54 protein-coding genes, 1 other RNA gene and 1 riboswitch (1 of these 56 running past the window's edge) are annotated in these 57,671 nt (G+C 45.5%); of the genes, 44 read left to right on the top strand and 11 right to left on the bottom strand.

What is annotated here, in order from left to right; genetic code table 11:
* Positions 1-25 precede the first annotated feature (25 nt).
* Positions 26-919 (bottom strand): AraC family transcriptional regulator, encoded by an 894-nt coding sequence (locus tag N6H06_RS05880; RefSeq protein WP_062746398.1) that lies wholly within the window; start codon positions 917-919, stop codon positions 26-28.
* A 103-nt stretch (positions 920-1,022) separates the two neighbouring features.
* Here N6H06_RS05880 and N6H06_RS05885 point away from each other — a divergent pair, with 103 nt between their 5' ends.
* From N6H06_RS05885 to N6H06_RS05925, 9 genes are all read left to right on the top strand, one after another.
* Complete coding sequence (locus N6H06_RS05885) at positions 1,023-1,931, top strand: EamA family transporter (RefSeq protein ID WP_062746400.1); 909 nt, start codon at positions 1,023-1,025, stop codon at positions 1,929-1,931.
* Positions 1,932-2,124: 193 nt separating this feature from the next.
* Positions 2,125-3,378: a cytochrome P450 gene (locus N6H06_RS05890; protein WP_062746402.1), complete on the top strand. Its 1,254-nt coding sequence runs from the start codon at positions 2,125-2,127 to the stop codon at positions 3,376-3,378.
* A gap of 601 nt (positions 3,379-3,979) precedes the next feature.
* Complete coding sequence (locus N6H06_RS05895) at positions 3,980-5,029, top strand: tetratricopeptide repeat protein (protein ID WP_263705839.1); 1,050 nt, start codon at positions 3,980-3,982, stop codon at positions 5,027-5,029.
* A gap of 58 nt (positions 5,030-5,087) precedes the next feature.
* Positions 5,088-6,038 carry a thioredoxin-disulfide reductase gene (trxB, locus tag N6H06_RS05900; RefSeq protein ID WP_062746405.1) on the top strand — a complete coding sequence of 317 codons (951 nt, stop codon included), beginning with the start codon at positions 5,088-5,090 and terminating at the stop codon, positions 6,036-6,038.
* A 245-nt stretch (positions 6,039-6,283) separates the two neighbouring features.
* Positions 6,284-6,772, top strand: a complete 489-nt coding sequence (locus N6H06_RS05905) for an NUDIX hydrolase (protein WP_062746640.1) — start codon at positions 6,284-6,286, stop codon at positions 6,770-6,772.
* Entirely contained in the window at positions 6,769-7,659 is an 891-nt protein-coding gene (rapZ, locus tag N6H06_RS05910; RefSeq protein ID WP_062746407.1) for an RNase adapter RapZ, read from the top strand. Before N6H06_RS05905 ends, rapZ begins: the two co-directional genes overlap by 4 nt.
* Positions 7,656-8,642: a gluconeogenesis factor YvcK family protein gene (locus N6H06_RS05915; protein ID WP_212954144.1), complete on the top strand. Its 987-nt coding sequence runs from the start codon at positions 7,656-7,658 to the stop codon at positions 8,640-8,642. The genes rapZ and N6H06_RS05915 overlap by 4 nt, the downstream gene beginning before the upstream one ends.
* 43 nt (positions 8,643-8,685) lie before the next feature.
* Positions 8,686-9,660 (top strand): DNA-binding protein WhiA, encoded by a 975-nt coding sequence (gene whiA / locus N6H06_RS05920; RefSeq protein WP_263705840.1) that lies wholly within the window; start codon positions 8,686-8,688, stop codon positions 9,658-9,660.
* Positions 9,661-9,663: 3 nt separating this feature from the next.
* Positions 9,664-9,918, top strand: a complete 255-nt coding sequence (locus tag N6H06_RS05925) for an HPr family phosphocarrier protein (protein WP_062746413.1) — start codon at positions 9,664-9,666, stop codon at positions 9,916-9,918.
* A 209-nt stretch (positions 9,919-10,127) separates the two neighbouring features.
* On the opposite strand, the gene N6H06_RS05930 is transcribed toward N6H06_RS05925, so the two are convergent.
* The 4 genes from N6H06_RS05930 to N6H06_RS05945 form a co-directional block, all read right to left on the bottom strand.
* Positions 10,128-10,790, bottom strand: coding sequence for an ABC transporter permease (locus N6H06_RS05930; RefSeq protein WP_062746415.1), 663 nt, complete (start codon positions 10,788-10,790; stop codon positions 10,128-10,130).
* Entirely contained in the window at positions 10,790-11,713 is a 924-nt protein-coding gene (locus N6H06_RS05935) for an osmoprotectant ABC transporter substrate-binding protein (protein ID WP_062746417.1), read from the bottom strand. Before N6H06_RS05935 ends, N6H06_RS05930 begins: the two co-directional genes overlap by 1 nt.
* An 18-nt stretch (positions 11,714-11,731) precedes the next feature.
* Positions 11,732-12,373, bottom strand: coding sequence for an ABC transporter permease (locus N6H06_RS05940; RefSeq protein WP_062746419.1), 642 nt, complete (start codon positions 12,371-12,373; stop codon positions 11,732-11,734).
* A 65-nt stretch (positions 12,374-12,438) separates the two neighbouring features.
* On the bottom strand, positions 12,439-13,587 hold the full coding sequence (locus N6H06_RS05945) for a betaine/proline/choline family ABC transporter ATP-binding protein (RefSeq protein WP_212954142.1): 1,149 nt from the start codon (positions 13,585-13,587) through the stop codon (positions 12,439-12,441).
* Positions 13,588-13,879: 292 nt separating this feature from the next.
* On the opposite strand from N6H06_RS05945, the gene N6H06_RS05950 reads away from it, so the two are divergent.
* Positions 13,880-14,236 carry a DUF4870 domain-containing protein gene (locus N6H06_RS05950; protein ID WP_082808236.1) on the top strand — a complete coding sequence of 119 codons (357 nt, stop codon included), beginning with the start codon at positions 13,880-13,882 and terminating at the stop codon, positions 14,234-14,236.
* A 35-nt stretch (positions 14,237-14,271) separates the two neighbouring features.
* Here N6H06_RS05950 and N6H06_RS05955 read toward each other — a convergent pair whose 3' ends face one another.
* Both N6H06_RS05955 and clpP read right to left on the bottom strand, forming a co-directional pair.
* Positions 14,272-15,669: a M20/M25/M40 family metallo-hydrolase gene (locus N6H06_RS05955; protein WP_249413847.1), complete on the bottom strand. Its 1,398-nt coding sequence runs from the start codon at positions 15,667-15,669 to the stop codon at positions 14,272-14,274.
* 120 nt (positions 15,670-15,789) lie between these two features.
* The gene (gene clpP, locus N6H06_RS05960) at positions 15,790-16,377 is read right to left on the bottom strand and encodes an ATP-dependent Clp endopeptidase proteolytic subunit ClpP (protein WP_062746422.1); all 588 of its coding nucleotides are present in this window, start codon (positions 16,375-16,377) and stop codon (positions 15,790-15,792) included.
* A 423-nt stretch (positions 16,378-16,800) separates the two neighbouring features.
* Between clpP and rpoN the strand changes: the two genes are divergently transcribed.
* The gene (gene rpoN / locus N6H06_RS05965) at positions 16,801-18,138 is read left to right on the top strand and encodes an RNA polymerase factor sigma-54 (RefSeq protein WP_062746424.1); all 1,338 of its coding nucleotides are present in this window, start codon (positions 16,801-16,803) and stop codon (positions 18,136-18,138) included.
* Positions 18,138-18,389: a glutaredoxin family protein gene (locus N6H06_RS05970; protein ID WP_263705841.1), complete on the top strand. Its 252-nt coding sequence runs from the start codon at positions 18,138-18,140 to the stop codon at positions 18,387-18,389. Before rpoN ends, N6H06_RS05970 begins: the two co-directional genes overlap by 1 nt.
* Before the next feature lie 151 nt (positions 18,390-18,540).
* Here the strand turns inward: N6H06_RS05970 and N6H06_RS05975 are convergent, their stop codons facing one another.
* Both N6H06_RS05975 and N6H06_RS05980 read right to left on the bottom strand, forming a co-directional pair.
* Positions 18,541-18,792, bottom strand: a complete 252-nt coding sequence (locus tag N6H06_RS05975; protein WP_062746428.1) for a hypothetical protein — start codon at positions 18,790-18,792, stop codon at positions 18,541-18,543.
* Complete coding sequence (locus tag N6H06_RS05980) at positions 18,785-19,879, bottom strand: response regulator aspartate phosphatase (RefSeq protein ID WP_263705842.1); 1,095 nt, start codon at positions 19,877-19,879, stop codon at positions 18,785-18,787. The genes N6H06_RS05975 and N6H06_RS05980 overlap by 8 nt, the downstream gene beginning before the upstream one ends.
* Before the next feature lie 308 nt (positions 19,880-20,187).
* On the opposite strand from N6H06_RS05980, the gene N6H06_RS05985 reads away from it, so the two are divergent.
* The 22 genes from N6H06_RS05985 (at position 20,188) to ssrA (ending at position 41,970) form a co-directional block, all read left to right on the top strand.
* On the top strand, positions 20,188-21,204 hold the full coding sequence (locus N6H06_RS05985) for a sugar-binding transcriptional regulator (RefSeq protein WP_062746431.1): 1,017 nt from the start codon (positions 20,188-20,190) through the stop codon (positions 21,202-21,204).
* Between the two features lie 63 nt (positions 21,205-21,267).
* Positions 21,268-22,275: a type I glyceraldehyde-3-phosphate dehydrogenase gene (gene gap / locus N6H06_RS05990; RefSeq protein ID WP_062746433.1), complete on the top strand. Its 1,008-nt coding sequence runs from the start codon at positions 21,268-21,270 to the stop codon at positions 22,273-22,275.
* A gap of 79 nt (positions 22,276-22,354) precedes the next feature.
* Positions 22,355-23,539, top strand: coding sequence for a phosphoglycerate kinase (locus N6H06_RS05995; protein WP_062746434.1), 1,185 nt, complete (start codon positions 22,355-22,357; stop codon positions 23,537-23,539).
* A gap of 17 nt (positions 23,540-23,556) precedes the next feature.
* Complete coding sequence (gene tpiA / locus N6H06_RS06000) at positions 23,557-24,312, top strand: triose-phosphate isomerase (RefSeq protein WP_062746438.1); 756 nt, start codon at positions 23,557-23,559, stop codon at positions 24,310-24,312.
* Entirely contained in the window at positions 24,309-25,841 is a 1,533-nt protein-coding gene (gpmI, locus tag N6H06_RS06005; RefSeq protein ID WP_062746440.1) for a 2,3-bisphosphoglycerate-independent phosphoglycerate mutase, read from the top strand. Before tpiA ends, gpmI begins: the two co-directional genes overlap by 4 nt.
* A gap of 23 nt (positions 25,842-25,864) precedes the next feature.
* Positions 25,865-27,154 (top strand): phosphopyruvate hydratase, encoded by a 1,290-nt coding sequence (gene eno / locus N6H06_RS06010; protein ID WP_062746442.1) that lies wholly within the window; start codon positions 25,865-25,867, stop codon positions 27,152-27,154.
* Positions 27,155-27,339: 185 nt separating this feature from the next.
* Positions 27,340-28,041, top strand: a complete 702-nt coding sequence (locus tag N6H06_RS06015) for a GntR family transcriptional regulator (RefSeq protein WP_062746447.1) — start codon at positions 27,340-27,342, stop codon at positions 28,039-28,041.
* 65 nt (positions 28,042-28,106) lie between these two features.
* Positions 28,107-29,027 (top strand): dihydrodipicolinate synthase family protein, encoded by a 921-nt coding sequence (locus N6H06_RS06020; protein WP_263705843.1) that lies wholly within the window; start codon positions 28,107-28,109, stop codon positions 29,025-29,027.
* A gap of 5 nt (positions 29,028-29,032) precedes the next feature.
* Positions 29,033-30,493, top strand: coding sequence for an alpha-ketoglutaric semialdehyde dehydrogenase GucD (gucD, locus tag N6H06_RS06025; protein WP_263705844.1), 1,461 nt, complete (start codon positions 29,033-29,035; stop codon positions 30,491-30,493).
* A gap of 5 nt (positions 30,494-30,498) precedes the next feature.
* Positions 30,499-31,668 carry a mandelate racemase/muconate lactonizing enzyme family protein gene (locus N6H06_RS06030; protein ID WP_263705845.1) on the top strand — a complete coding sequence of 390 codons (1,170 nt, stop codon included), beginning with the start codon at positions 30,499-30,501 and terminating at the stop codon, positions 31,666-31,668.
* A gap of 20 nt (positions 31,669-31,688) precedes the next feature.
* Positions 31,689-32,663 (top strand): tripartite tricarboxylate transporter substrate binding protein, encoded by a 975-nt coding sequence (locus tag N6H06_RS06035; RefSeq protein WP_263705846.1) that lies wholly within the window; start codon positions 31,689-31,691, stop codon positions 32,661-32,663.
* A gap of 18 nt (positions 32,664-32,681) precedes the next feature.
* A complete protein-coding gene (locus tag N6H06_RS06040; protein ID WP_263705847.1) occupies positions 32,682-33,155 on the top strand; it encodes a tripartite tricarboxylate transporter TctB family protein in 474 nt (157 codons plus the stop codon).
* Positions 33,156-33,170: 15 nt separating this feature from the next.
* Entirely contained in the window at positions 33,171-34,664 is a 1,494-nt protein-coding gene (locus tag N6H06_RS06045; protein WP_263705848.1) for a tripartite tricarboxylate transporter permease, read from the top strand.
* A gap of 127 nt (positions 34,665-34,791) precedes the next feature.
* Positions 34,792-35,244, top strand: a complete 453-nt coding sequence (locus N6H06_RS06050) for a pyridoxamine 5'-phosphate oxidase family protein (protein WP_263705849.1) — start codon at positions 34,792-34,794, stop codon at positions 35,242-35,244.
* 68 nt (positions 35,245-35,312) lie between these two features.
* A complete protein-coding gene (secG, locus tag N6H06_RS06055) occupies positions 35,313-35,543 on the top strand; it encodes a preprotein translocase subunit SecG (protein WP_062746464.1) in 231 nt (76 codons plus the stop codon).
* A 93-nt stretch (positions 35,544-35,636) separates the two neighbouring features.
* Complete coding sequence (locus tag N6H06_RS06060) at positions 35,637-36,608, top strand: LLM class flavin-dependent oxidoreductase (RefSeq protein WP_263705850.1); 972 nt, start codon at positions 35,637-35,639, stop codon at positions 36,606-36,608.
* Between the two features lie 22 nt (positions 36,609-36,630).
* Entirely contained in the window at positions 36,631-37,365 is a 735-nt protein-coding gene (locus tag N6H06_RS06065) for an alpha/beta hydrolase (RefSeq protein WP_062746468.1), read from the top strand.
* Positions 37,346-38,092 (top strand): alpha/beta hydrolase, encoded by a 747-nt coding sequence (locus tag N6H06_RS06070; protein WP_263705851.1) that lies wholly within the window; start codon positions 37,346-37,348, stop codon positions 38,090-38,092. The genes N6H06_RS06065 and N6H06_RS06070 overlap by 20 nt, the downstream gene beginning before the upstream one ends.
* Before the next feature lie 26 nt (positions 38,093-38,118).
* Positions 38,119-40,458, top strand: a complete 2,340-nt coding sequence (gene rnr, locus N6H06_RS06075; protein WP_263705852.1) for a ribonuclease R — start codon at positions 38,119-38,121, stop codon at positions 40,456-40,458.
* Between the two features lie 118 nt (positions 40,459-40,576).
* Entirely contained in the window at positions 40,577-40,972 is a 396-nt protein-coding gene (locus tag N6H06_RS06080; RefSeq protein WP_263705853.1) for a DoxX family protein, read from the top strand.
* 83 nt (positions 40,973-41,055) lie between these two features.
* Positions 41,056-41,526 (top strand): SsrA-binding protein SmpB, encoded by a 471-nt coding sequence (smpB, locus tag N6H06_RS06085; protein WP_035202732.1) that lies wholly within the window; start codon positions 41,056-41,058, stop codon positions 41,524-41,526.
* An 89-nt stretch (positions 41,527-41,615) separates the two neighbouring features.
* Positions 41,616-41,970, top strand: a transfer-messenger RNA (tmRNA) gene (ssrA, locus tag N6H06_RS06090).
* Between the two features lie 68 nt (positions 41,971-42,038).
* On the opposite strand, the gene N6H06_RS06095 is transcribed toward ssrA, so the two are convergent.
* Positions 42,039-42,419, bottom strand: coding sequence for a VOC family protein (locus tag N6H06_RS06095; RefSeq protein ID WP_062746475.1), 381 nt, complete (start codon positions 42,417-42,419; stop codon positions 42,039-42,041).
* A gap of 248 nt (positions 42,420-42,667) precedes the next feature.
* On the opposite strand from N6H06_RS06095, the gene N6H06_RS06100 reads away from it, so the two are divergent.
* From N6H06_RS06100 to N6H06_RS06115, 4 genes are all read left to right on the top strand, one after another.
* Positions 42,668-44,047 (top strand): YjiH family protein, encoded by a 1,380-nt coding sequence (locus N6H06_RS06100; protein ID WP_212954137.1) that lies wholly within the window; start codon positions 42,668-42,670, stop codon positions 44,045-44,047.
* Positions 44,048-44,060: 13 nt separating this feature from the next.
* Positions 44,061-45,344 (top strand): aspartate aminotransferase family protein, encoded by a 1,284-nt coding sequence (locus tag N6H06_RS06105; protein ID WP_263705854.1) that lies wholly within the window; start codon positions 44,061-44,063, stop codon positions 45,342-45,344.
* 324 nt (positions 45,345-45,668) lie between these two features.
* On the top strand, positions 45,669-46,283 hold the full coding sequence (locus N6H06_RS06110) for an esterase/lipase family protein (protein ID WP_213028927.1): 615 nt from the start codon (positions 45,669-45,671) through the stop codon (positions 46,281-46,283).
* Between the two features lie 298 nt (positions 46,284-46,581).
* Positions 46,582-47,217: a glycosyltransferase family protein gene (locus N6H06_RS06115; protein WP_062746480.1), complete on the top strand. Its 636-nt coding sequence runs from the start codon at positions 46,582-46,584 to the stop codon at positions 47,215-47,217.
* Between the two features lie 29 nt (positions 47,218-47,246).
* Here N6H06_RS06115 and N6H06_RS06120 read toward each other — a convergent pair whose 3' ends face one another.
* Entirely contained in the window at positions 47,247-49,004 is a 1,758-nt protein-coding gene (locus N6H06_RS06120) for an SgrR family transcriptional regulator (RefSeq protein WP_212954134.1), read from the bottom strand.
* Between the two features lie 112 nt (positions 49,005-49,116).
* Here N6H06_RS06120 and N6H06_RS06125 point away from each other — a divergent pair, with 112 nt between their 5' ends.
* The 6 genes from N6H06_RS06125 (at position 49,117) to gcvH (ending at position 56,969) form a co-directional block, all read left to right on the top strand.
* Positions 49,117-50,367: an MFS transporter gene (locus N6H06_RS06125; protein WP_263705855.1), complete on the top strand. Its 1,251-nt coding sequence runs from the start codon at positions 49,117-49,119 to the stop codon at positions 50,365-50,367.
* A 217-nt stretch (positions 50,368-50,584) separates the two neighbouring features.
* Positions 50,585-52,948, top strand: coding sequence for a 3-hydroxyacyl-CoA dehydrogenase/enoyl-CoA hydratase family protein (locus N6H06_RS06130; protein ID WP_263705856.1), 2,364 nt, complete (start codon positions 50,585-50,587; stop codon positions 52,946-52,948).
* An 18-nt stretch (positions 52,949-52,966) separates the two neighbouring features.
* A complete protein-coding gene (locus tag N6H06_RS06135) occupies positions 52,967-54,145 on the top strand; it encodes an acetyl-CoA C-acetyltransferase (RefSeq protein ID WP_263705857.1) in 1,179 nt (392 codons plus the stop codon).
* Between the two features lie 23 nt (positions 54,146-54,168).
* Positions 54,169-55,953, top strand: a complete 1,785-nt coding sequence (locus tag N6H06_RS06140; protein ID WP_062746489.1) for an acyl-CoA dehydrogenase family protein — start codon at positions 54,169-54,171, stop codon at positions 55,951-55,953.
* A gap of 183 nt (positions 55,954-56,136) precedes the next feature.
* Complete coding sequence (locus N6H06_RS06145; RefSeq protein WP_212954130.1) at positions 56,137-56,499, top strand: arsenate reductase family protein; 363 nt, start codon at positions 56,137-56,139, stop codon at positions 56,497-56,499.
* Positions 56,500-56,582: 83 nt separating this feature from the next.
* On the top strand, positions 56,583-56,969 hold the full coding sequence (gene gcvH / locus N6H06_RS06150) for a glycine cleavage system protein GcvH (protein ID WP_011247828.1): 387 nt from the start codon (positions 56,583-56,585) through the stop codon (positions 56,967-56,969).
* Between the two features lie 642 nt (positions 56,970-57,611).
* Positions 57,612-57,671, top strand: a riboswitch (SAM riboswitch) (it continues 46 nt past the right edge of the window).

Raw genomic sequence — 57,671 nt, forward strand, 5'->3', positions numbered from 1 at the left:
AAAGATGGCTAGCGTCCACTCTTAATCAATGAAAATCCTTAAGTTTCGATTTTTTGTAGGCAAGTGGTGTCATGTTCATCACTTTTCGGAATCGAGCGATAAAATAGCTTGTGCTGTTAAAACCTACTTGATAAGCTACGTCCGTTACAGTTGCGTTTGGCTGCTGCAAGAGAGGCAAGCTTTTTTGGATACGGTAATCAGTAACGTATTGAAGGGGGGACGTTTTTAGCATTCGTTTAAAATAGCGGCAACATTCAGAGCGGCTTAGCTGCCCTGCCTTTGCTATATCATCTAAGGAAATGTTCTCTCCAAAGTGGCTATGAATCCATTGAAGCATTCCCTTTACTCGTCGATTTTGCATCATCTTGTTCTGGTCGTATTCTAATCGCAGTCCATTTGAGATTAGAAGTTTCCATATCGCCACCATCTTGGTAGTGACATCAATTTCATAATAAGGGGGCTGCTCTTCAATCGATCGATGGATGCTTAACGTACAGTCAATAATATTTTTCCCCCACCCTTCATCGGCACAAATATCCAAGTAGGGAAGGTTCGTCGCTTGAATGTATGGGCTAACATAAGTTGCAAAAAGCTCTTGCGGCAAAATGAAAGATGGATCGACATTAAGACAAATATAGCGACTATTTAAATGAGGCAGACTTTCAGCCATGTGAAGGCTGCCGCTATTGATGAACACCCCATTCTTCTCATGAACAATAACCGTCTCATTATTGACATGAAAACGTACTTTTCCATTTGTTACAACGACAAATTGTAGCTCATCATGCCAATGAAGAGGAATATAGCCATTGCTGTTTTCTTTAATGGATGTATGATAGCAGGCAATCGGCAAATCAACAGTTCGATGGGCTGTTTGTTCTTTTAAATGATCATCAATTTCAAAATGGATTGTCCCCACGTTCCACCTCAATATCCTTATACTTTTTCGTTCAATTCGCGTATCTTTAACGGCATTTTTCTTTTATTATAACACCATTATGATTGTAAAGGTGGAGAGAAAGATGAGACGGTATGTAGGCCTCATGCTCGTTTTAGTAGGAGCAGTATGTTGGGGGATGGGCGGAACCGTCGCCCAAAAATTGTTCCAGCAAGACGCTGTTAATATAAATTGGCTTGTGTCCATAAGGCTCTTAATTGCAGGAGCAATGTTATTAATTATACAACTCTTGTTAAAGAATCGGACGCAAATTTTAGGCGTTTGGAAAACAAAGCAATCAGCTGCACGGCTTCTTACTTTTGGAATTTTTGGCATGCTTGCCGTCCAATATACGTACATGGCATCGATTAAAAATGGCAATTCGGCAGTTGCGACATTGCTGCAATATTTAGCACCTGTCATGATCATTCTGTATATGGTAGTTCGCGGGCAAAATCGATTGACTAGGCGTGACCTGATTTATGTGTCTCTTGCTTTGACTGGTTGCTATCTTCTGTTAACAAATGGTTCCCTTTCCGAGCTTTCAGTGCCAGCTTCTGCGATTATTTGGGGAATTCTTTCAGGGGCTGCACTAGCCTTTTACACGTTGTATGCGGTTCCTTTGTTAAAACAGTACGATTCTCTTGTGATTGTCGGTTGGGCGATGCTAATTGGAGGTATGGCTTTAAGTGTGATTCATCCTCCGTGGCGGATTGGGGAGGCAACTTTTCAGCTAGAAACGTATCTACACCTTGGTTTTGTCATTTTTTTCGGAACGATGCTTGCTTTTTGGTTCTACATTGAAAGTTTGAATACCCTTTCTCCGAAAGAAACGAGTCTGCTTGGAAGTGCCGAACCATTAGCTGCGGTAGTGACGATGGTCATTTGGCTCCGTGAACCGTTCGGTGTTTTTCAATGGGGAGGGCTCGCTTGTATTCTTGCTATGATTTTTATAATGGCGTGGCAAAAAGAGGATGCGAAGGCCCAGACATAGAGATGGCCTCTATTGACAGGAAAGCACTCACTATTGGCTGTGAACGAAAGGGGAAACGGTTCTCACGGAACGCGAATGCCTTTTACGTTTTAAACGGAAGGAGAACGGCTAAACTGGTGGTAGAGCATAAGGCAGCAGGCAAATGTGGTTGCTAGGTCGTTTACGAACCGACTTATGAAAGGAGAAGGTAACAGTGGCCAGTGAAAAGGAAATCCCAAAAGAATCAGGGGTAGATAACAGTGTAGCCGTACTCCGAGAAGGGTATTTATATGGCACGAACCGAGCCCAAGCATTTCAATCGGATCTTTTTAAAACACGCTTGCTAGGGCAAGAAGCGATTTGTATACGTGGAGAGGAAGCAGCCGAACTGTTTTATGATAATGAAAAATTTAAGCGAGCAGGCGCAGCCCCAAAGCGGGTCGTAAAAACGCTATTTGGCAAAGGCGGCGTTCAAGCGCTTGATGGGGAAGCACACCATCATCGAAAAGCGATGTTTATGTCGCTCATGTCGAAAGAAACGCTAAAAGACATTCGCGCTATGGCTTCAAAACAATGGGAACTAGCCGCTCAAAGATGGCAGAACCAACCAAAGGTCGTTTTGTATGAAGAAGCGCAAGAAGTAATGTGCCGGACTGCGTTCGAATGGGCTGGGATTCCCCTTGAGGAAGATGAAGTGAAAGAGAAAGCGGAGTGGTTTCGTGCCATGATTGAAGCGCCAGCGGCGATCGGGCCAGCCCATTGGAAAGGACGGCGCAACCGGGGCAAAGCCGAAAGTTGGGTGAAGGAGCTTGTGGAGGATGTCCGTACGGGCAAGCGACAAGCAGCAGAAGGAAAAACTTTGCATACCATGTCGTTCCATCGCGAATTAAATGGCGAATGGATGGACGGCCAAACAGCAGCAGTCGAAATCATCAATATCCTCCGGCCAATTGTGGCCATTTCCATCTACATTTGCTTCACGGCACTCGCTGTCCATCAATACCCGCAAGAACGGGAAAAGCTCGGATCAGACGAAGAAAAATTACAGCATTTTGTCCAAGAAGTCAGGCGCTTCTATCCATTTTTCCCTTTTGTACCTGCGCGACCAATCAAGGATTTTACGTGGAATGGCTACCCATTTAAGAAAGGCACATTAGTGCTTCTCGATTTATATGGGACCAATCATCATCCGAAGCTCTGGGACAATCCCGAACAGTTTCGGCCAGATCGCTTTACAACATGGAACAAAAGCCCGTTTGCCTTTATTCCCCAAGGTGGAGGCGATCGCAATACTGGACATCGTTGCGCAGGCGAATGGATCACAATTGAGATTATGAAAGAAAGTTTGGATTTTCTTGTCAATAGAATCGATTATACCGTGCCTGAACAAGATTTACGTTTTCGCTTTAACGAAATGCCCGCTTTGCCCCATAGCCATTTTGTGATGACGAATGTCCGCTTTCAATAAAACGTGTGCCTCTTTAATGTTAAAGAGGCACGCCTTTTTATGTTGCCAGCGAGGTTAACGAACTCGATTCATACACTTGCAATTTGCCTTAACAAATAAGTGTTTGGCCGTTATTTTACTCGATTCATAAAACTAGAACCCATTCGTTTTTCTATGTTTCAAATTAGCTTTATAACGTGAAATCGATTCATTAGGCCATTCCCAAAAGCTTGCGCCTTGAGCTGTGAGATACCTGTGAAGGAACATGGTGAAGTCTATATGAAGGTGGGTGAGATCACCGACTTCACCCCATCTGCTCCGGTTCATGTATGGTTCGGTGGTAAGGCTGTTATTATGAATGTTTTTCCTGACACTTGCTTACCGGTTTTCACCTGTTAGCCCCGTTGTTTGCAAGCTTAAATGATGGAAGCGGCTGACGCTTTAACATTATGCTTAAAAAGGGAGGAGAAAGTGGAGTACAGCACCCGATTTTCCAAGCAGCCAGTAGGGAAGGGCACAAAATTTTTTCAAAAGAACTTTTTTAACGGTTGTCCTTACAGAAAATCACGTTTAGTGTATACTTGACGATAGATAGATAATTTGCTTGGAGGGACAAGCTTACATGAGCGACGGATCGAAAGAAGATTCAAGGACCATTGTTCCGTTTTACCAAAATGGGGATTACTTTTTTCATAGAGGATTGCAAGCTTTTCACAAAAAACATTTAAATCGGGCTGCAAAACTGCTAGAGCGGGCAGTGAAGCTTACTGCCTCTGAACCGATTTTTAAAATACAGTTGGCTGCAGTGCTGTCAGAACTTGGGGAGTATGGGAGGTCGAATGATCTCTTACAATCCGTGCTGGCAAGCTCCGGCAATCAACAGCCTGTTTGCCATTTTTTTATTGCCAATAATGAAGTGTATATGGGCCACTTTTATCAGGCTGAAAAGCATGTGCGCCTCTATTTAGAAAAAGAGCCAAACGGGCAGTTTGCTGAAGAAGCACATGAATTGCTTGAGCTATTTGAAGATGATCCTTTTATGGAGGAAGAAGCCAGTTCGGAACCGTTTTTAGACGACCATGAACAGGCATGGCTTCTTTTGCGAAAAGGGCAAGCAGAGCTGGCGGTGCCGTTGCTTGAGTCAATCGTTAGCAAGCACCCTCGTTTGTGGGCTGCGCAAAATCATCTCGCCGAAGCGTTATTTTGCATCGGTGAAACCGAAAGAGCGTTTACCATTTGCCAGGAAGTGCTCGATAAGGATCAGGGCAACTTGTTGGCATTATGCAATCTCGCATTATTTTACTTTGAAATGGGCTATACTAAAGAGGCGAAATGGTATCGTGAGCGGCTTGCAAGCGTTTATCCTCTTGATTCAGGTCACGCTGCACGCCTTGTCCAAGTGCTATGTGCCCTTGGAAATTATAAAGAAGTCCTTTCACGGCCTTTTCCCACTGATGTGGATGAAGAAGCAGCCCTTTTGCGGTGTTACGGTGTCGCTTCCTACCATGAACAAAATGAAAAAGCCGCTTTAGAGCATTTGAAAAAAGCGGCAGCGCTTGGCGACGGAGCTTCGAAACAGCTGGTGGAAGCGGTGGCCAACAAACAATCAGACGATATTTCGTTTACATTGTTTGCCGAACGTGGCTTCTTGAGCAGAACATTAGACAGTTAGCTGTTTCTTTCGCTACGATGGAAGCAGATAACTTGAAGAGTAGAGGAGTGCAAGAAACATGGCTGAAGAGACCATTTATGATGTGATTATTGCAGGAGCGGGACCAGCTGGCATGACAGCGGCTGTGTATACATCTCGGGCAAACTTAAATACACTCATGCTTGAGCGTGGGATGCCCGGCGGGCAAATGGCGAATACTGAAGACGTGGAAAACTACCCTGGTTTTGACCATATTTTAGGGCCGGACCTTTCCAATAAAATGTTTGAACACGCCAAAAAATTTGGCGCTGCCTATGCGTATGGCGACATTAAAGAAATTATCGATGAAGGCGCTACGAAACGGGTGATTGCTGGCTCAAAAGAATACCGCGCCAAGGCAGTGATTGTGTCAACGGGAGCAGAATATAAAAAACTCGGCGTCCCTGGCGAGCAGGAATTGAGTGGCCGAGGCGTTTCCTATTGTGCTGTTTGTGATGGTGCTTTCTTCAAAGAGAGGGAATTGATCGTCGTAGGTGGCGGCGACTCTGCCGTTGAAGAAGCTGTCTATTTAACACGGTTTGCAAAAAAAGTGACAATCGTTCACAGGCGCGATCAATTGCGTGCCCAAAAAATCTTGCAAGACCGCGCTTTTAACAACCCGAAAGTCGATTTCATTTGGAATAAAGTTGTAACTGAGATTAATGAAAAAGACGGCAAAGTCGGGGGCGTGACACTAAAAGACACGAAAACAGGCGAAGTTTCAAACATGGAAGCCGACGGTGTGTTTGTATACATCGGCATGCTGCCATTAAATGAAAGTGTTCAGAACTTAGGGATTACGAATGAGGAAGGCTATATTGTTACGAATGAGGAAATGGAGACAAAAGTGCCTGGCATATTTGCAGCTGGTGATGTACGTGAAAAATCGCTACGGCAAATTGTCACAGCAACAGGCGACGGCTCCATTGCTGCCCAAAATGTCCAGCATTATTTAGAAAACTTGGCTGAAGCGGAAAAAGTCGAGAAATAATCGTGGATAGCGAATTTGCTTTAAAGGGGTAAACCGTCATCAGCTTTTAAAGACGCTGTAATGCAATTGAAATAACGGTTCCTTTATAATAGAAACAGTAATTGACCCCCTTTTTTAAATATAGCTTCATTTAGGCGCAGATTTCTGCGCCTTTTTTTAGGTTAAACAGAACAAAATAAGCGCCATCATTGTCGCCTCTCTTAATTACTTGTATACTATAAAATGAGAAACGCGAGGTGAGAGGCTTGCAGCGAATAACCAATTGCATACTGGCAACAGCGGATCAATGTTTAATGCTTCAAAAGCCAAGCCGCGGCTGGTGGGTAGCTCCAGGTGGAAAAATGGAGCATGGCGAATCGATTAAAGAAGCTGTTGTCCGTGAATTTCGGGAAGAAACGGGATTATCTGTTAAAGATCCTGAATTGCGTGCAGTGACAACGGTGGTCATTGTAGGCGAAGGGCAAACAATCGAAGATGAGTGGATGATGTTCTCTTTTCTTGCCAGCAGCTATGAAGGCACGATGCTTGATCAGTCTCCAGAAGGGAAGCTTGTCTGGCAAAAACGTGATGCGCATGCGCATTTGCCAATGGCAGAAGGGGACCACCATGTCTTTAACCACATTTTAAATCACAAAGGCGTTTTATACGGAACGTTTTATTATACAAAGGATTATAAGCTGATTGATTATCGACTTGATCCGAAACCGTTGCAAGAGAAAGGGGCAGCACTATGAACCAGTCTGAAGTCGAGATCGTCATTATCACCGGTATGTCTGGCGCTGGAAAGACCGTTGCTGTCCGAAGCTTTGAGGATTTAGGCTATTATTGTATCGACAACTTGCCCCCAGTCTTGCTGCCGAAGTTTATCGAACTGATTGAGGGCGGAATCGATAAAGTCACAAAAGTGGCGCTTGTCATGGATTTACGAGGCCAGTCCTTTTTTGATGAATTGTTCAAAGCAATTGATGAACTGAATGAGACGCCGGCAAGTAGACTTAAAATCCAAATTTTGTATTTGGATGCAAAAGATTCTAAACTTGTGCAGCGCTATAAAGAAACAAGGCGTACACATCCGTTAGCCAAAGGGGGCCTGCCTCTCGAAGGCATTCAAAAAGAACGGAATTTGCTTGAAGAAATAAAAGGCCGCGCCCAGCAAATCATTGATACGACGGAGTTAAAGCCACTCCAGCTACGTGAAAAAATTATGCAGCGTTTTGCTGCGAACGACCGCCAAGCATTTGCTGTCCACTTTGTTTCATTTGGTTTCAAATACGGCATTCCGATTGATGCTGATTTAGTATTTGATGTCCGTTTTTTGCCGAACCCTCACTACATTGAAGATTTGCGGCCAAAAACGGGATTGCAGACAGAAGTGTCCTCTTATGTGTTAAAATGGAAAGAAACAAAACAATTTGTGGAGAAGCTGACTGATTTATTTGACTTTATGCTTCCCCATTACAAACGGGAAGGGAAAAGCCAAGTTGTCATCGGAATCGGCTGCACAGGCGGCCAGCACCGGTCCGTAACATTGGCTGAATACTTTTGTGCTCATTACGAAGCGAAATATAATGCGTATACGAGCCACCGCGATATTAACAAACGGAAGGCGAGCAGCCGATGAAAAAGAAGGTAGTTGTCATAGGAGGAGGAACGGGGCTTTCCGTGATTTTGCGCGGGCTGAAGACGTTTCCAGTCGATATTACTGCGATTGTGACTGTTGCAGATGATGGTGGTAGCTCAGGCATTCTTCGCAAAGAGCTTGATATCCCCCCGCCTGGGGATGTGCGAAATGTGCTTGTTGCCCTTGCTGAAGTGGAACCACTTGTGGAAGAACTGTTTCAACACCGTTTTTCAAGTGGAGACGGGCTAAGCGGACATTCACTCGGAAATCTGCTGCTAGCAGGAATGACATCCATTACAGGCGATTTTCAAAAAGGGATTTCGGCGATAAGTCGAGTATTGAATGTAAGAGGGCGTGTGCTTCCAGCCGCAAACGAGAGCATTGTCCTTCACGCAGAAATGCACGATGGCTCGATCGTCTCCGGAGAATCAAGCATCCCCCTTGCAGCTAAAGGGATTAAGCGCGTTTATTTGTCTCCAGAGCATGTATCGCCTCTACCTGAAACGCTTGACGCCCTTCATGAAGCCGATTTAATTGTACTTGGTCCTGGCTCCCTCTATACGAGCATTGTCCCGAATTTGCTCGTCCCTGGTATTAAGGAAGCCATTGCTGCTTCGAAAGCGAAGAAAGCATATATTTGCAATGTGATGACACAGGCAGGCGAAACAGACGGGTACAGCGCTTCTGATCATTTACAAGGCTTGTTTAATCATTGTGGCGGCCAATTGGTTGAGTACATCTTAGTCAATAGCACGACAATCTCTGAGAGCGTCCGCTCTCTTTATCGCTTAGAAAAAGCGGAACAGGTTGTCGTCGACAGTGATATCCTTGAATCAATGGGGGTAACGCCTATCAAAGGCCGTTTTGTCCTTGAGGCGAATCAAAAATTGCGCCATGATGCGATGAAGGTATCAAAAGCACTAATGAGTTTGCTGGAAGAAAAGGAACAACAACCGACATATCGGGAACGAAACCGTTGTTAGGGCGGCAAAAAAGCCGCCCTTCATGAAAGAGAGGGTGAGAGGCGTGTCTTTTGCCGCGAATGCCAAAAAAGAACTGACGCAGCTTGAGCTTGTTTCTTGCTGTGCTCGGGCAGAGCTTTCTGCCCTCATCCGGATGAACGGGTCGCTGTCGCTTGGCAATAAGCAAGTCGGTCTAGACATAACAACCGAAAATGCAGCCATTGCCAGACGGATTTACACACTTATCAAACATCTATACCCTAATATCCACATTGAGTTGCTTGTTCAAAAGAAAATGCGCTTAAAAAAGAATAATGTTTACATGGTGCGCATTTCCAAAGAAGCGCGCCAGTTACTTGAGGATTTGCGCATTCTGAACGGGTCTTTTCAATTTATTCGTGACATTTCTCCGGAAATTGTAAAAGAGTCTTGTTGCAAACGTGCCTATTTGCGGGGGGCTTTTTTAGCGGGCGGCTCTATTAACCATCCAGAAACGTCTTCTTACCATTTAGAAATCTTTTCGCTTTATGAAGAGCATAACCAAGCAATATGTGAACTGATGAACGGATTTTCCCTTTCGGCTAAAACGCTTGAACGGAAAAAAGGATTTATTACTTACTTAAAAGAAAGCGAAAAGATAACGGAATTCCTGAATATCATTGGCGCCCACCAAGCACTTCTTTATTTTGAAGACGTCCGCATTATGAAAGATATGCGCAACTCTGTTAACCGGCTTGTGAATTGTGAAACGGCCAATTTAAACAAAACCGTTGGGGCTGCCCTCCGCCAAGTAGAGAACATTCGTTTTATTGATAAAACGATTGGCTTGGAAAATTTGCCGCCAAAACTCCAGGAAGTCGCTAGGCTCCGAGTAAAGCACCAAGATGTGACGTTGAAAGAACTAGGGGAAATGATGCAGGGCGGGAAAGTGAGCAAGTCAGGTATAAACCACCGGCTCCGTAAGATTGACGAATTTGCGGACAAGCTCCGTAACGGCACGTTTGATGCCAAAAAATTAAATACGCATAGGGGGAAATGAGGAATGGCGCAAAAAGAAGTAACTATCCAACTTAAGTCAGGTCTGCAGGCTCGGCCTGCGGCGATGTTTGTCCAAGAAGCCAATCGATTTTCGTCTGAAGTGTTTATTGTAAAAGACAATGCCAAAGTCAATGCGAAAAGCATCATGGGGTTAATGGGTTTGGCGCTTGGCAAAGGCACGACGATTACGATTGTCACAGAAGGGCACGATGAAAAAGAAGCACTGGATGCCTTGGTTGCTTATGTTGAAAACGATTAATGGGTAGCCGGCCATTTTAGAAATCAACTCCTAGCCTAGCTCGTAACAACAGATGCGGGCTACAGGAACGTGCTATTCCTTGTTATTGCCGAATGGAACGAAAGGTTCTTCTCGAGCAGGTAAAGCGACGAGAGGACGGGTATTTCCGAATAGAAACATAAAAAGCCAGTTGAGCACACGCTCAACTGGCTTAAGCTGCTTTAACGCGGTTAACTGGTTTGTGGCTTCGATTGTTTGAACGGATGTAGCTTTCTTTCAATCCAGCCCATTAACATGTCTGCAATAATCGCCATAAAGGCAGTTGGAATGGCGCCAGCAAGAATAATCGCCATCCCATCTGTGGCGTTTGTCCCTGTCAAAATGATTTCGCCAAGTCCGCCTGCACCGACAAAAGCGCCAATAGCAGCAATGCCAATCCCGACGACAAGGGCATTGCGTAGGCCAGCCATAATGACGCTGATTGCCAATGGGAGCTCAACCATGCGCAATAGCTGAAAACGTGTCATGCCACTTGCACGCCCAGCCTCAACAAGAGCTTGGTCGACACCTTTCATGCCGACATACGTGTTTTGTGTAATCGGTAAAATTGAATAAAGAAATAACGTCATGACAGCAGTGTTGGGCCCGAGGCCAAGGACAAGCATAAGGACGGCGATCATGCCAAGAGCAGGAATGGTCTGAATGATGTTCCCGATAGCAAGAACCCAGCCGCTTAAGCGCCCATATTTGGCAATGAGCACGCCAAGGGGAATCGAAACAATCGCCGCAAAAAGGACGCCATAGGCAGCCATAAGAAAGTGGCGGTAAAATTGTGCCGCAATGTAGCCGCTGTTTTGGGAAACGTATGTGATGAATTCCTGGAACGTGTCCATTAGTGGCTTTCCTCCTTGTCCTTAAAGTAATTGTTTTCTTCTAAAAAGATTTGGGCAACAAGGCGCGGATTTTTCAATTCCACGTCGGCCATATAGTTTAATTGTTGCATTTTTTCGGTGGTAATTGTGCCAGTTAAGCGTTCTAAAAGCGGCGAGAGCTCTGGATATTGTTCAAGCACATCATTGCGTACAACCGGCGAGGCGTCGTAAGGTGGGAAAAACCGCCGGTCATCTTCCAGCACTTTTAAATTGTATTCCTGAATACGCCCATCGGAAGAGTAAGCCAATACAACATCCATATGTCCGCTAGCATTGGCTTCATAAACGAGGCCGACATTCATCGGGAACACGTTGCCAAAAGCAAAATAGCTTTCTTGAAAGCCTTGGTAGCCATCGCCTTTGCGATTCACCCATGAATTATCGACGCCAAAACGGAGTTCCGGTGCAAAAGTTTCCAAGTCTGAAATCGTTTCAATCCCATGCTCATCCGCAAATGCCTCGGTAACAGAAAGGGCGTACGTATTTTCAAAACCATACGAATCAAACCAAGTTTGGTCAAAACGCTCAGAAAATTCTTGTTTCACGATGTCCATTGCTTCGTCTCGATCGGTAACGGGGTCCATACCAAGTGCCGCAGACAAGTCTGTACCTGTATAGCGAGCAGCGGTAATGTCCAAGTCACCTTGTACAAGCGCTTGATGCTGGACGACAGAGGAGCCTAGTTTCGTAATTAACTCGGTCTGCAAATCCGTTTCTTCTTCAATCAATAGGGCGACGATTTGCCCTAGAATTTCTGATTCGCTTGTCACCATTGTGCCAATTCGGATTGTTTGCTGGGAAGGGCCAGATAGTCCCGGCAAAGAACACCCAGTTAATAAAAGTCCCGAAAGGCAAAAAGCAATAATTGTTTTTGGTGGCTTCACAGTGATTCTCCTCCCCCCTTAAGATGCTTGGGATTGTTTGTAGCCTTTTGGCGTTAATGCGCGCTCGAACAGCAGCAGCAAGCGGTCAGCAAGCAGCGCCAAAATCGTAGCAGGTAAAGTTCCGGCTATGATAAGCGCTGGTTGGAACAAATTGAGGCCATCAAAAATGAAATCCCCTAGCCCACCGCCACCGACAAACGCCGCTAATGTAGCCCAGCCGATCAAATATACAGTTGCTAAACGGATGCCTGCCATAATGACTGGCAATGCAAGGGGAATTTCAATTTTAAAAATCGATTCGATATTGTTCATACCCATGCCTTTGCCTGCTTCCAACACGCTTGGACTGACGCCTTTGACACCCGTATAGGTGTTTCGTAAAATCGGCAATACAGAGTAAAAAAACAAAGCAATAATGGCCGGCACTTTGCCTGCTCCAAAAATAGGAATAAAAAAGGCTAATATGGCGAGGCTTGGGACCGTCTGCAAAATGCCGATGACAGATATAAGCCTGTCTGCCACACGAGGAACACGTGTTAGAGCAATTCCTAAAGGCACAGAGACAAGAACGCCTAAGAGAATCGCCGTAAATGAAATCAACAGATGTTCCCCTGTCTTAAAAAGCAAGTCATGGCCATATTCTGAAAAAAACGCGATCATCGTTTAACCTCCTTGATAAGTCGATTTTAAAAGAACGTACGACACCTTGGCAGAACATAATCGACTCACGTTTCTGTTTGCTCCTCAAAGTCCAATCCATCGCCCCAAATTGTGTCATAGACAATATCCGCCAAACTAGTCCGTGTCACAATGCCTGCAACTTGGTGTTGGTCATTGACAACGGGCACATATTTGGCACCGCGTCGGAGCATTTTGTGGATCGTATCACGCAAAAGGCTGTGCTCTTGAACAGTAAAAACATCTGTTTCCATTGCTTCTTTGACAGTCAATGCTTTTTTGTAAAAGGAATCGATCATTTCGACGTCAATGTAGCCGGTTAAGACGTTGTGCTGGTTGACGGCAAGGAGTGAGTCGACACGCTTATCGCGCATGAGGGAGATGGCGTTGCGCAGTGTTTCATTTTCATTGACGGTAACGGCGTGTTTGTTCATAACTTGTTTAACAGTTGTCACATCAGCCCGTCCTTGAATGAGGCGGTCTTTGCCGATAAAATCTTCGACAAAGACATTGGCAGGGGAGCGCATGATCTCATCAGGAGTTCCAGTTTGGACGATTTTTCCGTCTTTCATGATGACAATTCGGTCTGCTAGCTTTAATGCTTCGTCCATGTCGTGTGTAACAAAAACAATCGTTTTGTCGAGGTCTTTTTGTAATTTTTTGAATTCCTCTTGTAAAGAATCTCTCGTAATCGGATCGAGTGCGCCAAAAGGTTCGTCCATTAAAATCAGTGGTGGATCCGCTGCGAGCGCCCGCAACACACCGATCCGCTGCTGCTGCCCGCCACTTAATTCATGTGGGTATTTGTCCAAATACAACTCTGGCAAATTGACTAGTTTAATCAGTTCTTTTGCCCGCTTGTCTTTTTTCGCTTTCGACCACTTCAAAAGCGTTCCTACAAGGACAATGTTTTCTTTAACAGTCATATGGGGCATTAACCCGATTTGCTGGATAACGTAGCCAATTGATCGACGCAATTCGACTGGATCTTGTTTCCGGATGTCTTTGCCGTTTACAGTAATTTGCCCTTCTGTCGCTTCGTGGAGACGGTTCACCATTTTCATTGTTGTTGTTTTCCCGCAACCACTTGGGCCAATAAAACAAACGAATTCGCCTTTATTTATTTTTAGATTTAAATTGTCTACAGCTGGCCTGCCGGCACCATAACGCTTTGTGACATTTTTAAATTCCAACAAAACGCCCACCTCCATGTCGAATAATGTAAATTCACCAAATAAGTATAAGTAAAAACAAGTCGATTCGTAAAGTCTTATAAACGTTAAAAAATATATGCAATATATACTGCACAAAATTTGTGACGTGTTTTCCTTCCATTTGCTTTGTTTTTCTTCCGAATTCTACCCATTATGGTTTCTGGTCGTTTACAGAGAGGGTCAAACACGGTATGTACAGCAGTGGGATGAAAAAATAATTGTATCCTTTTCCAATTCAGCGTATAGTAAAGGTAAGGATAAGGAGAGATGAAAAATGGCCAATGAAATTATTGATTACCGCGAATATGAACCAGACGGAAGCGAGCGTATGTTGGCGATGTTACTATATTTATTGAGCTTTCCTGCGCCTATCCTTGCGCCACTCATTATCTGGCTCGTTAAAAGAGATGATTCAGACTTTATTGATTACCATGGCAAGGAATACTTTAACTTTTTGATTTCTTTTTTTATTTACGGAATAGTTGCGGGTGTGACCATGATTGTCCTAATTGGCTTCTTGCTTACACCGCTTGTCGGCCTGCTTGCTATTATCTTTACGATTTTGGCTGCAATCAAAGCATACCAAGGAGAGGAATACCGGATTCCCCTCACCATTAAATTTTTACGTTAAGCGGAGGCATCCCATAATATGGGGATGCCTCTTAACTATTTCTGTCCGACAGCATGGATAACATGGGCTGTACAGCGAATGCCGTTTAAAAAATGGCGAATGGCGAGATTTTCATTTGGCGAGTGGTTTCGTTGGTCAAAGTTTGCATAAGGTACGAGAAGAGATGGTGCTTGAAGGAGTTTTGTCCATACATAGTCTGGAAGCGAGCCGCCAAGGCTTGGTTGGATAAGGGGCTCCTCATTAAAACAAGCCGAAATGCCTTCTAGTGCCTTTTGGACGATCGCTGTCTCAACTGGCGTACGCGAAGGCTCCATTGCACCTAAGAACGTCACCTTGGCATCAGGTCGGCGTGCTTTCACGTGGGCAGTCACCTTTTCAAAAATGTCTTTCGGGTCCTGGTCAACAACAAGGCGCGCGTCGATTTTTACACTTGCTTTGCTAGGAATAATCGTCTTAATGCCATCCTCTAAATAGCCGCTTTTTAGCCCGCATATATTGAAAGTTGGTTCTAGTGCCAGTTTTCGGTAATATGTTTTTCCGTCGATGTCTAAATGGGGATAGCCGATTTTTTGGGCGACTGAGTCTTTTTCAAAAGGGAGTGCGGCCAATAGTTGTTCTTCTTCAGCGCTGGCAGGGCGGATATTGTCGTAAAAGCCTTCGATTAAGACGTGTCCATCGTTGCTACGCATCGTCTGAAGCAGCTCCATAAGTTCCCAAGCTGGATTTGGAACAATGTTGCCTGTATTGCCAGAATGGTTGTCGAACTCGGCGTTTTGAAGTTCAATCTCAAAAGAAAGGATACCGCGGACCCCGAGGAGAACAAGAGGAGAGCCGCTGTCGTGAGAAGGCCCATCAGCCGTGTAAACGAGATCAGCTTGAAGCAATTCTTTGTGTTTTTGAACAAAGTCTGGCAAATGGACGCTGCCCATTTCTTCTTCCCCTTCGATAACGATTTTAATGTTAACGGGTAAATCGCCAAATGCTTGTTGATACGTTTTAATACCGAGAAGTTGGGCAACGATTTGCCCTTTGTTGTCGCCGGCGCCCCGTGCAAAGATCCGCCCGTCGCGGACCGTTGGTTCAAATGGCGGTGTCTCCCAATCGCTTAATGGGTCAGGGGGTTGTACATCGTAATGGCCATAAATTAACAAAGTTGGCGCGTGTTTGTCTGTGAGAAGTTCACCGTATAGAATAGGATGACCCTCTGTTTCAAACAGTTCAGTACGGGCGCCGACTTCCTCCATTAGCGCCCGCATTAACGCTGCGCATTCGCGCATTCCTTTGTTTTGAGTACTAATGCTTTCTTGGCGCAACAGTTTAAATAACGTAGCCAATGAATCGTCTGTTTGCTTTGCGACTATGTCGTCAATTGCTGGAATGCTCAGAATAAAACTCCTCCTTGTCTTGGGCGAAAGCAAAAAGGCTAGCGCCATCGTGTTTTTTAAATCGTAACACGTCATACTGAAAAAAGGAATCGAATAAGGACAGGCTTCATACTGTCTGGCGATGTTGCAACAAAACAAGCTTCCGCAAAACGCGGAAGCTTGTTTGTATTATTTCGTTGGTGTTTCAATCACCTTGTCGATTAAGCCGTATTCTTTTGCTTGTTCGGCAGACATAAAGTTATCACGGTCTGTGTCTCTAGCAATTCGTTCATACGGTTGACCAGAACGTTCTGCCATAATTTGATTGAGTTTTTCGCGCATTTGAATGATGCGGCGGGCATGGATTTCCATGTCTGCAGCTTGGCCTTGCATGCCGCCAAGTGGTTGGTGGATCATCACTTCACTATTTGGCAATGCCATCCGTTTGCCTTTCGCTCCAGCAGTGAGCAAAAATGCGCCCATGGAAGCAGCCATGCCGATGCAAATCGTTGATACATCTGGTTTGATGAATTGCATCGTGTCATAGATTGCCATCCCAGCAGTAATGGAGCCGCCAGGAGAGTTAATGTATAAGGAAATATCTTTTTCAGGGTCTTCTGCTTGCAAAAACAACATTTGTGCAACGATCGAATTGGCGACATTGTCGTCAATTCCGCTCCCTAGCATAATAATGCGGTCTTTCAATAAGCGGGAGTAAATGTCATATGCACGCTCGCCACGGTTTGTTTGTTCAATTACTGTAGGTATTAAATTCATCGCTCTTCCTCCTCATGTCATATTGACTAAAATCCTTGAAAACTGTTGCTCTGTATTCATCATACTGCAAAGGTCAATAAAGGTCAAATAAGCTGCTTCTTTTTACAAAAGTATGTACGGCAACAACAAAAAAGCAGTTTCTATTCATGTACTATTCCTTGTGATGACCAAAAAGCCCTTCTTTCATGATAGACTAAATTACAAAGATGTAAACCTCTATGTTTTCCGCCGTTCACAACGTTGTTTCTCATTTTTAAAGCGTAAAAGAGCTAGGCAATTGCTGAATTTAAAAAGAAAGCGTTTACATAAACAAGCCATTTGGTTTATGCTATGACATGTAGAGGTAAAAAGCGCAGTTAAATTTACCTGAGCGGTATGTAAAATCAAGGCAAGGAAGATCGAAGTTAGAGGGAGGAAGAATAGATGGAGATTGGCTTACTGCAACGTCAGACAACTAGTTTAGTGATGACCCAAGAGTTAAGGCAAGCGCTCCACTTGCTACAATATTCGTCTGTGGACGTCATTGCCTATTTGCGGGAACAAGCGCTAGAAAATCCTCTACTCGAATTACATGAACGATCTACCCTTTCCCGTGAACAGGAAAGGGTTGGCACAAGGCCAATCAGGCAAACGATGTCAAGTGACGACAAACAGGCAGCGTTGCAAAATGTTCCGCAAAGAGGGCGGACGCTTGCTGATGAGTTGCACGAACAGCTGATTGAATCGCCGACGCTGAGCGAAAACGATAAATGCGAGCTTACTTATTTGATTGGCAATTTACGGGAAGATGGTTATTTAGGAGAAGCGCTGCCTCAGCTTTGCGCAGACCGGAACATCGCTGAATCGGAAGGCGAAAGGTTGCTCGCCGTATTACAGAGTTTTGAGCCTGCAGGCGTAGGGGCCCGTTCCCTTGGGGAATGCTTGGCCTTGCAACTTAAACGAATGCCTGATTTCCCCCCTTTTGCGATTGAAATCGTCTTAAACCATCTCGAAGCGCTGGCTGCCCGGAAATGGAAGCAACTTGCGAAACAATACGGCGTCGCTGTTCAGGATATACAGCACCTATACGACCAATTAAAGGAGCTTGACCCAAAGCCTGGACTACGTTATTCGAAGGAAACGGCCATTTACGTCCAGCCTGATGTGCTGATGGCAAAGGATGAATCTGGAAAGCTGCTTGTCTTCATGAATGATGACATACTACCCGCGATTCGCGTACACGAGGAATATGACCATTTACTGAAACAACAAGTCGAGACAAGCGCGTATGCGAAGCAAAAAAAGCAGCATGTCGAGTGGTTAAAACGCAGCCTTGAACAACGCCAGCAAACAGTGCGTCGCGTGGCGGAAGTGTTGGCCAGCGTGCAAGCAGACTACTTGCTCCAGCCTGAGGGGGTGCTCAAGCCACTAACTTTAAACGATGTTGCCCAAGTTCTCGGCATCCATGAATCAACGGTAAGCCGGGCAACGGCCAATAAATATGCGCAAACACCTCGTGGCTTAGTCGAATTAAAAGCATTGTTCTCTGGCCATGTATCTAAGTCAGATGCTCAATTGACCAATCACCACGTTAAAGTGTGGCTTAAAGAAATGATCAACATAGAGGATAAAAGCAAACCTTTGTCAGACCAAAAATTAGCGGAGAAGTTGAGAATCGAAAAAGGTGTGGCTTTGTCGCGGCGGGTAGTGGCAAAATACCGCGATGAACTTGGGATTTTGCCATCGTCGAAACGGAAACGCTACAACGAAAGGACTGGATAATGAACGTCGATTTTTATACGAAAAAAGGATGCCCCTTATGCGACAAGGGGTACGCATTGCTGAAAGAATTAGCCGATGGTTATTCCCTTGTGATTCGGTGCCATGACATCTATCAAGATGATTCGCTTTTAGAGAAGTACCAGCTTAAAATCCCAGTTGTTTGTGTAAACGGCGAAGAAATTGGGTACGGCTTATTAGAGAAAGAGTCGCTACAAAAGCAGATCGAACGCATTCGTTCAATAAAGCAGTAAGCATGTACAAATTGAAAGGCAACGTCTATCTGACACACACTGAAAAACACAAAGACTGCCTGTTCCCTCTAACGGGGATAGGCAGTTTCATGTCAAGGATCGATAGGATTCAAATGTAATAAAAAGAGAATCGATTGGCTCTCTAGTAAAATTAAGCGTTTAGCTTCGACGTGTGAATGAAAGTAATGTCTCCTTTATCACGTTCGTCAATGGAAGTGATGTCTCCTTTATCGTGGCTGCCAATGAAAGTAATATCTCCTTTATCACTGCTGTCAATGAAAGTAATGTCTCCTTTATCGCGGCTATTCATTTCACTGTCAGCCTGTGTGTTTGTAAAAACAACGAATGAAGCTGCTGCGATTAAAGAGACGCCAAGTGAAACGAACAACTTTTTCTTAAACAACTGAATCAACTCCTAAAGTATGTTGGTATAAGCGTGCACCATGGGCCACTTTCATATATTTCAATGCAAGTCTAGTATTTCCTTCCTTTTCTGCAAAGTGAGCGGCTTCTTCAGCAAGTTCACTCACCTCAAAGTCCATTCCTTCTTTTTGGAGCTGTGCAATCGCTTCGTCAACCAAATCATAGTTTTTTTCGATGTGAAGGCCTTCCGTAAACAAGCAGCGCGCATTGTATTCTTTGCTTTTGTAGTAGGCGGCACCTGCTTTTGCAATTTGGAAATGGGGGAGGGCTTCTTCGATTTTTCCTTGATTAAAGAGGACGTTACTTAAATTGTATCTGGATTTGGCACCGAAAATCGTGTTTTTGTGCTCAGGAATGTCAAGCGCTCGTTTAAAATACGTTTCCGCCTCGTCAAACTTTTTTTGGCCCTGCTTGTTTAAACCTAGCGTCCGCAACACTTGACCATATACAATTGGAATGCCTTTAGCACATTCTAGCGCCTGTTTTAGGATGGCTTCGCCTTTTTCAGGGTTGTTTAACTCTTGATGAATACAGGCAGTGATAATTTGGCAGTTTATCGCGGGCTCATGATATTGAAGCCGATCGAATAGGACGTTTGCTTGTTCCATGTAGGACGAAGCAATCAAATAGTGGTTCAGCCGATAATAAACAAGGCCAATATATTGATAAAATTCCGCTTCCTCCGCCTCGTCGTTTACGTATTCTAGTAGTCGTTCGGCTTTGCGAAATAGCTTTACAGCAGACTGGTACCGTTCTTGCGTAAACTCGTATTGGCCGTTAACAAAGTAATAGAGATACGTGAGAAGGTCATCAATTTCGGTCTTTTCAGAAATCGGTTCTATTTTCTCAGGGCATTCGTTTTTATCGTAACGGCTGACTAAAATCTGATGTTTAAATTCGACTAGTGAGTAGAAGGCCATAAACTTGTCGCTTGGATCCATCGCTGGTAGAAGCTGTTTGACCTCCTCTTTTAAAAGAATCGCCTGTTCATATGACTTAGAAAGAAGGCAACTATACCATTCTGCGATCTTTGCCCCAACCGATTCTGAACTTATCGTCCTCCCCATAAAACCAACCTCCTAATGAATCCCATTTATATTCATATAATAGCAAAGAAAATAGGACTTGCCTACTATTATAAGAATTTTCCCCAAAGTTATAAAACGTTACCTCTGAAAACAAAATAGGAACATGTCATTTTGCGAATCATCTTGATTTTGACAATAGGCTTGCCATTATCAAACGGGGGATGTTTTAGTTGTCTGTTTTCGACTTCCTTGGTACAATACAAGTGTAGTGAATGTTTTTGCCCTAACCGGGACATAATATGTCTGTGCGGGACGTTATATGTCCCGATAAACGGAGGAGGTGTTACATGCGGACGCTTATTAATCTGCAAAGACAGATTGTTCCCGAATTAATGGAAACAATGGCGAAGCGTTATCGCTTGCTGCAATATATCCGTTTAATGCAGCCAATCGGGCGCAGAAGCCTAGCAACCAATTTGCAAACCTCCGAACGTATCGTCCGTGGGGAAGTGACGCTTCTTAAAGATCAGGGGCTCATTGAACTGACGACGGCAGGCATGCGTCTAACTGAAGCAGGCGAAGCGTTGTTCCTAGAGCTTGCCGATATGATGGCAGAGCTGCTCGGACATCGCCGGCTGGAAGAAAAGCTGGAAGAAAAGCTTGGCGTCGGCCAGGCGATTGTTGTGGCTGGTGATAGCGACGAAGAAGAATGGGTGAAGCAGGAGTTAGGGAGAGCTTGCGTCGATGAATTGAAACGTGTGGCTAAGAAAGGCGACGTCTTCGCCGTAATGGGCGGCACAACGCTTGCTGCCGTAGCAAATATGGTCACGCCAGATGAGACGCTAGCGACAACGACGTTCGTGCCCGCTAGAGGCGGGTTGGGCGAAAAAGTTGAAATCCAGGCTAATACCATCAGTGCTGAGTTTGCCAGGCGCTCAGGAGCTTCTTACCGGCTGCTGCACGTTCCTGATCAATTAAGCGAAGAAGCATACCATTCACTTGTATTGGAACGATCAGTTAGGGAAATCCTAGATGTGATTACGTCTTCTGCTGTTGTCATGCATGGCATCGGCGATGCGAGGCGAATGGCAGCTAGGCGCGATTCTGGTCAGCCGTTTATTGAGACATTGAAACGGGAAGAAGCGGTAGCAGAAGCGTTCGGCTATTACTTCAATGCAAATGGAGAAATTATCCACAAGCAGCGAACAATAGGCTTGCAATTAGGCGAGCTTGAAGGCAAGTACGTTATCTCAATCGCTGGCGGGCATACGAAAGCAAATGCGATTCTCGCTTATATGAAGAATAGGCCAAGTGATGTACTTGTAACAGACGAAGGGGCAGCCAGACGGCTGTTATCCGAGTGAGATCCTGTAAAAAAGGCAACTGCCTTTTTAATAAAAAGAATTTAACGCTAGGAGGAAATCATCATGGCAACAAAAATTGGTATTAACGGATTTGGCCGTATCGGCCGTAATGTATTCCGCGCTTCCCTTAAAAACCCGAATGTAGAGGTAGTAGCAATCAATGATTTGACAGATGCCAATATGCTGGCACACTTGTTAAAATATGATTCTGTACACGGTGTTCTTGACGCTAAAGTTGAAGCAAAAGACAACTCACTTGTTGTCGACGGAAGAGAAATTTTTGTATCTGCTGAGCGCAACCCTGCTGAAATTGGCTGGGACAAGCACGGCGTTGAAGTTGTAGTGGAATCAACTGGTTTCTTCACAAAGCGTGCAGACGCTGCGAAACACCTTGAAGCTGGCGCGAAAAAAGTCATTATTTCTGCTCCTGCTTCAGACGAAGACATTACTATTGTAATGGGTGTTAACGAAGACAAGTACGATCCGGCCAACCATCATGTGATTTCAAATGCCTCTTGTACAACAAACTGTTTAGCGCCGTTTGCAAAAGTACTTAACGACAAATTTGGCATTCGTCGCGGGATGATGACGACTGTTCACTCTTATACAAACGATCAGCAAATCCTTGACTTACCGCACAAAGATTACCGTCGTGCCCGTGCAGCTGCAGAGAACATCATTCCGACAACAACTGGTGCAGCGAAAGCTGTTGCCCTTGTGCTACCTGAATTAAAAGGAAAGCTTAACGGTGGGGCTATGCGTGTGCCGACTCCTAACGTTTCTTTAGTCGACCTTGTCGCTGAGCTTGACAAAGACGTAACGGCTGAAGAAGTAAACGGAGCTCTTAAAGAAGCAGCAGAAGGCGATCTTAAAGGCATTCTTGCTTACTCTGAAGAGCCGCTTGTTTCTGGCGATTACAACGGCAACCCACATTCTTCTACAATCGACGCGCTTTCAACGATGGTCATGGAAGGCAATATGGTTAAAGTGATTTCTTGGTATGACAACGAGTCTGGCTATTCTCACCGTGTTGTAGACTTGCTTGATTACATTGCTGGTAAAGGGCTTTAATAAAAATAGGCTTCAGAGGAGGAAGGCCATCTGCCTCCCTCCTTTGCACTGTCTAGATGTCCGATAGGAGGATCAAGTAATGAACAAAAAAACGCTTTATGACTATGATTTTGCAGGTAAAACCGTATTTTGCCGAGTTGATTTCAATGTGCCGATGAACGATGGAAAGATTACTGATGAAACGCGGATTCAAGCAGCTTTGCCTACGATTAAATACTTAAGTGAACAAGGGGCGCGCGTCTTGCTAGCAAGCCATCTTGGCCGCCCGAAAGGCGAAGTGGTAGAAAGCTTGCGCTTGGCGCCTGTCGCCACACGCCTTGGCGAACTGTTAGGAAAAGAAGTACAAGCCGTCCAGGAAGCGCACGGTCCAGTAGCAAAACAAGCAGCGGAAGGTCTTGAAGACGGTGGCGTCTTGTTGCTTGAAAATGTCCGCTTTTATCCAGGGGAAGAAAGGAACGATCCTGAATTAGCGAAAGCGTTTGCTAGCCTAGCCGACATTTTTGTCAATGATGCATTTGGGGCGGCACACCGTGCCCACGCTTCAACAGAAGGCATTGCCCACTATTTGCCGTCAGCTGCTGGTTTTCTAATGGAAAAAGAACTTGATGTGCTCGGCAAAGCGTTAAGCAACCCTGAACGTCCGTTTACAGCAGTCATCGGTGGCGCAAAAGTAAAAGACAAGATTGGCGTTATTGACAACTTGCTAGATAAAGTCGACAATTTAATTATTGGCGGCGGCCTCGCATACACGTTTGTCAAAGCGCAGGGCTATGAAGTTGGCAAATCGTTGCTTGAAGAAGATAAGCTCGATTTAGCCAAGCAGTTTATGGAAAAAGCTGAACAAAAGGGCGTTAAGTTTTATATGCCTGAAGATGTCATTGTTGCCGATGACTTTTCTGACGATGCCAACAAAAAAGAAGTGGCCATCAGCGACATTCCAGCTGATTGGGAAGCGCTTGACATTGGTCCTAAAACGCGGAAAACCTATGAAGCTGTATTAAAAGCTTCAAAATTAGTGATTTGGAACGGGCCAATGGGTGTGTTTGAGATCGAATCGTTTGCAGGTGGCACAAAAGCGGTCGCAAATGCGCTGGCAGAGGCGTCAGATACGTATTCAGTCATTGGTGGCGGCGATTCAGCGGCAGCCGTTGAACAATTTGGCCTTGCTGACAAAATGAGTCATATTTCAACAGGCGGAGGCGCCAGCCTTGAATTTATGGAAGGCAAGGAACTTCCAGGCGTTGTCGCACTATCAGAAAAATAATGCAGCGAGGTGATACCATGCGTAAACCAATTATTGCAGGAAACTGGAAAATGAATAAAACAATCGGCGAAGCTGTTGATTTTGTCGAAGCAGTAAAAGCGAACGTTCCCGCAAATGCAACGGTTGATTCGGTTGTTTGCGCGCCAGCATTGTTTCTTGACCGTTTGCTTCAAGCGGTAAAAGGAACAGAGTTAAAAATCGGTGCTCAAACGATGCATTTTGAAGACAATGGCGCGTTTACAGGAGAGATCAGCCCCAAAGCATTGTCTGACATGGGCGTCCATTACGTGATTATCGGCCATTCAGAACGGCGCGAAATGTTTGCCGAGACAGACGAGACTGTCAACAAGAAAGTGCATGCCGCATTCGCCCATCAGTTGGTTCCGATTATGTGCTGCGGTGAAACGGCTGAAGAGCGTGAAGCTGGTAAAATGGAAGCTGTTGTAAAAGAGCAAGTAGAAAAAGGCCTTGCTGGTTTAAGCGAAGAACAAGTAAAACAAACGGTAATTGCGTACGAGCCTATTTGGGCGATCGGCACAGGCAAATCAGCGACAGAAAAAGACGCGAATGAAGCTTGCGCTTACGTGCGTCAAACGGTGGCCGCTAATTTTTCTGAAGCAGCAGCAGAGGCGATTCGGATCCAGTACGGCGGCAGCGTAAAACCTGGCAACATTAAAGACTACATGGCCCAACCGGACATAGATGGCGCCCTTGTTGGTGGAGCCAGCTTGGACGCAGATTCGTTTTTAGAATTAGTGGAGGCAGCAAAATGAGTAAAAAGCCAGTAGCCTTAATCATTCTCGATGGCTTTGGCCTGCGAGAGGAAGAGAAAGGCAATGCCGTGGCACAAGCCCAAAAGCCGAACTTTGACCGTTACTGGAATGAGTTTCCACACGCCACGTTGCGGGCAGACGGTGAAAATGTTGGCTTGCCAGAAGGGCAAATGGGCAATTCAGAAGTTGGCCATTTAAACATTGGTGCTGGGCGCATTGTGTACCAAAGTTTAACGCGTGTGAATTTGTCGATTCGCGAAGGCGACTTTTTTAAGAATGAGACGTTCATAAAGGCAATGGACCATGTTAAAGAAAAACAATCGGCACTCCATATATATGGTTTGTTGTCCGATGGCGGCATCCATAGCCACATCGACCATATTTATGCCTTGCTTGATATGGCAAAACAACAAAACGTCGAGCGCGTTTATGTCCATGGCTTTTTAGATGGCCGCGACGTCGGCCCCACTTCAGCAGAAGTATACTTAAAAGGATTGCAAGACAAATTTGATGAAGTCGGACTCGGTAAGCTGGCGACTGTACACGGCCGTTACTATGCAATGGATCGCGACAAACGTTGGGATCGAGTTGAAAAGTCATACCGTGCAATGGTTTATGGCGAAGGCCCTGCCTATAAGAACGGGCTAGAGCTGCTAGAAGACAGCTACAAAAACAACATTGTTGATGAGTTTGTGATCCCGTCCGTTATAACAGAAGAGGATGGTACACCTATAGCAACTGTCAAAGACGATGATGCCGTCATTTTCTGCAATTTTCGCCCTGACCGTGCTATCCAGCTATCACAAGTTTTCACGAATGAAGACTTTCGTGGGTTCGACCGCGGGGAAAAGATGCCGAAGCGCCTCCATTTTGTCTGCTTAACGAAGTTTAGTGAAACAGTGAAAGGCTTTGTTGCCTTTAAACCGACAAACTTGGACAATACGCTTGGCGAAGTCCTTTCCCAGCAAAACTACACACAACTACGGATTGCGGAAACCGAAAAGTACCCACATGTGACGTTCTTTTTCAGTGGCGGGCGTGAAGAAGAGTTTCCAGGCGAAGAGCGGATTTTGATCGACTCGCCTAAAGTCGCTACTTACGACCTTAAACCGGAAATGAGCGCGTATGAAGTAACCGATGCGCTTGTCAAGGAAATCGAAGGCGAAAAACATGATGTGATTATCTTAAACTTTGCCAACCCTGACATGGTTGGGCATTCAGGAATGTTGGAGCCAACAGTAAAAGCGATTGAAGCCGTTGACGAATGCTTAGGCCGTGTTGTCGATGCATTGCTTCAAAAAGGCGGAGCGGCGATTATTACAGCAGACCACGGCAATGCCGACGAAGTCGTGACACTTGATGGCAAACCGATGACGGCACATACGACAAACAAAGTGCCTGTCATCGTAACGGAAAAAGGAATCAGGCTTCGTGAAGACGGCATTTTAGCTGACTTGGCGCCGACTGTGCTTGATTTGCTTGGCGGGGACAAGCCGAAAGAAATGACAGGCAAGACGCTTAAACAATAAATTCAATTTAGGAGTGAATTGACATGACGATTATTTCTGATGTTTATGCACGTGAAGTCCTTGACTCTCGTGGCAACCCGACTGTAGAAGTAGAAGTTCACCTAGAATCCGGCATTATGGGCCGTGCCCTCGTGCCAAGTGGCGCCTCGACTGGCGAATACGAAGCGGTAGAACTTCGCGACGGCGGCGACCGTTATATGGGCAAAGGTGTCCAAAAGGCAGTTGACAATGTAAATGAAAAAATCGCTCCTGAACTAATTGGCGAAAACGCGTTGGACCAAATTGGCATCGACCGTTTGTTAATCGAACTTGACGGGACAGAAAACAAAGGCAACTTTGGCGCCAATGCGATTCTTGGCGTGTCAATGGCCGTTGCCCACGCTGCTGCAAATGCACTTGACATTCCACTATATGTTTACCTTGGCGGCTTTAATGCTAAGCAACTTCCAGTACCAATGATGAACATCATTAATGGGGGAGAGCATGCCGACAACAACGTAGATATTCAAGAATTTATGGTCATGCCTGTCGGCGCAGAGAGCTTTAAAGAAGCGCTTCGCATGGGTGCGGAAATTTTCCATAACTTGAAGTCTGTTCTTAAAGCGAAAGGCTACAACACAGCAGTAGGCGACGAAGGTGGCTTTGCTCCTAACCTTTCTTCAAACGAAGAAGCGCTTGCCACGATCATTGAAGCGATTGAAAAAGCAGGTTATAAGCCTGGAGAACAAGTGAAGTTGGCAATGGACGTTGCTTCTTCTGAGCTTTACAGCAAAGAAGACGGCAAATACCACCTTGCTGGCGAAGGCAAAGTTCTTTCTTCTGAGGAAATGGTTTCCTTCTACGAAGAACTTGTTTCGAAATACCCAATTATCTCGATTGAAGATGGCCTTGATGAAAACGATTGGGAAGGCCACAAACTTCTAACAGAGCGCCTTGGCGATAAAGTTCAACTTGTTGGTGACGATTTGTTTGTCACAAACACGAAAAAGCTAGCGGAAGGCATTGAAAAAGGCATTGGCAACTCGATTCTGATCAAAGTAAACCAAATCGGCACATTGACGGAAACATTCGATGCAATCGAAATGGCAAAACGCGCTGGCTATACAGCTGTTATTTCCCACCGTTCTGGTGAAACAGAAGATGCGACGATTGCTGACATTGCTGTTGCCACAAATGCTGGCCAAATCAAAACAGGCGCGCCATCTCGTACAGACCGTGTCGCCAAATACAACCAACTTCTTCGCATTGAAGATGAGCTTGCTGATCTTGCTCAGTACAATGGTTTGAAGTCTTTTTATAACTTGAGCAAGTAAGTCTAAAGCGCAATGGATGCCAGTGAGTCCATTGCGCTATTTTTTTTTGCATAAGCAAATATGTTATTTTGATTGCTAATGTGCCAACATTGATTAAGGAATTAAAAATAATGTTTTGACAATAGGCGTTTTTTGTTCTATAGTGTGATATATCAGATTTCATATTTTAAATTGGAGCTGGTTGTATGACTGATAAGGATGAACGTTTCTTTTCTGTTGATCCCAATTTAGTAAAGTCACTGCGTGAACTGGCAGTTGAAAAAATCCGCGAAGGAATTGTAAGCGGATACTTTGAAGTTGGAGAGCATTTAAAAGAGCGTGAGTTATCGAAGATGATGGGAATTAGCACGACGCCGATCAAAGAAGCGTTTCGGATTTTAGAAAATGAAGGCATGCTAGTAACCGTTCCGCGCAAAGGGACATTTGTTTCAGAGTACGCTTCTACATCAATTGAAGAAATTCTTCTTCTACGCGCCGCCGTTGAATCGCTATGTGCCCGCCTTGCTGCAGTCAAAATGAGCGAAGAAGACGTGAAGGAACTTGAGCAAGTGGTGCTTATCATGGAGAGCCTTCATAACAAAGGTGATTCAGATGCCTTGATTGAACAAAATTCACGGTTTCACCAAATGATTATTACCAGTACCGAAAATAAGATGATGCAAACGATCTTAGCTAACATTCGCAGCATAGACAAAGCCTTCCGGAAGCGTGCCCTTAAAGTGGAAGTCGAGCGCGAAGTCGGCTATCAAGAGCACAGAGCAATTTTTGAGGCGATTAAGCAACGGGAGCCTGAGCAGGCCGAACAGCGAATGAAAGACCATATTTTGCGGACGAAAGACAATATTTTGGCTGCAGAAGCGAGAGCACAGGCCGAAAGAAATCCATGATCATTCATCGGCCTATATAGGCCGAGAATGGTCAGAGCTAATTTTTTAGAAAAGGGTGATGAACTGTGGCAAAGAAGCCGTTGGCAAAAGCATTAGAAACCATTTCTGGCATACCAATCACGCCGTTTCGAAAATCAGACGGCAGCATCGATTGGAACCACTACAAGGAAACGGTCGACAGGATTGTCGACAATGGCATTGATGTGATCGTTCCTTGTGGAAATACGAGTGAATTCTATGCGCTGTCTCTTGAGGAAGCAAAAGAGGAAGTCCGGCGCACCGTAGAATATGTTAATGGGCGTGCGCTTGTCGTCGCTGGCATCGGATATGCGACGTCAACAGCGATTGAACTTGGAAACGATGCGATAGCGGCCGGGGTAGATGCGGTCATGATTCATATGCCGATCCACCCTTATGTGACAGCGGGCGGTGTGTGTGCCTACTTCCGCGAAATCATCGAGGCACTAGATTTTCCGTCACTCGTTTATTTTAAAGATCCTGAAATTTCCGACCAAGTGCTCGTTGATTTGGCGCCACTTGAAAACCTAGTCGGCGTCAAATATGCGATTAATGATTTGCCTCGCTTTGCCAAAGTTGTACGTTCGATTCCAGAGGAACATCAGATCGCTTGGATTTGTGGAACAGCAGAGAAATGGGCGCCATTTTTCTGGCATGCGGGGGCAAAAGGGTTTACTTCTGGGCTTGTGAATCTTCTGCCCGAAAAAGCAGTCGATATGCTGGAAGCATTGCGAAACAATGACAACGATACCGTGTGGCAAATTTGGGAAGACATTGTCCCTTTCGAGGACTTGCGCGCGAAGTACAACCAAGGCAATAACGTCGTCGTCATTAAAGAAGCAATGGAAATGCTTAGGCAAAATGCTGGGGTGACAAGGGCACCTGTGAATGAATTAAGCAACGAAGATAAACAGCTTGTGACAGAACTGCTTTCTAGCTGGAAGTTATTACAACCTACGAAAGGATGAGGCAAATGGCGATCAAAACAGAAGTCGTATTTGGCAATTATATTAACGGGCACTGGAAACAAGAAGCGGCTCCCCCTCTCGCAAGCATAAATCCGTCCGATGCCGAAGAAGTTGTGGGCTACATCCAGAATTCCCCGGCTGATGTCGTTGATGACGCGGTTGCAGCGGCGAAGGGCGCCCTTTTGCCGTGGCGGAAGCTGACAGGAGCGGAGCGTGGCCATTATTTGTATCAAGCGGCCAATCAGTTAGAAAACCGCCTCGATGAAATTGCGGAAACACTCGCCCGTGAAATGGGAAAAACATTGCCTGAAGCAAAAGGGGAGACAGCTCGCGGTGTCGCGATCCTTCGGTATTATGGCGGAGAAGGGTTAAGAGCTGATGGCGAGGTGATCCCTTCCACAGACAGCGAAGCGCTCATGTTTACGAAACGTGTTCCCCTCGGCGTCGTTGGTGTGATTACGCCATGGAATTTTCCTGTTGCGATTCCTGTATGGAAAATCGCTCCAGCGCTTATTTATGGCAATACGGTTGTGTTTAAACCAGCAACAGAAGCAGCTGTAACAGCAGCAAAAGTAGTGGAGTGTTTTGCGCAAGCGGGACTTCCTGAAGGTGTGCTCAATTTGGTGACAGGGTCTGGCAAGGTGATCGGAAATGCACTAGTCGCCCATGAACACGTTCACGGCCTAACGTTTACTGGCTCAGAACAAACAGGTAAGCAAATTGGAAAAGCAGCAGCTGCAAGGGGAGCGAAGTACCAGCTTGAAATGGGTGGAAAAAACCCTGTTATTGTCGCAGAAGATGCTGATCTTCATGTAGCTGTTGATGCAACAATTAGCGGTGCTTTTCGCTCTACAGGACAGAAATGTACGGCGACAAGCCGCGTCATTGTCGCTGAAGCGATTCTTCAGGACTTCCAGGAGCTTCTTCTCGAAAAAACAAAACAAATTACAATTGGCAAAGCTCTAGACGATGGCGTTTGGATGGGGCCTTGTGCAAGTGAGGCGCAGCTTCGTACCGTTCTAGACTATATTGAAATCGGCAAAAATGAAGGCGCGAAACTTTTATGCGGCGGCAAGAGAGTAACAGACGGAAACCGGTCGGCAGGCTATTTTGTTGAACCGACGATCTTTACAAACGTGAATCGCCATATGCGAATTGCCCAAGAAGAAATATTCGGCCCAGTTATTGCTCTTATCACAGCGAAGAACATGGAAGAGGCGATTGAAATCGCCAATGACAGCCGGTACGGGTTAAGTGCCTCTATTTTCACAACCAATATTGAAAAAATGCTGTTGTTTATTGATGAAATGGATGCGGGCCTTGTTCGAGTTAATGCAGAAAGCGCCGGTGTTGAATTGCAAGCGCCATTTGGGGGAATGAAAGCGTCCAGCTCCCACTCTAGGGAACAAGGGCAAGCGGCGAAGGAATTTTACACATCAATCAAAACGGTATTCGTGAAAGGGTGATGAGGATGAAAATTACAGATGTGCAGTTAACGGCAATCGGTATGCCACGCTTGACTGGCTTTGTCAATAAACATGTGATCGTGCAATTGTTTACAGACAACGGCATTGAGGGGATTGGCGAAATGTCAGACTTCTCTCATCTACCGAAGTATGCGGTTGACATTGTTGATTTGGAGCGTACGTTAAAACAAATTCTCGTTGGCAAAAACCCATTTGACATAGCCCCTATCAATACAGAGTTAAATGGAAACTTCCCTGAAGCGATGTACTATTATGAAAAAGGTAGCTTTATTCGAAATGGCGTTGACACGGCGCTTTATGACCTTTGTGGAAAAGCGCTAGGCGTGTCTGTGTCTGATCTATTAGGGGGCCGCCAACGCGAGAAAATCAAAGTATGCTTTCCGATTTTTAGGCATCGCTTTATGGATGAAGTCGAGGCGAATTTAGAGCTTGTTAAAAAGCAATATGAGAAAGGTTTTGACGTATTTCGCCTTTATGTCGGCAAAAACGTTGATGCGGACGAGGCCTTTTTAGCAAGGGTTTATGACGAGTTTGGCGGCAAAGTAAAAGTGAAATCCCTTGATTTTAGCCATCTCCTTGATTGGAAGGAAGCGTTACGGATTACGCGGCGCTTAGCGAAATACCCAATTGATCTTGTTGAGAGTCCTGCGCTCCGAAATGATTTTGTAGGGCTGCATCATTTCCGCATGCGCTGTGAATTACCGGTAAGCGAACATGTCTGGAGCTTGCGCCAGCAGTCGGAAATGATCAAACATGATTCAGTCGATATTTTTAACATTGCACCTGTCTTTATTGGCGGCATTACACAGGCAAGAAAAGCGGCCGATGCAGCGGCTGTAGCTGAAAAAAGCGTCCTTATTGGGACGACACAGGAACTGTCAATTGGCACAACAGCGATGGCCTATTTTGGTTCAACGCTCGATCATTTAAACTACATTTCCGATCCAACTGGCCCAGAGCTTTACGTAGGCGATGTCGTTAAAAACAAAGTCTATTATGAAAACGGTTACTTGTATTTGCCTGAACGTTCAACCGTAGGGCTCGGAATGGAGCTTGATTGGGAAAAAATCGAGCAATACCGGGTCGAGTCGCTCAACTGGGAAGATGTATCCGTCCATCAACTGCAAGATCGAACATCACAAACGCGCGCTTAAAGCGGGAGGAGGTGTAAGTCGTGAAATGGTTCCCTTTGCTCGTGCTGCAGGCTCTTCTTCTAGTTGCCTGCAGCAACCACGACGAAACAGCCGTTACGCAAGCTGCCATTGACACGTACCCGAAGCAAACGATTGAACTTTATGTCCCTGCCTCGCCAGGAGGGCAGTCTGATGCTGGGGCAAGAGTGTTAGCACGTCATATCGGAAAGTATTTAGATAGCGACGTTGTCATTGTTAACCAAGACGCTGCAGGTGGTGCACTTGCTTATGAAAATGTCTACCGCGCCAAGGCCGATGGATACAAGCTTCTCTATTATCATCAAGCATTGCACACAAGTTATGCAGTTGGCCAATACGATTATTCGGCGTTGGAAATGACGCCGATTGGAACCTTTGCTGGCATTAACCAAGTTTTCGTCACGCGTGCTGATGCCCCATGGGATTCATTAGAAGAACTAGTTGAGGAAGCGAGGCAAAACCCTTACGAAATCCTGTATGGTGGCCAAATCGGCGGAACCACTCATTTTATGGGCGAGCAACTTGGGCAAGTTGCCGATGTCGACATTAAAGTGCTTGATGTCGGTGGAGAGTCAGACCGTATGACGGCATTGCTCGGCAACCAAATTGATTTTGTTTCTACTGGAATTGGCAACGCCTTAAACTATATAGAATCAGGCGATTTTAAAGCGTTAGCCGTTCTATCAGAAGAACGGGATGAGCTGGCACCTGATATTCCGACTGCCCTTGAGCAAGGGTATGACGTGCAGTTTCCAATCATCCATACATTATACGGGCCGCCTAATCTGCCCGAAGAGATCATCGACAAATGGAACGCAGCAGCAGAGCAGCTTGCAGAAGATGAGGAGTATGTACAAGACCTCGCCACCACGTTCCAGAGACATATTCAAATGGATCATCATGAAACCCTTACATTCAACCAAGAAGAACTCAAAAAAGCAGAAGACATCGCGTTTGAGTTATTTCAAGAAGACTAGGGATAAGGGGGAGCCAATATGTCAAAACTCGATTGCTGGATTGGAATGGGAACGCTCATTGTCGGCGCCTATATAATTTTGGAAACGCTTACGATGGATTATATGAGGCTAATGGATGATCCTGGGCCCGTTTTATTGCCAAGAATAGTCGGTACGGCACTTGTCATTTGTGGTGCTGCTTTAACAGTAGGAGGATTAAAAGCAAAGAAAAAAACGGAGCCGAAAGAGGATTTACCTGAGGCAAAAGCGCGGCAAAAGAAAATGTATGTGATATTAGGAAGTTTGTTTCTATATGCTGTCGCTTTTTCGGCGTTAGGGTACGTATTAAGCACATTCCTTTTTTTAGCAGCCACGACTTTGTACTTGTCTAGTAAGAGAACGAAAAAACATGTCGTTCAAGTAACAGTGGCCTCACTACTTATTACTTTTTCAATCTATTGGATATTTACCGAATACCTTGATGTTTTATTGCCAGGCGGATTTTTCCGATGAAGGGGGACGAAATCAATGGATGTTTTACTTGCGAGCATAACTGACGTGTTCACCCCTTTTGTCGTGTTGTTAATGGTACTAGGGGTGTTTATTGGCCTCATGTTTGGCACAGTGCCTGGCCTAACCTCAACGATGGCCATGGCCTTGTTCGTGCCGTTTACGTTCCAACTAGAACCGATACAAGGAATCAGTTTTCTTGTCTGCTTGCACTTAGGCGGCGTTTCTGGCGGGCTCGTTGCTTCTACACTTCTTGGAATACCAGGAACGCCCTCATCGATCGCCACTACGTTCGATGCGTACCCAATGGCGAAAAACGGCGAACCAGTAAGAGCGCTCGGCATTGGTATTGTCGCCTCACTTGTTGGCGGTTTACTAAGCTTTATTGCCTTGACTACCATTTCTCCCCTTATTTCCAGGTTTGCGGTGCAGATGGGGCCATTTGAGTTTTTTGCTTTAATTTTTTTCGCGCTTTCCTTGCTTGCCGTCCTGGCCCAAGGTAGCATGTTGAAAGGGATTACTGCTGGCTTTATTGGCTTAGCGATTGGCATGGTAGGGTTCGCACCAATTGATGGGCTGCAGCGCTATACATTTGGCGTGTTAGAGCTAAAAGGCGGCATCAGCCTGTTGCCGCTTATCATGGGCTTATTCGCCATCGCTCAACTTTTATCGGAAATAAAAGCAGGCGATGAGCGGAAAGAAATGAACTTCTCTGTTAAAGGAATCGGCATAAAGGTGGCAGAATTATTTCAAAATAAATGGAATATGCTGCGTTCGTCGATCATCGGGATTGCATTTGGCATATTGCCAGGGTTGGGGAGCGGTACGGCAAACCTTGTTGCCTATGCACAAACGAAGCAAGCATCAAAAAACCGCGACAAGTTTGGGAAAGGGGCACCGGAAGGCATCTATGCGTCTGAATCAGCGAATACCGCTGCTGTTGGCGGATCACTTATTCCGATGCTAACACTCGGTATACCTGGCGATACGGTAACAGCGATTTTGCTTGGCGGCTTTATGATTCATGGCATTCAGCCTGGTCCGCTTTTCTTTGCAGAAAACCGCGAAATTGTCAATGTCGTATTTATTGCTTTCATTGTTGCTATCTTTCTCGTTCTTTTATTTCAAGCGTTCGCGATGCGATTTTTTACACGTGTATTGATGATTTCAAAAGAATATTTGTTCCCAATTATCCTTGTCTTATGTTTCGTCGGCGCCTTTGCCACCAACTCTTCTGTTTTCGATATTGGCGTCATGCTCTTTTTTGGGGTTATTGGCTACATTTTGTTAAAGGCCAAGTTTCCGATTGCTCCGCTCATTTTGGGTTTTATTCTCGGGCCCCTTTTGGAAACGTATTTGCGGAGAGCACTCATGTCGACAGGCAATGTGGCCGACTTTTTTACGAAACCATTTTCAGCGATTTTCATTTTAATTGGTGTCGGTTGCGTCCTATACACCTTTATAAATGAAACGCGTTCGAACAAGAAAGACTCAAAATCAGCAAGTATGTAATCATTTTGTAGCTTGATGGGCACCCAGGCAATAAGAAGCAGAAGAAACTGTTGTTAGCCTAAGGTTTGGCATTTTGCAAAAGCCATGCTATCGTTAAGGGGAAAGAAAAAACGGGAGGCAGGCGTTTATGGCTGATAGTGAAATTCTTCCCCCTGCTGTAGCATCTTTTTTAAACGGTGAACAATTGGAAAAAAAGCAGCATGAGGCGATGCATTTTTTAACGGTTGATGAGAATGGCTTTCCATATAAAGCGATGGTGAGTGTCGGAGAAGTGTTAGCCTATTCAAAAGACCGCATACGGATTGCGTTATGGAGTGGGACACAAACGGATAACTATGCGATGCGTTCGAAAAAAGCAGTGCTCTTGCTCGTTACGTGCGAAACGGCTTTTGATATTCAGCTTCAACTTGAGCCGATAGGCCGTCAAGAGGACCTTGCCCTTTACGAAGGGCGCGTCTTACGTGTGAAAGCCGACCAAGCGCCTTATGCCAAATTAGAGTCGGCGGTGCGCTTTACTTTAAAGGATCCTGATGCTTCACTCGCCCATTGGCGCCACAAACTTCAGCTTCTAAAAAACTAGCCTATTGTTTTCAAAGGCATGGCTATGCTAAACTAGTGATACTGACGTGTTCGTGGAGGTGTTTGTTGATGCAGCTGTTTTTGATGATCGCATTAATTATTGTTTCTGTCCTTCTAGTCGCTGTCGTCCTCTTGCAGCCAGGCCGCAGCTCTGGGTTATCAGGAGCCATTACTGGAGGGGCAGAGCAGTTGCTAGGAAAACAAAAAGCGCGCGGGCTTGATGCGGTTTTGCATCGAGCAACAATCGTACTTGCTGTTTTGTTTTTTATTTTGACAGGGTTAAATGCGTATTTCCTATAAACGATGCGAAACACCTGGGCTTGCCAGGTGTTTTTTCTGTTTCCTGTTTAATTGCAGCTTAAAAAAGGAACAATCGGATATAGAGGTGATGAAGTGCGCTTAAGCATCTTAGACCAAGTGCCTATAACCATAGGACAATCAGCAGAACAAACAGCGGAACAAACGTTTTCTCTTGTTGAGCTTGCTGAACAATGGGGGTACGAACGGTATTGGTTTGCCGAACACCACGGCACAAGGGGGCTTGCTTCCAGTGCTCCTGAAGTGTGGATGGCGGCGGCTGCTGCAAGGACGAAGACGATTCATGTAGGTTCTGGAGGCATTTTGCTGTCTCAGTATAGCGCTTATAAAGTAGCGGCCCAATTAAGGCAACTAGAAGCGATGTTCCCAGGTCGAATTGATGGTGGCATTGGTAACTCCCCTGGAGGCACTGAACGAATTCGCGCTGCTCTTGCCAATGGACATACGGACGGGATCGCTATGTTTTGGGAGAAAGTCGATGCCCTTTCCAAGTGGGTACAAGGCGGCAGGCACCAGGAAGTGACTGTTTCGCCGAAACCAGCAAGTGCAGCAAACTTGTTTATCCTTGGTCTTGGGGAGCGGAGCGCCATCGAAGCGGGTCGGCGTGGGCTAGGTTTTGTGCACGGGCGTTTTATCGAGCCTGAACGAGGGAGATTGGCACACGCTGCATATCGACAAGCGTTTAGGGGCGAAGGGAAACCAGATGCGTTAACGGCGGTATTTATCATTTGTGGCGAAACGGACGAGCATGCTGAAGAGTTGGCCAAAACTCAAGATTTATGGTTGTTGCGGACGGAAAAAGGCTTAGATAGCCGCGTACCAAGCAGCAAAACAGTTGCCTCCGTTAAGCTAAGCGAACAAGACCGTGCCCGCATCCAAGGGAACCGGAAGCGGATGATTATTGGCGGGCCTGATACTGTAAAACGGGAGTTAGATAAAATCGCGAACGAAACAGGATGCGACCAATTTCTAGTTCTAACGAATATCGATGATTTTGATGAAAAATGCCGTTCTTATGCACGGCTGGCAGTCTGTTTTCACAAATAGAAAGCAACAGGAGGAACCTTTTGTGATTGGGTGTTTATGCATACATGGCTTTACTGGGGATCCGTGGGAAGTACAGCCCATTGCAGACGAACTAGCAAAGCAGCCTGGCTGGCTTGTTTACACGCCTGTATTGCCTGGCCACGGGCAAGGGAGTTTGCGGGAGTTAAAAAATGTGACGTACAAACAGTGGGTATTTGCTGTTGAAGTAGCGGCTGAAGAAATGAGAAAACGGTGCGACCGCCTTTATGTGATTGGTTTTTCCATGGGTGGAATGCTCGCCAGCTACATAGCAGCCCGTTTTCCCGTGGACAAGCTTGTACTTTTAAACGCTGCGGCCTACTATATGAATCCGAAACAGTTTGTAAAAGATATGTTCTCTGCCATTCGCTACCATCTGACTGGCGAACAAGAAGGCGATGAGCTGATTGAACTTTATGAAAGGAAATTCCGGACAACGCCATTCGCCGCCGTGCGCCAATTTCTGCAACTGGTCCAAAAAACAAAGCCTTATGCAAGTAAAGTGACGGTGCCAACGCTCATTATCCAAGGGGAGCTTGATGGTCTTGTCCCGTTAAAGTCTGCTTATTATCTTTATGATGTGATCGGGTCAAAGACAAAAGAAATCAAAGTGATGAAACGATCACGCCATATGATTTGCCATGGATATGAAGCCGATAAAGTGATTGAGGAAATTAAAACGTTTCTGACAGATAGACAAACAGAGAGGGAAGATGACAATGAAATTAGTGCCACCTAAACCTTTTACATTTGAAGGAGGACAGCGGGCTATTCTGTTATTGCATGGCTTTACAGGAACGACTGCTGATGTCCGCATGCTTGGCCGCTTTTTGCAAAAGCATGGCTATACATGCCACGCGCCTCTATATAGAGGGCATGGCGTGCCACCAGAAGAGCTTGTTAAGTACAGCCCAAAAGATTGGTGGGCCGATGTGCAGGCGGCGTATGAAAAATTGCAACAAGATGGCTATAAGGAAATCGCAGTGTGCGGATTATCCCTTGGCGGTGTTTTTTCATTAAAAGCAGGTTTCTCTATGCCCGTAAAGGGAATCATATCGATGTGTGCCCCAGTCCGCCCTAAAACGGAGGAAGCAATTAAAGATGGGATGCTCCGTTACGCGAAAGAGTACAAGCATCTTGAAAAGAAAGACAACGCTGTGATCGAAGCTGAAATGCGCGCACTTGCCGAAAAATCACTTGAGCCCCTTTATCAGCTGCGGCAACTGATGGATGACGTACGGGAGCAGCTTGACTTGATTTATGCGCCAACGTTTGTTGTCCAAGCTCGCCATGACGAAATGATCGATACCGAAAGCGCTACGATTATTTGCAACAATGTTGGCACAGACGACAAAAAGCTAAAGTGGTATGAACATTCGACCCACGTGATTACACTCGGTGAGGAGAAAGAACAGCTCCACGAAGATATACTCGAGTTTTTAAATCACTTAGATTGGTCAAACTAAAAACAAAAGCTAGAAGGAGGGAAATAATGGCTGCTCGATTAAAAGAAGAGCTCCTTGCCTATTTTCAAAATGAGGCGAAAAAGCCTGTTACAGTAGATGAACTAGAAGAGCAGTTCGGCATAGCTTCTGGTGATGCCTTTAAAACGCTGATCCAAGGCTTGAATGAGCTGGAAGAAGAAGGGAGCATTGTGCGTACGCGGACAAACCGCTATGGCATCCCCGAAAAAATGAATTTAGTGCGTGGCCGTGTCCAAGGCCATGCAAAAGGATTCGCCTTTGTGTTACCTGAAAACGGCGAGGAAGACATTTATGTTCCACAAGGTTCCTTGTCAGGGGCCATGAATGGCGACATCGTCCTTGTCCGCATGGATGAACGGACAAGCGGCGCCCGGGCGGAAGGAAAAGTGATCCGCATTATTGAACGGAAAGTGACAGAAGTTGTCGGCGAATATAAACAGTTTTCTTCGTATGCGTTAGTGGTTGCCGACGACAAACGGATTAGCGCGGACTTCCTTGTTGTCAACGGGCAGGAAAAAGGTGCAGTCGATGGCCACAAAGTAATCGCGACGATTACAAAATATCCAGAAGGCCGCTTCGGCGGGGAAGCAGAAATAAAAGAAGTGCTTGGCCATAAAAATGACCCAGGCATGGACATTCTGTCGATCATTTACAAATATGGCATTTCTCAAAGTTTTTCCGAAGAAGCGCTTGCACAAGCGGCAAACGTGCCAGATGCGATCTCAGAAGCAGACTTGCAGGAAAGGCGCGACTTAAGGAATGAGGAAATCGTCACCATTGATGGAGCTGATGCCAAAGACCTAGACGATGCTGTACAAGTAAAAAAATTAGAAAACGGCCATTTTTTGCTAGGCGTACACATTGCTGATGTTTCCCATTATGTCGAAGAAGGGTCGCCAATTGATAAGGAAGCGTCTGACCGCGCTACGAGCGTCTATCTAGTTGACCGTGTGATTCCGATGATTCCACACCGCCTTTCGAATGGCATTTGCAGCTTAAACCCAAAAGTAGACCGTTTGACGCTGTCTTGCCAAATGGAAATCGACCAAAATGGTGGCGTTGTGAACCACGAGATTTTCCAAAGTGTCATTCGAACGACAGAGCGAATGACGTATAGCGACGTCAACAAAATACTAGTCGAACAAGACGAGGCCTTGAGAGAGCGCTATGAAGCGCTAGTGCCGATGTTTGAAGCAATGGAAGAATTGGCACAGGTTTTAAGAGACAAACGCTTCGCCCGTGGCGCCATTGACTTTGACTTTAAAGAAGCAAAAGTGCTTGTCAATGAAGAAGGCAAAGCGACAGATGTTGTACTGCGAGAGCGCTCAGTTGCGGAGAAACTAATTGAAGAATTTATGCTTGCCGCTAATGAGACAGTTGCTGAACATTTCCATTGGCTAAAATTGCCTTTTGTATACCGGATCCACGAAGACCCTGATGCGGATAAATTCAATTCGTTTTTAGAGTTTATTACTGGGTTTGGCTATGTGGTTCGGGGCACAGCTAATACCGTCCATCCCCGTGCCTTGCAAGCCCTTTTAGAGGAAATTGCTGGGGAACCAGAAGAAATGGTGATTAGCCGCGTCATGCTCCGCTCAATGAAACAGGCGAAGTACGACGTCCACCCTGTCGGCCACTTTGGGTTGTCAGCAGACTTTTATACCCATTTTACTTCGCCAATCCGCCGGTATCCTGATTTGCTCGTCCATCGCCTCATCCGCACTTACTTGATCAAAGGCAAAACGGATCGCAATACGACGGCAAAATGGCAGGAAGTTCTGCCTGGTTTAACAGCTCACGCATCGGAAATGGAGCGACGCGCAATTGACGCTGAACGGGACACAGACAGTGTGAAAAAAGCCCAATACATGGAAGATAAAATTGGGGAGACGTTTACAGGGATCATTAGCGGCGTTACCAACTTCGGTTTATTTGTCGAATTGGAGAACACGGTAGAAGGGTTAGTCCATGTTAGCTATTTGACAGACGATTACTACCATTATGACCAAAAGCATTATGCGATGATTGGCGAACGAAGCGGCACCGTTTTCCGCATCGGCGATGAACTCGAAGTCCGTGTTATTCAAGTAAATGTCGAAGAAGCATCGGTCGACTTTGAAATTGTCGGTATGCAGCCGCGCAAGCCGCGGAAAACACCTGAGCGGCCAAAAGTGATTGATGGCGGAAAAAGACAGCAGCGGAACGGAAAAAAACGTGACAAGAATCGTTTGACAGGCGATCCGAAAATAGATGGCAACCGGTCAACGGCAAAGCGGAAGAAAAAACCGTTTTATGAAAACGCCCCTAAAGCGAAGCGAAAAAAAGGCCGTCGTAAAACACGAAAATGACAGCTTTTGGATAGTGTCCCGTCGTGTATGACTAGGACATCCGACAGTTTCTTACATGTACCTTCTTGCACGATGCTTGTTTTCTCTCGTACACTACAAGCAATAAGGAGGGAGAAACGTGACAAAAACAGAAATTGGCATATTGCTTGTCCGTGTCACAACAGGAATCATTTTCCTATTCCACGGGCTTGATAAGTTTAATGGCGGAATTGAAGGGACGGGCGCGTTTTTTGATTCAATCGGCATTCCAGCAGCAATGGCGAGCGTTGTTGCCTTTGTCGAGATCATTGGCGGGCTCGCCCTTATCCTCGGATTAGGCACACGTATTATTGGCGCTGTGTTTGCGGCGATTATGGTTGTGGCCATCATAACCGCCAAATGGGAAGCAGGCCTGCTTGGCGGCTACGAGCTTGATCTCATTTTGCTGGTAACTTCGCTTTTGCTTGTGTTAAACGGCAGCAAACTGCTTGCCATCGATCAGCTTTTTGGAAAGAAAAAGCGCCGTCGCTTTTAACGTCTGTCGTTTAGAGAAATTGACGAATGACCGCTCCATTGGTACGATAAAAGGAAGATGGTAGAAAGATGCAGGTGGAACGCATGGGAGAAACGACAGAAGGCAAAGTTGTTGCACAAAATAAAAAAGCACGCCATGATTATTTTATTGAAGAAACATTTGAAGCGGGCATTGTCCTAACCGGAACAGAAATCAAGTCGATTCGGGCTGGAAAAATGAATTTAAAAGATTCGTTTGCCCGCATCAAAAATGGCGAAGCTTTTCTGTACAATGCCCACATCAGTGAATACGAACAAGGCAACCGTTACAACCACGAACCGACACGGCCGCGGAAACTGTTGCTCCATAAAAAACAAATCAATACATTAATTGGGCAAACGCAGCAAAAAGGCTATTCAATCGTGCCATTAAAAGTCTATATTAAAAACGGCTTTGCCAAAGTGCTTATCGGACTGGCAAAAGGGAAGAAAAACTACGATAAGCGAGAGACATTACGGCGAAAAGACGCGAAGCGCGAAGTAGAACGGGCGATAAAAGAGCGAATGCGCGGTTAATGGAAGTGGGAAACGGCAAATTGTTGACATTTCAACAGAATGTAGTATAATGAAATATCCAGGCATTGACCTGGACTTTTCAAAAACAAGGGGACGTTTTGGATTCGACAGGGATAGGTCGAGCTTGCGTTGCGAGCCGAGGGGTCGGCCTCGTAAAAACGCACAAGCCAATAACTGGCAAAGAAAACAACAACTTCGCTCTAGCTGCGTAAGCTAAGCGGTCTCTCCTCTCCATCGCCCATGTGGAGTGGCTGAGACTCAACTTTAGTGGGATACGCCTTTCTCCCCCCGCCTGAGGGAGAGGGAAGAGACTAATCAGGCTAGCTGCACGGAAGCCTGTCTTTGGGCTGAAGTGCTAGCGAAATACGAATACAAAGACTACGCTCGTAGAAGCGTAAGTGTCGTTATCTCTGGACGTGGGTTCAATTCCCACCGTCTCCATATAAAAGCCACGGAAGTGTTGATTTATCAACATTTCCGTGGCTTTTCTTTTTGGAGCGAATCGACTTGTTTCAGAATTTACCCTTGTCACATTGTACATTAAATTTGTTCCCATCAGGATCATAGAAATCTAAAAATAGATTGCCAAGCCCATCATCCATAATGTTTTCCACTTTGACTGCGTTGCTTTTTAAGTGATTGGCTAACTCTTTTATATGTTTGCATTGAAAGGCAATCACTGGATGTGCTTGATTGTTGACTTTAAATGTTGCAGTAGTTTGATGAGTGGATTCAACTAAAAATAACATTTGGCCAGAGGGAAAATTTAATTGTGCTTGTCTCTCCTCTTCACTATGCCAAACAAATTCAAGGTGTAGTATTTCCTTATACCACTTGATCGCATTTTCTAAGTGTGACACGGGAACATGACAATACAGTATTTGTTCTAACATAATGGGCCTCCTGGATTTTTAGGTTTATCAAGTACAATTCGCTCGATTTTTTGTAAAATCCTGTTGGTCCTTCGTGGCTGTTTCAATAAACCTTTATATCCAATCCTCCTAACATCCCTTTTTGACTGTCAATCAGTCTTCAAAAATAGAGCTCGGTAAACATCGCCAAAATAAAAGATTCCTAAACGGCCATTATTTGTGTATAATTATCAAATACATAGATTAAATATACAGAATGGGTGTCTACTATGGAATCATACAAATCGGTACAATCAAACAAACAGCATCCTATACGGTCGCGCCATCTTGCGACGTTTCTTATTCCTTCTTTAGCCGGAGCGGTCCTGTTTTTAGTCCCTGTGAAAATAGACGACAATTGGACTGTTTTCATTGGCTATTTGGCTGGTTTAATAGAAGGCGGCCTTTCTGGCGTTTTGCCTAGCTTTTTATTGGCCTTGCTCGTGTTTTCCGGTGTTGCTTCGTTTTTGACTTGGGCGTTTAAACCTAGATTTATCTTGGACAAGCCAGCCTTGAAAACATTGTTTTATACATCTTTTACTTGGACGGCGATTCGCGTCCTCGGCGCTGTATTTGCACTAATGGTCATGACGGGGACTGGAATGGAAATGGTGTACAGCCCAGCAACAGGTGGGACAGTGTTTACGGATTTATTGCCTGTTCTTGCCGTTTGGTCGGTTGTAATGGGCCTGCTAATGCCGCTTTTGCTTGACTACGGGTTGATGGAGTGGCTTGGTACGCTTGCCCAAAAAATTATGCGCCCACTGTTCAAATTGCCAGGGCGCGCTTCTGTTGATTCTCTTGCCTCGTGGATGGGCAACAACATGATGAGCATTTTAATCACGATCAATCAATATGAAAATCGCTATTATACTAAAAAAGAGTCTGCTGTGATCGTCACGAATTTTACGATCACATCTATAGGCTTCAGTTTAATTATCGCTAAAATGCTAGGGTTGGAACATCGCTTTGTATCTTTTTACATGACGGTTCTTGTTGGCGTTTTGCTCGCTGCTTTTATTTGTCCGCGCATTCCGCCGCTATCGACAATGAAAAATACATATCACCTCGACCAACCTGGTGCGATAAAAGAAACGGCGGTCACAGGTTCTATATGGAAAAGCGCCTTTGCCCGTGGCGTCGATAAGGCCAAACAAGCGCCCCGTATAAGCACAGTGTTAAAAAAAGGGGCATTCAACGCATTGGATATTTGGTTCGGCATGTTGCCACTTGTAATGGCAATCGGCACGCTTGCCTTAATGGTCGCCGAATATACACCTGTATTTACGTACCTTTCCTATCCACTTGTGCCTGTATTGGAATGGATGCAGATTCCAGACGCAGAGGCAGCTGCGCCAGCCATGCTTGTCGGCTTTGCAGATATGTTTTTGCCAGCTATACTAGGAGCAGGGATTGAAAGCGAGTTGACGCGTTTTGTCATTGGCGCTGTTTCGCTCATTCAACTTGTTTACATGTCTGAAATTGGCGTTATGCTTATTCGTTCAAGCATCCCGATCAACTTCTGGCAACTGTTTGTCATCTTTATTCAACGTACAGTGATTGCTTTGCCTGTCGTTGTGTTGATTGCCCACTTTATGATTTATCGTTAAAGGAGTGCCCTTAATGCCACAAGAATGGAATGATTTAGCACAAACAATTCCGTACCGCCTTGCACCAAGCATGGCGAAAGACCATCCGAACTTGCCTGTAGAAAAAGAAGAAGGCTGTTATTATTACGGTGTCGACGGAAAAACCTATTTAGATTTTACATCAGGCATTGCTGTGACCAATGTTGGACACCGCCATCCAAAAATTGTCGCGGCGATCCAAGAAGAAGCTGGACGTTTTACGCATGGGCCAATTGGCGTCATCCAGTATGAATCAATTTTACAGCTTGCCAATGAGCTGGCTGAAATCATGCCAGGTGATTTAGATTGCTTCTTTTTTGGCAACAGTGGAACCGAGGCTGTAGAAGGAGCGCTTAAACTTGCCCGCCATGTGACAAAACGCCCGTACGTCATTTCTTTTAATGGCTGTTTCCATGGACGGACGCTTGGGTCGCTTAGCGTTAGTACGTCAAAAGCTAAGTACCGCAAGCACCAGCCTGCACAAGGGATGGCTTATCAAATTCCATATTATATGCCTGGCGATACGGAAGAACAAGCAATTGCCAAGCTTGAGGATTCATTTGCCTCCTTATTTGCCCACCAAGTATCAGCAGATGAAGTGGCAGCCGTCATTATTGAACCTGTTCTTGGGGAAGGGGGGTATATTGTACCGCCTGCCTCTTGGTTAAAACGAATTCGGTCTATTTGTGACGCGCACGGAATGTTGCTTATTTTTGACGAAGTGCAAACAGGGTTTGGCCGGACAGGAGAGTGGTTTGCCGCACATACCTTTGGTGTCGTGCCTGACATTATGGCGATTGCAAAAGGGATTGCTTCTGGGCTGCCACTTAGTGCAACTGTGGCCAATCATAAGCTTATGCAAAAGTGGCCTCTAGGAAGCCATGCTACGACTTTTGGCGGCAACCCCATTGCGTGTGCGGCGGCACGGGCAACAATTGCAGTAATAAAAGAGGAACAGTTGCTCGACAATGCCAAACAAGTAGGTGCATATGCAAAAGAACGCTTGAGCGCCATGCAACAAAAATGGCCGCAAATTGGTGCTGTTCGCGGTATAGGGATGATGTTTGGTATTGAAATGGTCGACCCTGAAACGGGCGAAAAAGACGGAGACACTGCTGCAAAGATTTTGGACCTTGCATTAGAAGAAGGCGTTCTCTTTTATTTTTGCGGCAATGCCGGAGAAGTGTTGCGGATGATTCCGCCATTGACTGTTACCAAAGCGGAAATCGATGAAGGCTTAGCGAAATTGGATCGGGCATTATCGCGGCTAAACGAGTAGGTACAGGTACCGATACGCCCTTTCATTAAGTTTTTGGACAACAAAGTGTAGCGTGTAAAAGGCGTTCACTTTTACCACATTAAATGAAAAGCAGCAGTAGCTGCTTTTTTTGTTTTTTATCTAGTAGTTATGGAGCAACATGCACAGCATGTCTCTTTTTTGTATAGACCATTCTTTCTTAACAACGCTTCCTCAAAATGAAAAAACTTTTCGTGATACAAAAAACATCATTTTTACAGTTGGGAAAATTCATATAACGTAGCGTAAAGCAGCATAATCATGTTATTTTGTAACCGATTCTAATGTACGAAGAGGAGGATTATGGTGAAATTGATTCGCTTGTCATTTTTAACTGTTCTAATATGTTTGCTTACATGGGGAATTGCTTATTCTTCTGAAGCCCACGCACAACAAACGTCGAGTCTCGATTTTGATAAACCGATTGTGCTTGTACACGGGATTGGAGGAGCGGGTTACAATTTCTATAGCATTGAAAGAAAGTTAAGAAGCATTGGCTACGATCGATCTGACTTACATGCAATAGATTTTGCCGACCGCTCCGGCAACAATTATAGAAACTCCCGGCAATTAAGGGACTTTATTAATGATCTGCTAACAGATTATGATGTGGACGAAGTAAATATTATAGCCCACAGCATGGGAGGAGCGAATACACTACGGTACCTTACCCAACTTGGCGGCGTAGAACATGTAGACAAAGTTATTACGCTAGGAGGAGCCAACCGGTTGGGAGCAAGTTCAGTGCCAGACGGGGTCAGCTTTACATCCATTTATAGCAGCTCCGATTTAATTGTAGCAAACAGTTTATCGCGAATTGACGGGGCAAATAACATCCACGTTCCAGGCGTAACACATCTACTTCTTTTGACAAATAACAGGGTTCAAGATCTGATTATTGAGGCATTAGAAAAGGAATAAAAACAGGTGTCTTTCTTCGGATAGGCGCCTTTTTTCGTGCTTTGGAGGGAAGCGGGATCTTAATAAGAGACTTGTTGTCTGTTAAGCGAATAAGGATAAGGCAACCTAGTACTAAAGAGGACTGCTAAAGCGAAGCTAGTGCAAACTTTATGATGTACAAGAAATAGGCTAATAATGGAGTAAATACTTTTTATACATAAAAACATATATAAGGCAAATAAAAGACGATTTGTAGGTGATCACCATCTTGTTTTCTGTGGAATATACTATTCAATCAGCAAGCAGGAGGGGTCGGCACATGGATCGGCAAAAAGTGTGCTTTATTAGCTGTGTCAATGATGAAGATCAGTATGCCCGGGCTGCCAGCCATATTGACATGCTTTATCCGCCAAAAGGAGTAACGGTAGAAAAAATTGCGATACGTCATGCAAAAAGCATGGCAAGTGGCTACAATGAAGCAATGAAAAAAAGCGATGCTCGTTACAAGGTGTATATTCGCCAAAATACGATGATCATAAATCGAATGTTTTTGCATGATTTGCTGTTTTTATTTGAACAACATCCTGACTTAGGCATGTTCGGCGTCATTGGCGCAAAGGACTTGCCTGCTTCAGGTATTTGGTGGGACAGTCCCACCAAAGCCGGTAAAATTTTGGAACATCGTCATACGTATGGTTATTTATCGTTTTTAGAAGCGGAGTATGCATACCAACAAGTCGAGGCGATTGATGGCGTCTTAATGGCTACCCAATACGATTTGCCTTGGCCGGAAATGGTTGATGGCTGGCATGTATATGACACCGCCCAATCTCTAAAATTCCAGCAAGCTGGATTAAAAGTTGGTATTCCTCATCAACCACACCCGTGGGTTTTACACGAGTCCGCCTCGGCGCGCTATGTCTCCTTGTTTCAAAAATGGCGAAACTCCTATTGATGGCATCACCTAAAGGTGTGTTGCTAGGCCTAAGATGTGCCGCGTTTCATCCAAATCGTTGTGTAATCGACCCAGCCATAAGCATTTAATGCCACGTTTTTTACGTATTCCGGATACAACGCAAATTGTTTTAACCGGTAGAGAGGGATGAGATAATGTGCTTGGCAAAGCGATGTTTCGATTGATTGTAAGTCGGCCAGCAATGTTTCCGTTTCGAATTCTTGATGCCATAAACGCTTTGCTTTTTCCAAATAGTCTGTTCCTAAGTGGGAACAAAGAAATCGATGGCGATCAAAAAACGCAGAAAAATAGCCATACACTTTGTCCTCGTAGCCAAGCTGCTCGCCGAGCAAAAGGTCTGCTTTTTGTTCTAGGTCTAACTCCTGAAGCTCCTGATAAGGAAGGAGGTGGAGCCGCACAGAAATGCCTTCTGCTTCGAGCGTTTGTTTAATCCAACCAGCGTCCCTTTCATTGCCAGCTCCAGTGTAGCTATATAGCTGAAGCTCTTCTCCATGGTAGTTGCTTTTTAACAAGCATGCCTCTCCTTTTTGCCTGTTACGAGTCCTTAGGATACTATGCCCTTGAGCGAAAACACGATTAGCTGGAATACTGCGGGTGCCACCAATGTCTTGAATCATTGAATGTGGATCTAAAAAATGAAACAGCGCCTCGCGCAATCGAGTGTCGTTGGCACAAAGGCCGTGCTTTCCGTTTAACGAAAGGAGTTTGCAGCCTATGTCCGTTGATTGCTGCTGCTGGAAATGATGATCTCCTTTTTCGACGTAGGGGTAATGATAAAAATTTAATTGGTTTGCGGCTAAGAATGCTGTCTCTGATTCGTTGTCATAAAGGGCTGGGAATATATACATGGTCACTGCATCAAGATGCGGTCTCGTACAAAAGTAGCGCGGAAATGCTTGAAGGCGAAGGCGCTTACTTGAATGGTCCGACAAGGAGAAAGGTCCTGTACCGACTAGAAAAGAAGTAGCTTTGTCTTTATAGACAATTGCCCCTCCTAATGAAGCGGCAAACGCTAGAAAGTGGGGTGTAGGTTTAGAAAAACAAAACTCCACTGTGTAAGGACCAAGGGCAGATAGGCGGTGCAAATGTCGGATACCCCAATAATAGGGCGACTTATCCGTATGGCGTAGAAAACTGGCGCCAACCTCCTCAGCGGTACAAGGCTGCCCATTATGAAAGAAAATGTTTTTCCGCAAATAAAAAGTCCACTTTGTGTTTGTAGTGTCCGTTTCCCAATAGTGGGCCAAGTCAGGAATGTAACAGTCGTTTTTAGGATCGTACCGTACGAGTTGGTTGAATAAATGGCTCATCAAATGATTTTCTGTACGGCGGTGTATCGTTGCGGGATCTAATGCGCTAACACCACGATAAGTAGGAAAACGGAGATGATCCTCTTGCTCTATTCGCTCATGGTCAATTGAATTTATAATGGACTCGATAAAGGCGCGGCTGCTCGCGTGTGAGCGTGAATAGGTTTGAACGAGTTGAATCGCCGCATCAAGAGATTGCTCAAAAGCGCGCTTCTTTGCTTCAGCAATGACGACAGCATCGTAGTCTGCCAACAAGCGAATACAGGAAACATGGCCTCGGCCTTTTCCTGGCCGCCATTCAATCCAGCCACGCTTTTGCATTTTTTGGACAAGCAATTTTGCGTTCCGCTCTGTACATGAAAGCTCGTGTGCTAAAGTACGGACAGAAAGGGGCTGTAGTGCTTGTGAGTAGTTTAATTGTTTGGCCAAAATAAGGTAGTGCTCAAACAGTTCCATTGTTCCGAGCCTCCTGTCTTTATAAAAAGAGGAAAAATAACTATATACAGTTTACACTTTTTTTCCCGTTTTGGGACCGCCATAATGGAATGAAAGAAAAGGGGCGGTTTTATTGCAAGCAAAACAGGAGGAAAAAAAAGGGGAACGCCTGCAGGGATCCCCACAAAAGAAAGTGGTAGCGGTAGCGTTATTAACAGCCGCGGCTGTGCTTGGCGACTCAATGTTGTTTATTGTGTTGCCCCTTTACTGGCAGGAGTTTGGCCTTACAGCTATTTGGCAAATTGGCATATTGTTATCTGTCAATCGCTTCGTCCGTCTGCCAATCAATCCGCTTGTCGGTTGGTTTTATAGCAAGTTTGAATTGCGAACTGGCGTGCAATTGAGCCTTATTTTGGCGACGGCTACGACTTTTTCGTACGGCTTTTTCCAAAGCTTTGCTACTCTTGTCGTTGCACGGGTTGTTTGGGGGATTGCATGGGCTTTGCTACGTATTGGCGGCATGGTTGCTGTAGTGGAATTTTCCACCAAAGACAATCGTGGCAAACTGATGGGCACATACAATGGTTTATGGGGGATTGGCGGACTGGTCGGTATGTTGGCAGGGGGCATTTTCGTCGAACAGCTATCTGTATTTCCAGTCACGACTGCTTTCGCGACGATTGGCATAATGGCTTTCGTCTTCGCCCCATTTGTCATCCCGAAACGCCAACAACAAGATGGCGAAAAACGGTTTACTCATGCTAGGGGAGATGAAAAAACCCTTTCGCCATTTACCATGCTTGTGTTCGCAACAGGCCTAACGATGGGGTTCGTTGTGTTCGGACTGTTTTCGGTTACGCTCAGCCCGCTTGTTGAGCGCGCAATGGGTGGGCAACCGCTGGAAGCATTTGGTGTAATCATCGGCGCAGCTTCAATTGCAGGAATCCTTCAAGCCTTACGCTGGGCCTGGGATCCATTCGTTGCCCCTTTTTATGGGAAAATGCTAGACCGTAGGCCACTTTCGCATTCGTGGATTTACTTGCCTATGCTGGGGATTGGTTCGCTATTTGCGCTATTTGCGCTGCTTAATTCGTTTTGGCTTTTGTTGGGTGTCGTACTTATATTTCAACTTTTATCCACCTTTTTTGTGACCACTGCCGATACGCTTGCAGCTCGGGCGGCAGCGCAAGGGAATAAAGTCAAAGTGATGACGATCCAGTCAGTCGTTGTCGATGTAGGAGCAGCGACTGGGCCTCTTGTATCGTTTTTCATTGTGGATAACTATGAATTGGCGCCTTTGTATTGGCTAGCTACCGTTTTTTTAGGTGTTCTGTCTGTTTTTTGGATTGCCTATAGCCTAAAGATGCGACGCAAGCCAACTTGACGAATAGGAGCTGTCGTAAGCAGTTGCCGAAGCTCCTATTCAGCAACTGCCTTCCTTATTCAAAAAAAGAAAAACGAGCCAAAAAAAAGAAAATTTCTTATTGCAAACGCTATCATAATTGACTATAGTAAAAGAAAGCCTTCTTTGAGAAGCCCTTTTTTTAACGTTAAAAATGAATGAGTGTTCATTCGGTTTGATATTTGAGAGGAGGAATACGATGGTTCGTCCTATCCGCAAAGCAGCAGTCATTGGCGCCGGCGTAATGGGTGCAAGCATTGCAGCACACTTAGCGAATGCTGGGATTTCCGTTTTACTGCTAGACTTAGCACCGCAAGATGATGGCAAAAGCGCCACAAACGTGGCAACGCTTACGAAAAAGCGGAGCCGCAACTACCTTGTGGAACAGGCGATTGCAAAATTGAAAAAGCAAAAGCCGGCCCCATTAGCTTCAAAACAAGCACTTCATTTGATTGAAGCGGGAAACTTAGAGGATGACTTTGACAAACTAAAAGAAGCTGACTGGATTATTGAAGCGATTATTGAGAACTTGGAAGCAAAAACACAGCTATTGGCTAAAATTGACGAAGTCCGCGCTCCTCGAGCAATTGTAACATCCAATACTTCTGGCATATCGGTTGAAGCAATGTCGAAAGAAAGGAGCCAAGATTTTAAAGCCCACTTTCTCGGCACGCACTTTTTTAATCCACCGCGTTATTTAAAATTGCTTGAGGTAATCCCAACGAAAGAAACGAAACCCGAGGTTACAGAATTTATCCGTGATTTTGCTGAAACGGCGCTTGGCAAAGGGGTTGTTGAAGCGAAGGATACGCCTAATTTTATCGCCAACCGCATTGGCACGTATGGATTGCTTGTCACAGTCGATGAAATGCTTAAAGCCAATGCATCGATCGGTGAAATTGATTCTGTGACAGGGCCACTCATCGGCAGGCCGAAGAGCGCGACATTCCGGACACTTGATGTAGTTGGACTGGATACGTTCTTACACGTGGCCAAAAATGTCTACGAGGAGACAGAGGGCACTGAAAAAGCGATGTTTGATCCCCCGGCTTTTATGAAAGAAATGGCGAAGCGTGGGTGGATTGGCGCAAAAAGCGGCCAAGGTTTCTACTTGAAAGAAAACGGGACCATTTACGAACTAAATCCCCACACGCTTGAGTATGAACCGCGTAAAAAAATGAAAGCGCCTTCTATTGAGCAAGCGAAGTTAATTAAATCGAAATCTGCTAAGTTGCGTGCGGTTGTATGGGCAGACGATGCCGCAGGAAAATTGCTCTGGTCGATTTTAAAACCAGTATTGCTATATGCAGCCGAGAAAACAGCGGAAATAGCTCATGATTTGTTAGCGGTCGATGAAGCGATGCGCTGGGGCTTTGGCTGGGAAATGGGCCCATATGAGCTTTGGGATGCGCTCGGTGTAAAAGAAACGGTGGAAAAAATGCAACTTGAGGGCGAATATGTGCCGGTATGGGTGACGGCTATGCTTGAACAAGGCCATACGTCGTTCTACAAAGAGGGCGCTTTCTACCATGACGGCGACTATCTTCCTGTTCGTACCCATAAAAAGCAGCTGCCTTTAAACGTGCTGAAAAAAGACAAGACAATTACAAAAAACACAGGGGCGTGTTTAATCGATATCGGTGACGATGTCGCCTTATTGCAGTTTACTTCGCCTAACAATACGATTGGCCTTGATGTTATCCAAATGATCCACAAAGCAATTGACGAGGCAGAAGCAAATTATCGCGGCCTTGTAATCGGCAATCAGGGGAAAAATTTCTGTGTCGGCGCTAACTTAATGATGATGCTAATGGAAGCGCAAGACGACAACTTTTTTGAGCTTGATCTCGTGATAAGGCAGTTCCAAAAAGCAACGGCGCGTATCCGGTATGCAAATGTCCCTGTTGTAACCGCTCCCTTTGGAATGACGCTTGGCGGCGGCACTGAGATCAGCTTGCCAGCTGCAAGCATCCAAGCAGCCCACGAAACGTATATGGGCTTAGTGGAGACTGGCGTGGGCCTTATTCCAGGCGGAGGGGGCAATAAAGAACTGTACCTGCGCAATATAGCCCGTTATGGCAGCGACAATCTTGCTGATTTGCAAAAAGCGGCGCGAAAGACGTTTGAAACCATTGCTACCGCCAACGTATCCACATCAGCGGCAGACGCGAGGGAAAAAGGCTTTTTGTCTGAACGGGACGGCATTACAATGAACGACTTTTTCGTTAATAACGATGCCAAGCAGCGTGTTCTGTCTTTAGCAGATGGGTATCGGCCGCCTGCAAAAACAAAGATCCCTGTGACAGGAAGAGCAGGTTATGCGACGTTGATGCTTGGCGCCAAAATGATGGAATGGGGCGGTTATGCATCAGAGCATGATTTAAAAATCGCCAAAAAGCTAGCGTTCGTCCTTTCTGGAGGCCAGGTGTCAGAAGGTACGCTAGTTGATGAATCTTATTTGCTTGATTTGGAAAGGGAAGCGTTTTTAAGTTTGATCGCAGAACCGAAAACGCAGCAGCGGATGCAGCATATGCTTACGAAAGGAAAACCGTTGCGCAATTAATAAAGGAGGGCGGCATCTATGAAAGAAGCAGTTATTGTGGCAGGTGCGAGGACACCAGTCGGGAAAGCGAACCGCGGCTCTTTTAAACATGTGCGTTCCGACGACTTAGGCGCCATTGCCGTGAAGGAAACATTGCGCCGCGCCAAACAAGTCGAACCGGAAGAAATTGACGATTGCTTGATCGGCTGTGCCATGCCTGAAGCGGAGCAAGGGATGAACATGGCCCGAAATGTAAGCGTGCTTGCGGGCATTCCCCAATCAGTTCCAGCAGTGACAATTAACCGCTACTGCGCTTCCGGCTTGCAAACAATCGCTTATGGGGCCGAACGGATTATGCTAGGGCATGCGAAAGCAATCATTGCAGGTGGCGCAGAATCAATGAGCATGATTCCAATGGGAGGTCACGTCGTCAAACCGAACCCAACATTGATCGACGAAGCGCCGGAATATTACATGTCAATGGGCTATACTGCGGAAGAAGTGGCGCGCCAGTACGGCATTAGCAGGGAAGACCAAGACGCGTTTGCGGTAGAAAGCCATAAACGAGCAGTGGCGGCGCTTGCTAATCAGCGCTTTAGCGACGAAATCGTACCTGTTCCTGTCGTTGAACAGCACTTTGGGGCAGACGGAACGGTTCAAACAACGGAACGACTTGTTGAAACAGATGAAGGCGTGCGCGCAGATACAACGATCGCCGCACTTAGCAAGCTAAAGCCAGCATTCCAGCTTAAAGGGACGGTAACAGCTGGGAATTCATCGCAAATGAGCGATGGCGCCGCGGCTGTCCTGCTCATGGACAAAGAAGAAGCGGAAGCTCGGGGGTTAGAACCACTTGTAACGTTTAAAAGCTTTGCTGTTGCAGGGGTAGCGCCTGAAGTGATGGGGGTTGGCCCAATTGAGGCAATTCCAAAGGCGGTGCGCCTGGCAGGGCTGGAACTTGAAGATATTGGATTGTTTGAGTTAAACGAGGCTTTTGCTTCCCAAGCACTTGCCGTCATACGTGAATTGGGGCTTGATTACGACAAAGTCAATGTCAATGGCGGAGCGATTGCCTTAGGGCATCCACTTGGCTGTACGGGCACAAAATTAACGTTGTCGCTCATCCATGAAATGAGGCGGCGCGATGAACGATTTGGTGTTGTGACGATGTGCATTGGTGGCGGCATGGGGGCTGCTGCTGTGTTTGAACGACATTAAACAATTGGGGAGGCGAACCGAGGATGAGCAACACGACTGAAAAACGTTTTAAAGGTGGCGGCTTTTTGCTTGAAGATATGGAGCCTGCCCACATCTTTACATTGGAAGACTTAACCGAAGAACAACAAATGATTGCTCGTACGACAAAGGATTTTGTGGAAAAAGAAGTTTTGCCTTATGTCGATGAAATTGAACAGCATCAATTTCAACATACGACAAGGCTGTTGAAAAAGGCTGGGGAATTGGGGCTGCTTGGCGCTGATGTCCCAGAAGAATATGGCGGGCTTGGACTTGATAAGATCAGCTCTACCCTCATTTCGGAAGAATTTTCAAAAGCCGGAGCGTTTGGGTTAAGCCACGGGGCCCATGTCGGCATCGGCACGTTGCCAATTGTTTTCTTCGGCACGAATGAGCAAAAGAGCAAATACTTGCCTGGCTTGGCCAGTGGCGAAACATTTGCCGCTTATGCCTTAACGGAGCCTGGCTCAGGTTCAGATGCGCTGAGCGCCAAAACGACGGCCGTTCTAAACGAAGCAGGTACACATTATGTCTTGAATGGAGAAAAGCAGTGGATTACCAACTCTGCTTTTGCGGATGTGTTCATTGTTTACGCTAAGGTAGACGGCGAAAAATTCACTGCGTTTATCGTCGAACGAACGTTTGATGGTGTCAGCACCGGGCCAGAAGAAAAGAAAATGGGCATTAAAGGATCATCAACGCGTACGCTAATATTAGAGGATGTTGCAGTGCCTGTCGACAATGTCCTTGGTGAGATCGGCCGTGGCCATGTCATTGCCTTTAATATTTTAAATATTGGCCGCTATAAACTTGGAGTCGGTTGTATTGGCGGTGCTAAACGGGCCTTGGAACTGGCAGCGACGTATGCGACAGAGCGGAAGCAATTTAAAACAACGATCGCTTCATTCGCTTTGATTCAAGAAAAACTCGCTTCCATGGCAACCGAAATTTACGCGTCAGAAAGCGCCATTTACCGAACAGGTGGACTGATTGAAAGCCGTTTTGCCAGCTTAAGCGAGGAAGAAAAAAACGACGGCCGTGCTGTTGCCAGCGCGATTGCGGAATACGCCATTGAATGTTCATTGAATAAATTCGCCGGTTCGGAAACGTTGGATTTTGTAGCTGACGAGGCCGTGCAAATCCATGGTGGCTATGGCTTTATGGCTGAATACGAAGTAGAGCGGATTTATCGTGATTCTCGGATTAACCGGATTTTTGAAGGCACGAATGAAATCAATCGTTTGCTTGTCCCTGGCACGCTTATGCGCAAAGCGTTAAAAGGCGATTTGCCGTTTTTGCAAAAAGCGCAAGCATTGCAAGAAGAATTAATGATGCTTATGCCACAAGAAATCGATGATACACCGTTGGCACAGGAAACACATTTATTGGCAATGGCAAAGAAAGTATTTTTGATGGTCGCTGGAACAGGCGCGCAAAAATACGGAGCGCAACTGGATCAAGAACAAGAAGTCCTTGCTGCGGTAGCTGATATTGTCAGCGATATCTATTCAATGGAGTCAGCGATTTTGCGGACGCAGAAAGCATTTGACGCGTCTTCACCAGAGAAAGAGCAGCAAAAACTTCTATTAACAGAAGTGTTTACACAAGAGGCAATCAACCGGATCGAAGCAAATGCGAAAAAGGCGTTGTCTTATATGGAAGAGGGAGACACGCTGCGCACGATGCTTTCGATGTTGCGCAAGCTAACGCGCCATCAGCCTGTTAATGTGGTGGCGAAAAAACGGGAAATCGCCAAAGCGATCATTGCTGAAAAGCAGTACGTGATTTAAGGTAGCCATTTTGGGGCTTTTGGCCCCAAATAAAAATACAATGCTCCTCTCGCAAGGGGCATTCTCCTCTCACTGAAGAAGCCTAATTACGGGCTTCTTCTTTCATGTGAGCCAAAAAGTTGTGTATGCGATGGTTTTCGGTAATAATAGACACGAGTCCACTGGATAGAAAGGATGCTGGAAATGGGTGTAACGGTTTATCAATATCCAAAATGTTCTACTTGCCGAAATGCATTAAAATGGCTTGATGAACATGGTATTTCTTATGAAGCCATCAATATTGTCGAGGCACCGCCGACAAGTACAACACTGAAGGAACTTCACCAAAAAAGCGGTTTGCCGTTAAAAGCGTTTTTCAACACAAGCGGAAAAAAATACCGGGAGCTCGATTTAAAGAACAAGCTCGGCGAGATGAGCGATGAAGAGCAATATCAGCTACTAGCTAGTTCAGGTATGCTGATAAAACGCCCGATTGTAACGGATGGCACAAAAGTGACACTTGGCTTTAAAGAAGATCAATTTCATGACGTTTGGTCAACTTTTTAGTGATGTAACAAGAAGATTTCCTTTCGCTTATGAGCGATTTCCTGTATGATAAACTTCGAAAAGACCACATTGGAGGGGTTAACATGAGTAATTTACCTGAAGAGCTTAAGTATTCCGAAGAACACGAGTGGGTAAAAACGGAAGACGGCAAAGTCCGTATTGGCATCACTGATTTTGCCCAATCTGAACTAGGCGATATTGTCTTCGTTGAACTTCCTGAGGTAGGCGACGAGATCGAAGCGGACGAGCCATTCGGCAGCGTTGAGTCCGTAAAAACTGTCTCTGAATTGTATGCGCCAATTAGCGGAAAAGTTGTTGAGGTCAATGAAGAGCTTGATGATTCTCCAGAGCTTGTCAATGAGTCACCTTACGAAAAAGCGTGGATGATCGTCGTTGAGCCTGCTGACGCAAGTGAAGTAGACAAGCTTATGTCAGCAGGGGAATATGCTGAGATGATTAGCGAAGATTAATGCCTTAGCTCTCCTTCTGGCTGATCTTCCCTCGGATACAATTTTCCTTGGCGTGCACTCTAAAGATAGGCATTAAGCCAGAGGAGATTTGGTGGGAAGAAGCAAGTATAGAAACGGTTGTCGCAAACGAACGGAGAAGGCTAACCGCTTCAGGTGCCGTAGTGAAAAGCTGCGGCACTCCAATCGGCTATGTCTTCATCGCAAGATTGAGGCTTTCTATATGAGTTGACTAGTGGAGAGATGGAAATGTTCGCTAAGCGAACACGAATGGATCGGATAGGGAAGACTTGCCTGGCAGGGGGCGAGTCTTTTTTTCTGATACCGGTAAGGTTTTGCTTAATTCGCGCGAGGCAGTTCGATTATTAGTTTTAGGAGAGAATACCCCATCCTCAAGGAAGGTGAGGGGCGTAGCCCAATGAGTAGGGGGATGAATCCCCTTCGAGATCGTAACGCAAGTATTAATCTTAAAAACGAAGCGATAACCGTAGGAACTACGGGGATAGCCTAATCAAAACGTTCGGTTACGAAGGTATTCTTAGGAATTCCTCACTAGTGGGGGAGTTCAAAAAGAAAGAATTGACGCCGCCATAAAGCCATGCTATGATACGGCTACATTAGAGTGTGATAAAACAACCATATTCATTCTTATCGAGAGAGGTGGAGGGACTGGCCCAATGAAACCCGGCAACCGCAAGTTCGCTT

The sequence above is a fragment of the Shouchella tritolerans genome (genome assembly GCF_025770735.1).
In the GTDB taxonomy this organism is placed as follows: domain Bacteria; phylum Bacillota; class Bacilli; order Bacillales; family Bacillaceae_D; genus Shouchella; species Shouchella tritolerans.

Excerpts from the sequence above, each read along its gene's own strand:
- gucD (WP_263705844.1), top strand. The coding sequence starts at position 29,033 with ATGGCGATCAAAACAGAAGTCGTATTTGGCAATTATATTAACGGGCAC.
- N6H06_RS06050 (WP_263705849.1), top strand. The coding sequence starts at position 34,792 with ATGGCTGATAGTGAAATTCTTCCCCCTGCTGTAGCATCTTTTTTAAAC.
- N6H06_RS06070 (WP_263705851.1), top strand. The coding sequence starts at position 37,346 with ATGAAATTAGTGCCACCTAAACCTTTTACATTTGAAGGAGGACAGCGG.
- N6H06_RS05970 (WP_263705841.1), top strand. The coding sequence starts at position 18,138 with ATGAACGTCGATTTTTATACGAAAAAAGGATGCCCCTTATGCGACAAG.
- N6H06_RS06030 (WP_263705845.1), top strand. The coding sequence starts at position 30,499 with ATGAAAATTACAGATGTGCAGTTAACGGCAATCGGTATGCCACGCTTG.
- rnr (WP_263705852.1), top strand. The coding sequence starts at position 38,119 with ATGGCTGCTCGATTAAAAGAAGAGCTCCTTGCCTATTTTCAAAATGAG.
- N6H06_RS05950 (WP_082808236.1), top strand. The coding sequence starts at position 13,880 with ATGGCCAATGAAATTATTGATTACCGCGAATATGAACCAGACGGAAGC.
- N6H06_RS06115 (WP_062746480.1), top strand. The coding sequence starts at position 46,582 with ATGGATCGGCAAAAAGTGTGCTTTATTAGCTGTGTCAATGATGAAGAT.
- rpoN (WP_062746424.1), top strand. The coding sequence starts at position 16,801 with ATGGAGATTGGCTTACTGCAACGTCAGACAACTAGTTTAGTGATGACC.
- N6H06_RS05980 (WP_263705842.1), bottom strand. The coding sequence starts at position 19,879 with ATGGGGAGGACGATAAGTTCAGAATCGGTTGGGGCAAAGATCGCAGAA.
- N6H06_RS06145 (WP_212954130.1), top strand. The coding sequence starts at position 56,137 with ATGGGTGTAACGGTTTATCAATATCCAAAATGTTCTACTTGCCGAAAT.
- N6H06_RS06045 (WP_263705848.1), top strand. The coding sequence starts at position 33,171 with ATGGATGTTTTACTTGCGAGCATAACTGACGTGTTCACCCCTTTTGTC.
- N6H06_RS05940 (WP_062746419.1), bottom strand. The coding sequence starts at position 12,373 with ATGATCGCGTTTTTTTCAGAATATGGCCATGACTTGCTTTTTAAGACA.
- secG (WP_062746464.1), top strand. The coding sequence starts at position 35,313 with ATGCAGCTGTTTTTGATGATCGCATTAATTATTGTTTCTGTCCTTCTA.
- N6H06_RS06040 (WP_263705847.1), top strand. The coding sequence starts at position 32,682 with ATGTCAAAACTCGATTGCTGGATTGGAATGGGAACGCTCATTGTCGGC.
- gcvH (WP_011247828.1), top strand. The coding sequence starts at position 56,583 with ATGAGTAATTTACCTGAAGAGCTTAAGTATTCCGAAGAACACGAGTGG.
- tpiA (WP_062746438.1), top strand. The coding sequence starts at position 23,557 with ATGCGTAAACCAATTATTGCAGGAAACTGGAAAATGAATAAAACAATC.
- N6H06_RS06130 (WP_263705856.1), top strand. The coding sequence starts at position 50,585 with ATGGTTCGTCCTATCCGCAAAGCAGCAGTCATTGGCGCCGGCGTAATG.
- N6H06_RS06140 (WP_062746489.1), top strand. The coding sequence starts at position 54,169 with ATGAGCAACACGACTGAAAAACGTTTTAAAGGTGGCGGCTTTTTGCTT.
- N6H06_RS06015 (WP_062746447.1), top strand. The coding sequence starts at position 27,340 with ATGACTGATAAGGATGAACGTTTCTTTTCTGTTGATCCCAATTTAGTA.
- N6H06_RS05925 (WP_062746413.1), top strand. The coding sequence starts at position 9,664 with ATGGCGCAAAAAGAAGTAACTATCCAACTTAAGTCAGGTCTGCAGGCT.
- N6H06_RS06105 (WP_263705854.1), top strand. The coding sequence starts at position 44,061 with ATGCCACAAGAATGGAATGATTTAGCACAAACAATTCCGTACCGCCTT.
- gpmI (WP_062746440.1), top strand. The coding sequence starts at position 24,309 with ATGAGTAAAAAGCCAGTAGCCTTAATCATTCTCGATGGCTTTGGCCTG.
- trxB (WP_062746405.1), top strand. The coding sequence starts at position 5,088 with ATGGCTGAAGAGACCATTTATGATGTGATTATTGCAGGAGCGGGACCA.
- smpB (WP_035202732.1), top strand. The coding sequence starts at position 41,056 with ATGGGAGAAACGACAGAAGGCAAAGTTGTTGCACAAAATAAAAAAGCA.
- N6H06_RS06120 (WP_212954134.1), bottom strand. The coding sequence starts at position 49,004 with ATGGAACTGTTTGAGCACTACCTTATTTTGGCCAAACAATTAAACTAC.
- N6H06_RS05995 (WP_062746434.1), top strand. The coding sequence starts at position 22,355 with ATGAACAAAAAAACGCTTTATGACTATGATTTTGCAGGTAAAACCGTA.
- N6H06_RS05930 (WP_062746415.1), bottom strand. The coding sequence starts at position 10,790 with ATGGACACGTTCCAGGAATTCATCACATACGTTTCCCAAAACAGCGGC.
- rapZ (WP_062746407.1), top strand. The coding sequence starts at position 6,769 with ATGAACCAGTCTGAAGTCGAGATCGTCATTATCACCGGTATGTCTGGC.
- N6H06_RS05885 (WP_062746400.1), top strand. The coding sequence starts at position 1,023 with ATGAGACGGTATGTAGGCCTCATGCTCGTTTTAGTAGGAGCAGTATGT.
- N6H06_RS05955 (WP_249413847.1), bottom strand. The coding sequence starts at position 15,669 with ATGGCGCTAGCCTTTTTGCTTTCGCCCAAGACAAGGAGGAGTTTTATT.
- eno (WP_062746442.1), top strand. The coding sequence starts at position 25,865 with ATGACGATTATTTCTGATGTTTATGCACGTGAAGTCCTTGACTCTCGT.
- gap (WP_062746433.1), top strand. The coding sequence starts at position 21,268 with ATGGCAACAAAAATTGGTATTAACGGATTTGGCCGTATCGGCCGTAAT.
- N6H06_RS06100 (WP_212954137.1), top strand. The coding sequence starts at position 42,668 with ATGGAATCATACAAATCGGTACAATCAAACAAACAGCATCCTATACGG.
- N6H06_RS05985 (WP_062746431.1), top strand. The coding sequence starts at position 20,188 with ATGCGGACGCTTATTAATCTGCAAAGACAGATTGTTCCCGAATTAATG.
- clpP (WP_062746422.1), bottom strand. The coding sequence starts at position 16,377 with ATGAATTTAATACCTACAGTAATTGAACAAACAAACCGTGGCGAGCGT.
- N6H06_RS06095 (WP_062746475.1), bottom strand. The coding sequence starts at position 42,419 with ATGTTAGAACAAATACTGTATTGTCATGTTCCCGTGTCACACTTAGAA.
- N6H06_RS05915 (WP_212954144.1), top strand. The coding sequence starts at position 7,656 with ATGAAAAAGAAGGTAGTTGTCATAGGAGGAGGAACGGGGCTTTCCGTG.
- N6H06_RS06135 (WP_263705857.1), top strand. The coding sequence starts at position 52,967 with ATGAAAGAAGCAGTTATTGTGGCAGGTGCGAGGACACCAGTCGGGAAA.
- N6H06_RS05895 (WP_263705839.1), top strand. The coding sequence starts at position 3,980 with ATGAGCGACGGATCGAAAGAAGATTCAAGGACCATTGTTCCGTTTTAC.